40 protein-coding genes and 1 pseudogene are annotated in these 52118 nt (G+C 63.6%); 19 read left to right on the plus strand and 22 right to left on the minus strand.

Going from position 1 to position 52118, the window contains the following annotated elements:
• Nucleotides 1-280 precede the first annotated feature (280 nt).
• On the plus strand, nucleotides 281-1447 hold the full coding sequence (locus BLIN9172_RS14370) for a nucleotide sugar dehydrogenase (RefSeq protein WP_101555644.1): 1167 nt from the start codon (nucleotides 281-283) through the stop codon (nucleotides 1445-1447).
• 69 nt (nucleotides 1448-1516) lie between these two features.
• On the opposite strand, the gene wecB is transcribed toward BLIN9172_RS14370, so the two are convergent.
• Nucleotides 1517-2671 (minus strand): non-hydrolyzing UDP-N-acetylglucosamine 2-epimerase, encoded by a 1155-nt coding sequence (gene wecB, locus BLIN9172_RS14375; RefSeq protein ID WP_101555645.1) that lies wholly within the window; start codon nucleotides 2669-2671, stop codon nucleotides 1517-1519.
• 177 nt (nucleotides 2672-2848) lie between these two features.
• Between wecB and wecC the strand changes: the two genes are divergently transcribed.
• Entirely contained in the window at nucleotides 2849-4108 is a 1260-nt protein-coding gene (wecC, locus tag BLIN9172_RS14380; RefSeq protein WP_101555646.1) for a UDP-N-acetyl-D-mannosamine dehydrogenase, read from the plus strand.
• 158 nt (nucleotides 4109-4266) lie between these two features.
• Here wecC and BLIN9172_RS18200 read toward each other — a convergent pair whose 3' ends face one another.
• Nucleotides 4267-8817, minus strand: a complete 4551-nt coding sequence (locus BLIN9172_RS18200; RefSeq protein WP_170286928.1) for a DUF5979 domain-containing protein — start codon at nucleotides 8815-8817, stop codon at nucleotides 4267-4269.
• A 277-nt stretch (nucleotides 8818-9094) separates the two neighbouring features.
• On the opposite strand from BLIN9172_RS18200, the gene BLIN9172_RS18620 reads away from it, so the two are divergent.
• The 5 genes from BLIN9172_RS18620 to BLIN9172_RS18880 all read left to right on the plus strand — a co-directional run bounded on the left by BLIN9172_RS18620 (nucleotide 9095) and on the right by BLIN9172_RS18880 (nucleotide 16687).
• The gene (locus BLIN9172_RS18620; RefSeq protein WP_170286929.1) at nucleotides 9095-11506 is read left to right on the plus strand and encodes a response regulator transcription factor; all 2412 of its coding nucleotides are present in this window, start codon (nucleotides 9095-9097) and stop codon (nucleotides 11504-11506) included.
• Between the two features lie 158 nt (nucleotides 11507-11664).
• Entirely contained in the window at nucleotides 11665-13653 is a 1989-nt protein-coding gene (locus tag BLIN9172_RS14395; RefSeq protein WP_101555648.1) for an acetoacetate--CoA ligase, read from the plus strand.
• A gap of 27 nt (nucleotides 13654-13680) precedes the next feature.
• Nucleotides 13681-14631, plus strand: a complete 951-nt coding sequence (locus BLIN9172_RS14400) for a universal stress protein (RefSeq protein WP_101555649.1) — start codon at nucleotides 13681-13683, stop codon at nucleotides 14629-14631.
• Nucleotides 14632-14756: 125 nt separating this feature from the next.
• Complete coding sequence (locus BLIN9172_RS14405; RefSeq protein ID WP_101555650.1) at nucleotides 14757-15707, plus strand: universal stress protein; 951 nt, start codon at nucleotides 14757-14759, stop codon at nucleotides 15705-15707.
• 188 nt (nucleotides 15708-15895) lie between these two features.
• A complete protein-coding gene (locus BLIN9172_RS18880) occupies nucleotides 15896-16687 on the plus strand; it encodes a universal stress protein (RefSeq protein WP_373270466.1) in 792 nt (263 codons plus the stop codon).
• A gap of 186 nt (nucleotides 16688-16873) precedes the next feature.
• On the opposite strand, the pseudogene BLIN9172_RS18885 reads toward BLIN9172_RS18880, so the two are convergent.
• Nucleotides 16874-17797 (minus strand): annotated as a pseudogene (locus BLIN9172_RS18885) (APC family permease); the annotation flags it as partial.
• A 225-nt stretch (nucleotides 17798-18022) separates the two neighbouring features.
• On the opposite strand from BLIN9172_RS18885, the gene BLIN9172_RS14425 reads away from it, so the two are divergent.
• On the plus strand, nucleotides 18023-18550 hold the full coding sequence (locus BLIN9172_RS14425; protein ID WP_101555652.1) for a hypothetical protein: 528 nt from the start codon (nucleotides 18023-18025) through the stop codon (nucleotides 18548-18550).
• A 99-nt stretch (nucleotides 18551-18649) separates the two neighbouring features.
• On the opposite strand, the gene BLIN9172_RS14430 is transcribed toward BLIN9172_RS14425, so the two are convergent.
• The 10 genes from BLIN9172_RS14430 to BLIN9172_RS14475 all read right to left on the minus strand — a co-directional run bounded on the left by BLIN9172_RS14430 (nucleotide 18650) and on the right by BLIN9172_RS14475 (nucleotide 28454).
• Nucleotides 18650-19228 carry a PIN domain-containing protein gene (locus BLIN9172_RS14430; RefSeq protein WP_101555653.1) on the minus strand — a complete coding sequence of 193 codons (579 nt, stop codon included), beginning with the start codon at nucleotides 19226-19228 and terminating at the stop codon, nucleotides 18650-18652.
• Nucleotides 19229-19282: 54 nt separating this feature from the next.
• Nucleotides 19283-19720, minus strand: a complete 438-nt coding sequence (locus tag BLIN9172_RS14435) for a helix-turn-helix domain-containing protein (protein WP_101555654.1) — start codon at nucleotides 19718-19720, stop codon at nucleotides 19283-19285.
• Between the two features lie 306 nt (nucleotides 19721-20026).
• Complete coding sequence (locus BLIN9172_RS14440; protein ID WP_180956979.1) at nucleotides 20027-21433, minus strand: FAD-dependent oxidoreductase; 1407 nt, start codon at nucleotides 21431-21433, stop codon at nucleotides 20027-20029.
• Nucleotides 21434-21506: 73 nt separating this feature from the next.
• On the minus strand, nucleotides 21507-21833 hold the full coding sequence (gene fdxA, locus BLIN9172_RS14445; RefSeq protein WP_062239356.1) for a ferredoxin: 327 nt from the start codon (nucleotides 21831-21833) through the stop codon (nucleotides 21507-21509).
• Nucleotides 21830-22639, minus strand: a complete 810-nt coding sequence (gene cobA, locus BLIN9172_RS14450; RefSeq protein ID WP_101555655.1) for a uroporphyrinogen-III C-methyltransferase — start codon at nucleotides 22637-22639, stop codon at nucleotides 21830-21832. Before cobA ends, fdxA begins: the two co-directional genes overlap by 4 nt.
• Nucleotides 22636-24033 carry a sulfate adenylyltransferase subunit 1 gene (locus tag BLIN9172_RS14455; RefSeq protein ID WP_101555656.1) on the minus strand — a complete coding sequence of 466 codons (1398 nt, stop codon included), beginning with the start codon at nucleotides 24031-24033 and terminating at the stop codon, nucleotides 22636-22638. Before BLIN9172_RS14455 ends, cobA begins: the two co-directional genes overlap by 4 nt.
• On the minus strand, nucleotides 24033-24998 hold the full coding sequence (cysD, locus tag BLIN9172_RS14460; protein WP_101555657.1) for a sulfate adenylyltransferase subunit CysD: 966 nt from the start codon (nucleotides 24996-24998) through the stop codon (nucleotides 24033-24035). The genes BLIN9172_RS14455 and cysD overlap by 1 nt, the downstream gene beginning before the upstream one ends.
• Entirely contained in the window at nucleotides 24995-25795 is an 801-nt protein-coding gene (locus BLIN9172_RS14465; protein ID WP_101555658.1) for a phosphoadenylyl-sulfate reductase, read from the minus strand. The genes cysD and BLIN9172_RS14465 overlap by 4 nt, the downstream gene beginning before the upstream one ends.
• Entirely contained in the window at nucleotides 25792-27519 is a 1728-nt protein-coding gene (locus BLIN9172_RS14470) for a nitrite/sulfite reductase (protein ID WP_101555659.1), read from the minus strand. The genes BLIN9172_RS14465 and BLIN9172_RS14470 overlap by 4 nt, the downstream gene beginning before the upstream one ends.
• Before the next feature lie 137 nt (nucleotides 27520-27656).
• Complete coding sequence (locus BLIN9172_RS14475) at nucleotides 27657-28454, minus strand: sirohydrochlorin chelatase (RefSeq protein WP_101555660.1); 798 nt, start codon at nucleotides 28452-28454, stop codon at nucleotides 27657-27659.
• A 395-nt stretch (nucleotides 28455-28849) separates the two neighbouring features.
• Here BLIN9172_RS14475 and BLIN9172_RS14480 point away from each other — a divergent pair, with 395 nt between their 5' ends.
• Nucleotides 28850-29767, plus strand: coding sequence for a sulfite exporter TauE/SafE family protein (locus tag BLIN9172_RS14480; protein ID WP_101555661.1), 918 nt, complete (start codon nucleotides 28850-28852; stop codon nucleotides 29765-29767).
• A gap of 104 nt (nucleotides 29768-29871) precedes the next feature.
• Here the strand turns inward: BLIN9172_RS14480 and BLIN9172_RS14485 are convergent, their stop codons facing one another.
• The gene (locus BLIN9172_RS14485; protein ID WP_101555662.1) at nucleotides 29872-31143 is read right to left on the minus strand and encodes an MFS transporter; all 1272 of its coding nucleotides are present in this window, start codon (nucleotides 31141-31143) and stop codon (nucleotides 29872-29874) included.
• Nucleotides 31144-31398: 255 nt separating this feature from the next.
• Here BLIN9172_RS14485 and BLIN9172_RS18630 point away from each other — a divergent pair, with 255 nt between their 5' ends.
• The 3 genes from BLIN9172_RS18630 (at nucleotide 31399) to BLIN9172_RS14495 (ending at nucleotide 36026) form a co-directional block, all read left to right on the plus strand.
• Nucleotides 31399-31524 (plus strand): hypothetical protein, encoded by a 126-nt coding sequence (locus BLIN9172_RS18630; protein WP_257904174.1) that lies wholly within the window; start codon nucleotides 31399-31401, stop codon nucleotides 31522-31524.
• Between the two features lie 88 nt (nucleotides 31525-31612).
• A complete protein-coding gene (locus BLIN9172_RS14490; RefSeq protein WP_101555663.1) occupies nucleotides 31613-33355 on the plus strand; it encodes an RNA/DNA-binding domain-containing protein in 1743 nt (580 codons plus the stop codon).
• A 142-nt stretch (nucleotides 33356-33497) separates the two neighbouring features.
• A complete protein-coding gene (locus BLIN9172_RS14495; protein ID WP_101555664.1) occupies nucleotides 33498-36026 on the plus strand; it encodes an excinuclease ABC subunit UvrA in 2529 nt (842 codons plus the stop codon).
• 81 nt (nucleotides 36027-36107) lie between these two features.
• Here BLIN9172_RS14495 and BLIN9172_RS14500 read toward each other — a convergent pair whose 3' ends face one another.
• The 6 genes from BLIN9172_RS14500 to BLIN9172_RS18765 form a co-directional block, all read right to left on the minus strand.
• Nucleotides 36108-36452 (minus strand): hypothetical protein, encoded by a 345-nt coding sequence (locus BLIN9172_RS14500; RefSeq protein WP_101555665.1) that lies wholly within the window; start codon nucleotides 36450-36452, stop codon nucleotides 36108-36110.
• Between the two features lie 50 nt (nucleotides 36453-36502).
• The gene (locus tag BLIN9172_RS14505) at nucleotides 36503-37318 is read right to left on the minus strand and encodes an ABC transporter ATP-binding protein (protein WP_101555666.1); all 816 of its coding nucleotides are present in this window, start codon (nucleotides 37316-37318) and stop codon (nucleotides 36503-36505) included.
• Complete coding sequence (locus tag BLIN9172_RS14510; protein WP_101555667.1) at nucleotides 37311-38168, minus strand: ABC transporter permease; 858 nt, start codon at nucleotides 38166-38168, stop codon at nucleotides 37311-37313. The genes BLIN9172_RS14505 and BLIN9172_RS14510 overlap by 8 nt, the downstream gene beginning before the upstream one ends.
• A 71-nt stretch (nucleotides 38169-38239) precedes the next feature.
• Nucleotides 38240-39544, minus strand: coding sequence for an FAD-dependent oxidoreductase (locus BLIN9172_RS14515; protein WP_101555679.1), 1305 nt, complete (start codon nucleotides 39542-39544; stop codon nucleotides 38240-38242).
• A 210-nt stretch (nucleotides 39545-39754) separates the two neighbouring features.
• Complete coding sequence (locus tag BLIN9172_RS14520; RefSeq protein WP_101555668.1) at nucleotides 39755-40540, minus strand: acetoin reductase; 786 nt, start codon at nucleotides 40538-40540, stop codon at nucleotides 39755-39757.
• A 280-nt stretch (nucleotides 40541-40820) separates the two neighbouring features.
• Nucleotides 40821-41861 carry a pyridoxamine 5'-phosphate oxidase family protein gene (locus BLIN9172_RS18765; protein ID WP_308297973.1) on the minus strand — a complete coding sequence of 347 codons (1041 nt, stop codon included), beginning with the start codon at nucleotides 41859-41861 and terminating at the stop codon, nucleotides 40821-40823.
• Between the two features lie 346 nt (nucleotides 41862-42207).
• On the opposite strand from BLIN9172_RS18765, the gene BLIN9172_RS14530 reads away from it, so the two are divergent.
• From BLIN9172_RS14530 to BLIN9172_RS14545, 4 genes are all read left to right on the plus strand, one after another.
• Nucleotides 42208-42537: a rhodanese-like domain-containing protein gene (locus BLIN9172_RS14530; RefSeq protein ID WP_101555669.1), complete on the plus strand. Its 330-nt coding sequence runs from the start codon at nucleotides 42208-42210 to the stop codon at nucleotides 42535-42537.
• A 233-nt stretch (nucleotides 42538-42770) separates the two neighbouring features.
• Nucleotides 42771-43067, plus strand: coding sequence for a hypothetical protein (locus BLIN9172_RS14535; RefSeq protein ID WP_101555670.1), 297 nt, complete (start codon nucleotides 42771-42773; stop codon nucleotides 43065-43067).
• 119 nt (nucleotides 43068-43186) lie between these two features.
• Nucleotides 43187-44827 (plus strand): phosphoglucomutase (alpha-D-glucose-1,6-bisphosphate-dependent), encoded by a 1641-nt coding sequence (gene pgm / locus BLIN9172_RS14540; RefSeq protein ID WP_101555671.1) that lies wholly within the window; start codon nucleotides 43187-43189, stop codon nucleotides 44825-44827.
• 610 nt (nucleotides 44828-45437) lie between these two features.
• Nucleotides 45438-45908: a hypothetical protein gene (locus tag BLIN9172_RS14545; protein WP_101555672.1), complete on the plus strand. Its 471-nt coding sequence runs from the start codon at nucleotides 45438-45440 to the stop codon at nucleotides 45906-45908.
• A gap of 175 nt (nucleotides 45909-46083) precedes the next feature.
• Here BLIN9172_RS14545 and BLIN9172_RS14550 read toward each other — a convergent pair whose 3' ends face one another.
• Nucleotides 46084-47127, minus strand: a complete 1044-nt coding sequence (locus BLIN9172_RS14550) for an LCP family protein (protein ID WP_101555673.1) — start codon at nucleotides 47125-47127, stop codon at nucleotides 46084-46086.
• A gap of 322 nt (nucleotides 47128-47449) precedes the next feature.
• Between BLIN9172_RS14550 and BLIN9172_RS14555 the strand changes: the two genes are divergently transcribed.
• The 3 genes from BLIN9172_RS14555 (at nucleotide 47450) to BLIN9172_RS14565 (ending at nucleotide 50040) form a co-directional block, all read left to right on the plus strand.
• Nucleotides 47450-48691, plus strand: a complete 1242-nt coding sequence (locus tag BLIN9172_RS14555; RefSeq protein ID WP_101555674.1) for an MFS transporter — start codon at nucleotides 47450-47452, stop codon at nucleotides 48689-48691.
• Nucleotides 48692-49255: 564 nt separating this feature from the next.
• Nucleotides 49256-49468, plus strand: coding sequence for a helix-turn-helix transcriptional regulator (locus BLIN9172_RS14560; RefSeq protein ID WP_101555675.1), 213 nt, complete (start codon nucleotides 49256-49258; stop codon nucleotides 49466-49468).
• A complete protein-coding gene (locus tag BLIN9172_RS14565; protein ID WP_101555676.1) occupies nucleotides 49465-50040 on the plus strand; it encodes a hypothetical protein in 576 nt (191 codons plus the stop codon). The genes BLIN9172_RS14560 and BLIN9172_RS14565 overlap by 4 nt, the downstream gene beginning before the upstream one ends.
• A gap of 125 nt (nucleotides 50041-50165) precedes the next feature.
• Here BLIN9172_RS14565 and dld read toward each other — a convergent pair whose 3' ends face one another.
• Nucleotides 50166-51872 carry a D-lactate dehydrogenase gene (gene dld / locus BLIN9172_RS14570; RefSeq protein ID WP_101555677.1) on the minus strand — a complete coding sequence of 569 codons (1707 nt, stop codon included), beginning with the start codon at nucleotides 51870-51872 and terminating at the stop codon, nucleotides 50166-50168.
• Between the last annotated feature and the right edge of the window lie 246 nt (nucleotides 51873-52118).

Consider the following 52118-nt stretch of genomic DNA (forward strand, 5'->3'; position numbering starts at 1 on the left):
GAACGGCAGGCTGGAACACCTACGTGGATCGGCGCTGGGGTTCCGGAACCTCACCCACTACATCGCCCGAAGCTTGCTCGAGACGGGAGGATTCAGACCCCGATTACACCCCTAACTGCGAAGAGCCCTTTTAGGTGAGTTTTTGAGCACTATAGTGGTTACATGCGTTGGAAAGTTGGTTGGTTCTTAGCTCTTCTTTCGGAAAGCTGCAGGACCTTGACTTTCCGAAAGCCGTGCCTCGATTTCGCGCTGGTCTTCTATGCCAAGGAGTTGTCCCATTTTGAATCTAACTATCGTTGGTGCCGGGTACGTCGGCCTGTCCAATGCCGTCGTTCTCGCTCAGCACCACTATGTCACCGCTGTCGATTTGTCCAGCGACAGAGTAGATCTCATCAACCGGGGCATCTCGCCTATCATCGATCCCGAGATTTCGGACTTCTTAGCAACCAAGAAGTTGGATCTCACAGCGACCACGGCCGGCGACAAGGCCTATGCGGCTGCAGATGTTGTCATTATCGCCACGCCTACCAACTACGACGAGAACTCAAACTTCTTTGACACCTCGACAGTGGAATCTGTACTCGATCAAGTCCTCGCGGTGAATTCGAATGCGCTGGTAGTTATCAAATCGACCGTTCCAGTGGGCTTCACGAAACAACTGCGAAGCGAGCATCCGGAGGCTCGGATCGTATTTTCCCCTGAGTTCTTGCGCGAAGGCAGAGCTCTCTACGACAACTTGCACCCCTCACGCATTGTGGTTGGAGATACCGGGCCCGATGGGAAGCTGTTTGCGGACCTGCTTGTCGAGGGTGCCCTCGATGAAGATGTACCTGTCCTTCTCACCGATGCTACTGAGGCCGAAGCGATCAAACTGTTTGCGAACACGTTCCTCGCAGTTCGCGTGGCCTATTTCAATGAACTTGATACCTACGCGGCGACCCACGGACTCAACACAGCTCAACTCATTGAAGGGGTCGGTCTTGACCCTAGGATCGGCAACCACTACAACAACCCGTCCTTTGGATATGGAGGCTACTGCCTGCCGAAGGACACCAAACAGCTGCTTGCCAACTACCAAGAAGTCCCACAGAACCTTATTCAGGCAGTCGTGTCTTCGAACACGACGCGAAAAGACTTCGTGGCTTCGGATGTTTTGGCTCTCGAACCTTCTGTAGTTGGGGTGTATCGGCTTGTTATGAAGAGCGGGTCCGACAACTTCCGCGAATCCGCTATTCAAGGAATCATGAAGCGGATCAAAGCTAAGGGAATTGAAGTCATCGTCTATGAGCCGGAACTCGCAGACGATGAATTCTTCCGTTCCGAGGTGGTGCGCGACCTCGATGAGTTCAAACAGCGGTCAGATGTCATCCTTGCTAACCGTAAGGCTTCCGCACTGTCCGATGTTGCCGAAAAGATCTACACCCGCGACATCTACGAACGAGACTGACACCTCAACAAGACGCTGCCGCAATCTTCTCGTTCTGGCGATACCAGAAACGCCAGGTCGATGGCCAGGTCAGGTATTGGTCGGGTCGAATTCTGCTCGGCGCTCACCAACCCCGAGCAGCTCCTCGATGGCAGCGACTGACCTCGCAGCAGCCAATCCGTCGCCGTACGGGTTGATGGCCTTGGCCATGGTCCGATACGCGTTGAGGTCGTCAAAGAGTCGAGAAGTTTCTGCGACGATTCTTTGGGTGTCAGTACCGACAAGAGCCACCGAACCGGCGTCCACAGCCTCCGGCCGTTCGGTGTTCTCCCTCATGACGAGCACAGGTTTGCCAAGGCTCGGTGCCTCTTCTTGGATACCGCCTGAATCGGTGAGGATTACGTCCGAAGCGGCCATTACAGTAGTGAACTCGCCATAGGACAGCGGCTCAGTGACCAGAACGTTGTCGAAGTCCCGGACACGCGGTAGGACAGCCTCTCGCACTAGTGGGTTGCGATGGGCTGGAAGCAGAACGAGCAGTTCGGGGCGCGTAGATGCCAGCTCGGCTAACGCATTGCCAATATTCTCCATCGAAGAGCCGAGGTTCTCGCGACGGTGAGTAGTAACCAGCAGCTTTGGACAGTCGGATGCCACGTAGTTGGCGGTTGCTCTATCTGCCGGCGAGACCTTCATCTCGACAGCGATTCGGAGGGCATCAATGACGGTGTTTCCAGTAACGACGACGTCGGCAGGATAGATACCTTCGGCAATCAGGTTTTCGCGTGATCGCGCCGTTGGTGCCAAATGAAGCGATGAGATTTGGCTTGTCAGTTTGCGGTTGGCCTCTTCCGGGAAAGGACTCTGGAGGTTACCCGAACGAAGGCCCGCTTCGAGATGAATCACGGGAATGCCGCGGTTGAAGGAAGCGATAGCCGCTCCCATCACAGTGGTCGTATCTCCTTGGACGAGAATTGCGTCTGGACGCTCCAATGCGAGAACGCTGTCGAGCTCACCGATAACACGCGACGCTATTCCGTTGAGGGTCTGACCGTTGGACATGATGTTGAGGTCAATATCTGGAACTACGCCGAACAGCTCATTGACCTGATCGAGCATCTCGCGGTGCTGAGCCGTCACCAGCGTCCGCGAACGCAGCTTCGCACTCGATTCGATTGCGCGAACGACGGGCGCCACCTTGATGGCTTCGGGCCTTGTACCGAACACTGTGAGAACTGTCGGGGTCATTTTCACACTCCTGCTCAGGAATAGTTCGAAGCCAGTTCAGTTGGCAGGTCTCTCGCCCTCTGCTTAGGCACTTCCCTAATGATATGTGCGATCCGCGCTCTGTACCCCTAAGGTTTCCAATGCATGCGCTCAGGTAACATCAGAAGTCGTTCATCTCGAGTTTGGAGCATCACTCACATGCCGCCCACCGCCACCTCTCAACGCCCTTCGGTCGCCGTCATCGGCCTCGGATACATCGGTCTTCCGACCGCGGCCGTTCTAGCCAGTTCGGGCGCAGAGGTCGTCGGGGTCGATATCAACGCCGATGCCGTGGCCACGATCAACGCCGGTCAAGTTCCTTTCGTCGAGCCGGACATGGCGACGACAGTGGCCGGTGTCGTCTCTCAGGGTTATCTGCGGGCCACGACCGAGACCCCGCACGCGGACAACTACATCGTCGCGGTGCCGACGCCGTTCAAGGACGGGCACGAACCTGATCTGTCCTACATCGAGACTGCGGGCAAACAGATCGCTCCCCTGCTTGAGGGCAACGAGCTCATCATCCTCGAATCGACTTCGCCTCCCGGAGCAACGGAGTTCCTGGCAGAGACGATCATCAAGGCTCGCCCTGATCTCACCCTCAAGCCAGGCAATGCGCAGACCGTCTACTTCGCGCACTGCCCTGAACGTGTGCTGCCCGGCCGGATCATGATCGAGCTGCGGACGAATGATCGCATCGTCGGCACCCTCAACGGCAACGCCGGTGAGCGTGCGCGTGACCTGTACGAACTGTTCTGTGAGGGCGAGTTCCTCATGACCGACGCTCGCACTGCGGAGATGGCGAAGCTGACCGAGAACGCTTACCGCGACGTCAACATCGCCTTCGCCAACGAACTGTCGGTGATCTCCGACGGACTCGACATCAACGTCTGGGAGCTCATCAAGCTCGCGAACCACCACCCTCGAGTCAATATCCTGCAGCCCGGCCCCGGAGTCGGCGGCCACTGCATTGCGGTTGACCCGTGGTTCATCGTCTCCACTGCACCCGATCAGTCGTCACTGATCCGCACCGCTCGTGAGGTCAACGATTCGAAGCCTGGTTATGTGCTCGACAAACTCCTCCCCCAGGCCCGTCGCATCCAGGATGTGCAGGTCGCGGCGCTGGGCCTGGCGTTCAAGCCGAACATCGATGACCTGCGGGAGAGCCCTGCCCGGCAGATCGTCGGGCAGCTCGCCGATGCGCTCCCGGAAGCCGACATCATGGCAGTGGAGCCGAACATCGACAGCCTGCCCGCGGAACTCGAAGAGCGCGACAATGTCGCTCTCACTGAGGTGAACGAAGCCATTCGCGCGGCCGATATCGTGCTGCTGCTCGTCGACCACAACGAGTTCACTCGCATCGACCGAACCCTGCTGACGCAGAAGATCGTCCACGATACGCGTGGGGTGTGGGGCTGAGTCTCGAGACGCTTCTCGTGTAACTAACTCCTCCGCACACAAATGTCGTGGGCCGGCCTGCAATCTGCAGGCCGGCCCACGGCATTCGAGTTTCCTTCAGCGGGATCACACCTCCGGTTCTCCGGCCTCCGTTGAGAACGGAGGCCGGAGACCGACTGTCAGGCGCGCCTCCTACGTGTGGTGTAGAAGTACACTCCAGCACCCACTGCGATCAGCGCGAGGCCCGCTGCCAGTGCACCCCACGGGGACATGCCGGTCCGCGGCAGAGGTCCACCGTCACCCGGCTTTCCTGGATCGCCCGGGTCACCGGGCTTGCCCGGATCACCCGGATCGCCAGGTCTACTTGGCTCGTCCGGCACCTCGTCGGCCTCGATCGAGTTCGTCAAGGTCACCTCAACAGTGGTGTTCTCACCGATCGTCACAGTGTCCTCACTGAACTTGTGATCGGTCCACTCACCACCTTCGATCGCGACCGGAGCCGCCTCCTTGAGGGTGAGCTCCGCACCGTATGGCAGAGCACTGCTGGTCGCGACTGTGCCGTCGGCCTTGACCACGAGCTCACCGTTGCCGGCCTCGAAACCGTCACCGGCCGGGTAGGAGTACTCGACCACGAACTCGGTGGTCGGGTTCACCAGGTCTGCTCCCGATCCGTCAAGAGCCTTGACCACGGAGAAGTGACCCGCACCCCGCTCATTCTCATTCGTGAGCAGGACGTCCACCGTCGTCCCGTCACCGATCGTGAGCGTATCCGTGCTGAACTCGAAGTCCACCCACGTACCGCCCTCGATCTTCACGGGTTCGACCTCGGTCAGGGCCACCTCGGCGCCGTAGGGCAGAGGATCGCTCTTGACGGTCTCACCGTCGGCCTTGACCACGAGCTCACCCTTGCCGCCTTCGAAACCGTTGCCGGCGGGGTAGGAGTACTCAACGGTGAACTCCGTGTCTGCGGGCACGAGGCCCGCACCGGTTCCCTCGACGGCCTTCGTCACGGAGAAGTATCCGTCGTTGAGTCCGATCGTGTTCGTCAACGTGACCTCAGTCGTCGTGCCGTCCCCGATGGTGACAGTCTCCGGGCTGAACTCGTGACTGATCCACTCGCCGCCTTCGGGCGCCTCCGGGGCGACCTCGGACAGCGTGACCTTCGCACCGTACGGCAGCGCTTCACTGGTGGCGACCGTTCCATCGGCCTTCACCACAAGCTCACCCTTACCGGCATCGAAACCATTGCCAGCCGGGTACGAATACTCAACGGTGAACTCGGTGCCATCAGACACCAATCCGGCACCTGATCCCTCGAGCGCCTTGACGACGGAGAAGTGGCCCGAGTTGAGGTCGTGCTCGTTCGTCAGGAGGATATCGACCGTCGTACCGTCACCGATCGTGAACGTGTCCGTGCTGAACTCGAAGTCCACCCACGTACCGCCTTCGACCTTCACGGGTTCGACCTCGGCCAGAGTCACCTCGGCGCCATAGGGCAGAGGATCGCTCTTCACGGTCTTGCCGTCGGCCTTCACCTTGAGCTCACCCTTACCGGCGTCGAAACCGTTGCCATCCGGGTAGGAGTACTCGACGGTGAACTCGGTGTCTTCAGGCACGAGACCCTTACCGGATCCCTCCACAGCCTTCGTCACGGAGAAGTAGCCCTCGTTAAGGCCGTAGGTGTTCGTCAGCTTCACCTCGGCGGTGGTGCCGTCACCGATGGTCACGGTCGATGGGCTGAACTCGTAGCCCTCCCACGTCGCGCCTTCGACGTTGATCGGCTCCGCCTCCGTCAGGTGCACCTTGGCACCATACGGCAGCTGTTCGCTGGTGACGGCCGTGCCGTCTGCGGACACCTCGAACTGGCCCTTACCAGCCTCGAAGCCCTTGCCTGCCTCGTACTCGTAGTGGACGAGGAAGCTGGCATCGTCCGGCAGCAGTCCGGAGCCTGCACCGTCGAGCTCCTTGGCCACGGAGAAGTTGCCGGTATTGAGCTCGATGGCGTTGTCCAGGACGACCGAGGTGGTCTCATCCTTGCCGATCATCACGACGTTGCCCTCGGTCCAGGAGACATCCGTCCAGGTGCCGCCCTCAGGGTTCTTCGGGGCGACCTCTTCGAGAGTCACCTGCGCACCGGCAGGCAGATCCTTAACGACCACCGGCTCACCGCCGGGAGTCACCGTGATCTCCCCCTTGCCGGCATCGAAGTTCGGGCCTTCAGGGTAGGAGTACTTCACGGTGAATTCGGCGTCGTCGGCCACCAGATGTTTGCCGGTGCCGCTGACCTTCTTCTCGAGGCTGAAAGCACCGAGGTCGAGTTCGATCGTGTTCGTCAGCGTGACACCGAACGTGGTCTTGTCACCGATCTTGAACGTCGAGTGATCGAAGCTCGAGCCGGTCCAGGTTGCTGCCGCGATCGGTCCGGGCTGGACCTCCGCGAGCGTCACCTGCGTGTCGTACGGCAGCGGATCGCTGGAGACAGCCTTTCCGTCGTTGAGGACGGTGAGGCTGCCGGTTCCCTTGCCGTTCTCAGCGCCGAGTGCCTCGGGCAGCTCGTAGGTGTAGTCGACCGTGAAGGCGACATCGTCACCGACGAGGTGCGAAGCATCGCCCTTGACGACCTTCTGCACGGAGAAGTCGCCGTTGTTCCACGTGATCGGGTTGTCCAGATCGATGGTGACGACCTGATCCTTGGTCACGGTGAACTCGGACTGGCTGAACTCGGGCACGCCCCAGCTTCCGCCCTCAGGATCGACAGGAGTGACCTCTTCGAGGGTGACGGTGGCGCCGGCCGGAATCTCCGGGCTGGCCTCAGAGGTCTCACCGGCTGCAACAGTGAGCTCACCGGAGCCGCCGTCGAAGCCGTTGATTCCCTCATAGCTGTACTTCACGATGAATTCGGTGCCCTCCGGGATGAGCTCCTGTCCATCGCCCGAGGTCGACTTCTTCACCTGGAACTGTCCGACGTCCTGCGTGATCGTGTTCGTCACGTCGACTGTCACGGTCTTGTCCTCACCGATGGTGAGAGTGTCATGCGACAGTTTCGGGTCACCCCATGTCGCACCGGGCACGTTCGGCAGGCCGATCTCCTTGAGCGTCAACACTGCACCGATCGGGAGGTCACCGCTTTCGACAGTGTCACCGTTGGCCGGCAGCTTCAGCTCTCCGGAGCCGGCGGCGATGCCCTTCGCGTCGTCTGCCGGGTAGCTGTAGGCCAGGGTGTATTCTGCATCGTTCGGCAGCGAAACGTCATCGGGGTTGTTGATGGACTTCTTCGCTTGGAAGGTGTCTTTATTGAGAACCGCACGGTTCTTGAGGGTCAGCTTCGTGACCTTCCCAAGGTTCTTGTTCTCAGCGCTGAAGGTCAGTTCTGTGACCTCGTTGCCGTCGGCGTCGACGATCACCGGGTCATCCCAAGTGACGTTTGCCGGGTCGGTCGGCTTGATCTCATTGATCGTGACAGTGGTGCCACGCCAGATCTCCGGGCTGGTGAGTGAACCACCGGCATGGAACTTGCCGGTCCGCTCCTGCGGCTCCTGCCCCTCCTCGTGGTAGGTGTACTTGATCTCGAACTCGGGGTGCAGAGTCGTGTCACCCGTGAGTTCCTTCTCGATCTGGAACTTGCCGAAGTTGCGTCCGACGACGTTGCCGCCACCGGAGTAGCGAGTAGTGCTCGCACGCTCGATCTTCTTGGTTTCACCGTCGATGGTCCACTCGGCGCCGTTGTAGAAGACACGGTTGCCGTTCGCATCGAGCTTGCCGGGAGTGTTGACGTCGACCTTCCACTGGACCTGGTAGAACGATCCGTCGGTGCCGCGGGTGCAGGGAACGCTCTTGCCCTGGTTGGTCGTGCATTCTCCCGCCGAGTATCCCGAGCCCAGTCCCGCCTCGGTAGTGAAGGAGGCAGTGAGGTCGGCGTTGCTCCACTTCACTTTGTCGGTCGGGACGGTCCTGTAATCCAGTCCTTCGCGGCCCCAACTGTTGTAGCTGATCGATTTGGCTTGCAGGACGCGAGGGTAGGTGCCGTCCTTGACCAGGGTGTAGTCATCGGTGTCCATGACATCGGTGACAGAGACCTTCTGGCCGATGCCCATTCCCTGCTCTCCTGCGGGGACGTTGACCGTCCAGATGATCTGGTCGTTGATGTTGTCGTACCAACCCCATTTGCCTTGGCCCTGCGAACCGTGCTCACAGTTGCTGTCGCACCAGTTCGCGTTCTTGAGGATGGTGACTTTGTTTTCGAAACCACCGATGTCATAGGTGTGTTCGATTGTCTCAGTGTTCGTGAACGTCGACTGCACAGTGAGGTAGAACGAACCGGAAACGTCGTAGGGGTTGTTCTCGATGAAGTCTTCGTCCGCCGTGCACGTGATGTGGTTGTTCTGCACGAGGCATTCGCCGGCTGGGTCGCCGTCCGGACCTGTGAGCGCGAACCGGTCGTTCGAAGCATTGAGTCCTTCGGGCAGGTCGAGCGACACCGTCACCGGGTTCTGGGCCTCGCCTTCGATCTTCCACGAGACGTTGAGTCGCTGGTTGGTGCCGCTGGGGAACTCTTCTTTTTCGAAGCTGATATCGGTGAAGACGATCGGGCTGCCCTCAGCGGGAGCCTGGGTGTTCGCGCTCGCCGCCTGCGGCAGGATCATCGCCGAGCTGAGCGCCACGAGGAGCGTCAGCAAATAGATGGTGAAGCGCTTCAACCGGTTAGGCGGCGCCTCGAGATTTTCAAGCATTCTTGTCCTTCTGGTAACAGGATGAATTGGCCGCTCGCCTCCCCCAGAGGCAGGGCGGTAGGCCGTACGCAAGCACGAAACCACGCACGGCAGACGTCGCGTCGACCCTATGAAGAAGTGACAGTAGACTGTGAGGAAAGTGAGAATATTGGAGCGATTTCACCCTTGATTTCACCCCCGCACGACGCTCCAATGTCGGTTTTCGATCGGAGAGAGTGCGAGCAGCTGCCGGCGGGTGTCTTCGGCCCGAATGCTCAGCGGAAGGAGCAAGCCAGCTTTGTTCGTTCGTTACGCCGCTCCCAGACTCCTCACAAGGATCGATCACCCAGCCTGGAAGCGCTTCTCCACCGGCCTCACGGGGACGGAGAACGTCCTCCTCATCTCGGCACCGGCCGGGTTGGGACGAGGGTGGTTCGCACGGTCGTGGCCCGGAGAGCAAGATGTCCTCGTCGTCCACGTTCGCAATGATGCGAACTTCTCACCCCCCGGCGAGGCGAGCACAGCGCCCTCCCTCGCAGAAGCTTTCGAAACGCACATTCCGAAGTTCCTCGCCACGCACGGAGATCAAGGCCGGACAGCGATCGTCCTCGACTCCCCCACCATCGACTGGGCCGTCCTGGCGGCCTACGACTGCTCCATGGTGCACGTACCCGATCTGCTGCTGACTATCGACGAAATCGCCGCACTCAGCGCGGACTTCGATGCTGTTCCGCCTCACTTCGATAACGATCATGACTGCCGCACAGCGGCAGAAGATCTCCACAGACTCACCGGCGGCTGGCTCGAACCGACCCTTCTCCTGCTGCGTGAACCATCTGCCCTTGATCGTGCGCAGGAGTCGATCCTCCCGTTCCTGTCGCACTGGATCGACTCACAGCACAACGGCTGGGAGATGGCGAAATCAGCATTCCTCGACCCGATCACCACTCAGACTCTCTCCGCATTCTTCAGTGAGATCCACGGTGATCCGCCGCTTCTCAAGGACCTCGTGGCAGCGGGATTCCTCGTTCTGGGCGAAGACGGTGCACCGTTCATGCCGAAACTGATCCGAGACGCCCTGAAAACTTTGGTCCGACAGAACGACCCTGCGCTCGCAGACGATTTGGTCGCCGCCGCGATCGACGCGATCGCAGAATCCTCTGACCTCATCTCAGCCGTACAGCAGGCAGCCGCCCACAGACATTGGCGGGCGTTGGGAACAGTCCTCACCGAGCGCGGGATGGAACTCTTCACCACGGATGCGCGCATCATCCGTGGCCTGCTGACTGTCATGCCTGAGAAGTTCGTGGATCAGTGGCTGGGCGACTTCACCGGCGCGGCTATTCGTATTCTCGATGGAGCGAGGACCGATGGCATGTCTTTTGTGCTTCCTGACGGCAGGCTGGAATACGAACGGGACAGCGTCGCATCACGGATGCGGTCGAACACGGCCCGTCTCTATCGGAATCCGGGGCCGCAGGCGCTCGTATTCGGCCTCATCGAAGTCGGCTACCTGCGGATTGCCGGCCACGACGTGCAGGCCGCAGCTGCAGCCCGTCGGCTGCTGACAGCGCTGCACACTGCAGAGTCCCAGCGTCGGCTGCGCCCAATACTGGCCAGTGTGGTCAATCTGCACGCCGGCGTCGCACTCGAAATCGGCGGGGATCAGGTCAGGTCGTCCTCGAGCTACCATGCGGCGTACCACCATATCGAGGGGACCGGCCATACCTTTCTGCTGGCCGACACCACATCTAAGCTCGCGCTCCACCATGCACTGCGCGGCGACACCCACGAAACTCGCAAGTGGATCACAGAACACGAAAGGTGGGTGGGCAAGGTCGGTTGGGGACGCCCGATGGTCACACGCAACGCGCAGCTTGCCCGTGTGTTTGTGGGACTGGCAGATCTCGACCTCGCAGCGGTAGACGAGGCCCTCAGCGTTCTGCCGGTGACTCCGGATCAGAACGAAACCTGGCAGGTCCATACTTATCTGCTTGCGATGCGCAGCATTCTCGCCGGTCTGCCACAGAGAGCCCTCGAAGTCACGAACAGAATGCGCTGCCAACGTCCCCACCCGTCGAACACGCCATTGGCTCGGGCTCTCTTCGCGGTCACCGCTCGCGCTGCCCATATGGCAGGCGCGTTCGGACTCCCCTCAACTGAGCTTGCAGTCACACCACCCCCTGCTCCCGAACTTCTCCTCCTCGACGCCTATCAGGCAGTGATGAACGGTGATCTCGACCGAGCCGCTCTCCTCATAAGTCGCGCCCGGAATGATGTGGCCGGTGATCGGTGGCTGAAGTTCGCAACACAGCTGGACATCATCATGAGCGACAAGGACAGCGAGCTCATCATCCGGCATCTCATCGATGACATCGTTTCTGGCCAGGGGGCCTTGGCTGATCTGGTTCTGCTGAGACGACATGCGATTCTGACTGACTCCCACTTGCAGCGTCTGCCTGAAGAGGCACGCGCGCGGATCACGAGGATCCCTGAGGTCCGCGGGGACAAGCGAACACGTCCGGCCCTCACCCCCCGCGAGTACGAAGTGCTTGAAGGGCTTCGCGAAGGGCTGACCCGTCGACAGATCGCAGAGAAGCAGTTCCGCTCGGAGAACACCGTGAGATCGCAGGTGAGAAGCCTCTATCAGAAGCTCGACGCTGCCACTCTGGAAGAAGCTCTGGAAGCGGCCCGGCGCTGGGGGCTGTGAGCTGGCGCCTTCGGCGCGCGATATCGGACAGCCTGCAATGGCCGCGGGGTCGGCGGCGTAAGGTGGGACTCAACGGCCCCACTGCGGAACGAGTGCGCCTCGTTTCAGCTGGTGGAGACCACTTTCACTGCCGTACACCGATGTGCTGAGGAGAAGAATTGACCGCTGAACCGATCTGGCTTCCCGACCCTGACCAGACCCCGCGACCGCAGATCGCCGACTTCATCGACTTCGCGAATCAGCGCACCGGCCAAAGCTTGGCCACCTATGACAATCTGTGGAACTGGTCGGTCAGCGACCTCGACGGGTTCTGGGGTGCGGTCTGGGACTTCTTCGATGTCATCGCCGACGAGCCCTTTACCGAAGTGCTCACCGACCGGTCCATGCCCGGGGCCACCTGGTTCCCCGGGACCCGGCTCAACTACGCCGAACACGCACTGCGGGCCGGCCTTGATGACACCCTCGCCGACGAACCGGCCATCATCACCATCAAAGAATCCGGCGAGCGCACCGAAACCACCTGGCGCGAGCTGCGACGCCAGGTCGGGTCCGTCGCCGCCTGGCTGCGTGAGCAAGGAGTCGAACAAGGCGACCGTGTCGTCGGATACCTGCCGAACACCCAGCACACCCTCATCGCGTTCCTCGCGACCGCCTCGGTCGGTGCCATCTGGTCCGCCTGCGCCCAGGACTACGCCGCCGAAGGTGCGGCAACGAAACTCGGCCAACTCGAACCGAAGGTGCTCTTCGCCGCCGACGGATACCTGTGGAACGGGCAGGCTTTCGACCGCCGCGACCAGGTCGCGGATCTGGCCAACCGGATGCCGAGCCTGCGGGCCGTGGTCGGGGTGGGCAACCTCGGCGAGGAATTCATCGATGAACACGGGCAGATCACGAACCTCACTGCCTGGGACGATATCGCATCCGGGGATGTCGAACCCGAGTTCGCGCGCGTCGATTTCGATACCCCGCTGTGGGTGCTGTACTCCTCGGGCACGACGGGGATTCCCAAGGGGATCGTGCACAGCCACGGCGGGGTCGTCATCGATCACCTGCGCCTGCTGGGTCTCCACCTCGACATCCGGCCGGGTGACCGGTTCTTCTGGTACACGAACACGAATTGGATGATGTGGAACCTCGTCGCCTCGGGGCTGGTAGGCGGTGCGACCACGGTATGCTTCGACGGCAGTCCCCTCTATCCGGGGCCGGGCCGGCTGTGGGAGAGCGCCGCGGACACGGAGGCGAATGTGCTCGGGGTCAGTCCCGGGATCTTCCTGGCCGGGATGAAGGCCGGGCTTGAACCCGGCACCGAATTCGACCTCTCTGCGCTGCGGACGATCGGTGCCACCGGTGCCCCGGTGCCCGCCCACTGCTTCCCGTGGGTGCGCGATGCCGTGGGCGAGCGCGTGCAGCTGGCCTCGACGAGCGGCGGCACCGACGTCGTCAGCGGCTTCGCCGGGTCCGCTCCGAACTGTCCGATCTGGGCTGGCGAGCTCTCACGACCGGTGCTCGGTGTGGCGTTGGAGTCCTGGGATGACTCGGGGCAGCCTTTAATTGGCGAGGTCGGGGAGATGGTCATCACCGCCCCGATGCCGTCGATGCCGGTGAAGTTCTGGAACGATCCCGACGGTGAGCGCTACCGCGACACGTACTTCTCGATGTTCCCCGGAGTCTGGCGCCACGGCGACTGGATCACCATCACCGACCACGGCAGCGTCATCATCTCCGGCCGCTCGGACGCCACCCTCAACCGGCAGGGCGTGCGCCTGGGCAGCGCCGACATCTACGACGTCGTCGACGGCATCCCCGAGGTGGCCGAATCCCTGGTCATCGGTGCCGAGCAGCCCGATGGCGGGTATTGGATGCCGCTCTTCGTCGTCCTGGCCGACGGCGTCGAGCTCGACGACCGTCTGCGCGAGCGGATCCGCGAGGAGCTGCGGACCAAGGCCTCACCCCGGCACATTCCCGATGACGTTATCGCCGTGCCGGCCGTCCCCCACACCCGCACGGGCAAGAAGCTCGAGGTGCCTGTCAAACGACTGATCCAGGGCCACCCGCTCGAACGGGTGGCCAACCCCGACGCCGTCGACTCCTTCGAGACGCTGACCTACTTCGCCCGATTCGCCGAGGCGGGGGACCCCGTCGGCTGAGTCCCTCTGTTCGCGTACGGTGAGGCTATGACTGCACTCTTCACGCTCCCACCGGCCGATATTCTGGTCGGAGTCGACGGCTCGGACAACAGCCGCCACGCGTTCCTGTCCGCCATGACGATGGCCAAGGAGCACAACTGTTCGCTCCGGGTCATCGGCGCCTACAGCGTTCCGGTGATTCCGCATCGTCACGCCCCGAGGATCTCCGACGATCATCATCGCAGCATCGGGCACTCGACCCAGGACCTGCTCGAGGAATATGCCGCCGAGGCGCGTGAGGCCGGCATCGACGCCTCCGCCCAGGCCATCGAGGGAGACGCAGGAGAAGTCCTCGCCGAGGCCAGCCGCTATTCGCGCCTGGCGGTCGTCGGCAAACGTGGCCGCAATCGGCTGGCGAGCCGACTGCTGGGCACAGTCTCGGGCACACTCGCAGCGCGCTCGCATTGCCCGGTCCTCGTCATCCCGCTCCCGGACCACGGCAAGGGTGCACCTGGAACCGAAGATGCCGAGGGACCGAACGCGGAGGCTCAGCAGGCTCAGCCCGGTTTCGAGAACGAGATCGTTGCCGGAATCGATCGGGATTCCTCCGCACTGCCGGTCGCGGAGGTCGCCGCACGTGCCGCCGAACTCAGCGGCCGTCGACTCGCGTTCGTCTCCGTCGTCCCCACTGATGCGGGCAGCTCACGTGGGGCCTCGGCGGACGAGCATGCCGGGGAGTACCGGGCATACGCCGACCATCTGGACGAGGTGACACAAGCGGTCACCGAAAGCGGCAGCGGTCTGGTCTCACGCCTTCAGCTTGTCGAAGGCTCGGCAGCCGACGTGCTTCTTGACGCTTCGCGCAGCGCAGCACTCATCGTGATGGGCAACCGCGGTCGCGGCGGTCCGGCCGGCCGGTTGCTGGGTTCGGTCAGCCGGAGTATGCTGAACCGGGCGGGGTCGCCCGTGCTGATCGTGCCCAACAAGACCGCGCAGTGACGAATCGACCGCGCAAAATTCTACATAGTGTAGAAACAGGCTATAATGGATCCTGACGATGGCGCTTTCGCTGCGGGGTTGTCGCCATCGCTCGGAATCTGTGAAACCCCGGCAGGAGGTTCAAGATGTACGACGATGTCACCGCCGCCGACATGCGCTCCCGTGACCTTGGGGTCCTGGTCGGCTTCGACGGCTCCGACCATGCCAAAGCGGCTCTGCAGTTCGGCGCGACCGAAGCGCTTCGCCGGAAGACGGTTCTGACCGTCGTCACCGCCTATACGGTTCCTGTCCCGGTCTATCCCAATATGGCTTCGCTGCAGGCGCAGCCGGATGACCGTGCCAAGCGGGAGCTCGCCGAGGCGACACTCGATGTGGCCAAGGAATTCCTCAGCGACTACTCGGGTGAACTCATCCTCGGTGTCGCCGAGGGCAACCCCACCGGCACCCTGGCCGATCTCACCAGGCGCGCCCAGCTGGTCGTCGTCGGTGCTCGCGGACGCGGCGGCTTCGTCGGCCGCGTGCTCGGCTCGGTGTCCTCAGCCCTGCCGGCACACGCCCACTGCCCCACGATCGTGTTCCCCGGCACCGACTCCGCCGAGGCGGACGCCGAGCCCGGGAAGTTCGTCGACCACCAGCAGGACGGTCCTGTCGTCGTCGCGATCGACGGCTCAGCCCAGAGCGCCGAGGTGCTCAAGCAGGCCGCGCACGCAGCGGAGGAGACGGCCGCGGAGCTGAAGATTCTCATGATCATGCCGCTGATGGAGGAGTGGCTGTACTGGTACCCCGACGTTCGGCTGCAGAACGAGTCGAGCCAGCGGCGCAAGAACGAACTCGAGAAGATGATCAGAGACGACCACGCGTGGCTGTTCGACGATCACCCGAACCTGGACATCTCCATCGATGTCGAGATCGGCGAGCCCATGGACGTCATCGCCGACAGGACCGCGACAGCGCGGCTGACCGTCGTCGGCAGCAGGGGCCGCGGCGCGGTGCGCAGCGCACTGCTCGGTTCCGTCTCCCGCGGTGTGCTCAACAACGCTCAGGGCGCGGTGATGATCGTGCCCCGCAAGTCGTGATCATCTAGAGGAGAGGGTCCTGTCATGAATGGCACGGTTCCCTTCGCTTCGGCCGATCGCGATGCCGGTGTCCTGGTGGGCTTCGACGGTTCGGAGCCCGCCCGGTCCGCACTGCGCTGGGCCGCCGTCGCTGCGCAGAGCAGCGGTTCGGCCTCACGGTCGTCACCGTGTATCGGCTCCCGCCGATGATGTACACCGGTGAGCCCGCGGTCCTCGTCTCGCCCGAAGCTCGGGCCGAGCGGGATCGGGCCAACCAGCTCCTCGATATCGCGCGGGAGCTTCTGCGCGACTACCCGGGTGAGGTGACGTTTTCAACGGCCGAAGGCAGCCCGGCCGGAGTGCTCGCCGCTCTCAGCGCCCGGGCGCAGACGCTTGCCGTCGGCGCCCGCGGCCGCGGCGGTTTCCTCGGTCAGCTGCTCGGTTCGGTGGCCGCGGCCCTGCCGGCCCATGCGCAGTGCCCCACCGTCGTCGTCCCCGAGGAGAGCCGACCGGCTGGCGGGCAGGATCCGGAAGCCTCCGCCCCCGTGCGGACCGCCGCACCGGTGGTCGCGGGAGTCGATCTCTCCGAAAGCAGCCGCCCGGTCCTGCTGCTGGCCGCGCAGCACGCGCAGCGTCTCGAGGCACCTCTGCAGGTGCTCACGGCGATGCCGCTCCTGCGGGAATGGAGGTACTGGTACCCGGACCTCGAAGTCTACGACACGACCGCAGAGCTTCGTCGGAGCAATCTCACGGGAACGCTGGAGAAGTCGATCGACTGGCTGCGTCAGCGCCATCCCTCCCTCGACATCACGGTCGAGGTCGAACTCGGCGACCCGGGTGATGTTCTTGAGGCGATGACCCGCACGGCGCAGCTGACGGTGCTCGGCACGCGCGGTCGCGGCGCGGTCAGGTCGGCACTGCTCGGTTCCATCAGCCGCGAAGTCCTCAACCGCGCGCAGGGACCGGTCATGGTGGTGCCGACCGAACAGGCAGAGCGATAGTCCCACCGGGGCGCCGCCCTCGCGCGTCCTGAGTATGCGAAGAGCCGTGTCCCGGTCAGGGAAGGATGAGGATCCGGCCCCGCACTCCCCCGCCTTCGAGGGCCCGGTGGGCTTCGGCCGCCTCGGCGAGGTGGAAGGTCGCGCCGATTCTGCTGCGCAGAGGATGATGGCCAGCCACATCGCACCCAGCATGATCGCGATCTCCGCCCACGGACCGGCCGAGTTCGAGAACGACAGTCCGCCCCAGCCGTCTTGGAGCAGCTCGGTGGGGACGGCTCCGATGAAGGCGACCTGCAGGAGGATGTAGATGATGCCGGTCAGGACGATCGAGCCGATCACGGCGAACGGCATGTTCTTCTGCGGGTCCTTCGTCTCACCGGCGAACTCGACTCCCTGGCGGAATCCCAGGTAGGAGAAGACGATGCCGGCTGCCGGCAGTGCGGCGAAGATCGGGGCGAGCCCGTTGGGTGCGAATCCGCCGAACTCGGCCATGTGGAAGTGACCGGGGTTGAAGGCGAGCAGCGCGAGGCCGACGAACACGAGGACGATGACGAGCAGCTTCCACCACACGAGCACGTTGTTGAACTGAGCGAAGAACTTCACACCGAACATGTTGATGACGCAGAAGACCGCGACCATCGCGATGCTCACGAAGATGCCCGGCACGGTGAGGACGAGGACGCCTTCCTTCGACTCCATCAGCCACGGCAGATAGCTCGAGGCGTATTGGATGGCAGCGAGGACTTCGATGCCGACGGTTCCGGCCGCTGACAGCCAGGTGATCCACCCGCTGGTGTAGCTGGCGAACGATCCGAAGGCGTAGTGCGGGTAGCGGACGACACCGCCGGCGACCGGGAACATGACTCCGAGCTCAGAGTAGTTCAGCGCCACGAAGATGATGAGAATGGCGCCGATGGCCCACGACAGGATCGCGGCCGGACCAGCCATGCTGGCGGCGTCGAAAGCACCGAAGAGCCAACCCGATCCGATGATCGCGCCGACTCCGGTGAACAGCAGACCGGTCTTGCCGATATCGCGCTTAAGACCTCTGTCATGGACGCCTGTCACGCTCGTATGCGAGCCCGATGACAGCGGATTTGTTGAGGGCACCTTCGCCTCCCAGATTTGTGAAGGCAGAATATCCGCGGTCAGTCTTCTCTTGAGAGTCGGTGATGTCAATTACATAGCCGGGTTATCAGTCGAGGTCATGGCTTTACAGGGCGACGCGGAAGGGTTCTCGACCAAACGGTCGAATAATGGAAGGTTTCGGGCCACTATGTGGCCGCCGGCGGCTTCTAACCACCCAAGCACCGCTTACGCAGCTACTGTGGAAATATGCGACAGACGACATCTGACCTGAGCCAGCAGGATCTCGAGGACGCACGCGTCATACTCGAGGTCCTGAAACTGGTGCACCAGCAGAGAGGAAATCGAGGCGCCGCCGGCCGCAAGCTGCTCAGGCATGCGACAGATGCCTTCTGGGACAAGCCGCGCGAAACTCGTCAGGGCCACCGGAGACGAGTCGACGGCGCCCTGTGGTCTCCCGCAGCGTTCGCACGTGCGAACCATCCGGAACCACGCCTTGTGGGAGAGCATGTCTACCCGATGAAACTCCGCATCGCCGGCTGGTATGAACGACTCGACAATCAGGAAGTGCCAACGGCCGCTGAAATCGCAGCCGACCTCCTTGCCACGCCATGGGCAATCATCACCGGAGAAGAGGACGAGAAGCTGACACGGGCCAAACTGCGGGACAGGATGCCAGAGGACTGGGACGGCCATGATCTTTGGGCGCGATATCGGCATCCAGACGTCGCCCTCGACGTCGATGGCTTCCGCCCGTTTCCTCAGCAGAAGTCATGATCTGCATAAGCTCCTGAGCGTCCCGAACCAACCGTTCTCCACCCCACCGGAATAGTGTTGGATCGAGACGCCGCCGTCTCGAGAGTTGCCAAACAGGTGTCAATAGACGGTCTGCGCCAACCGGCTCAGCGCCGCACGCACGCGCAAAGCGAATTGCTGACATCCGGCTCTCTCGAGCGCGTCGTCGAGCTGTCGATGATTCGGCTTCGTTTTCCAATAGTCGAACTGGAGGCGGACAATCGGCAGAAGGCACGTCGGCGATGAATCGACAACGAGCATGAAGAAATCGTCCGGAGAGATGATTTCGTACGGTTGGGCATCTGGCGTGGTGGTGATTCCGCTCGGCTTATCAGCAGTGACGACGAGGTCCGAACGGGCTCCCAGCGCCGCCGCATGGACATGGTAATCCTCCGAGTCTGTACCGGTGAACTCGGCATCACCGGGGAAGTCCTGAATCACCTCATCGATGCACTCTTGCATGAGCTCCAAACGATGTCGTGTCACATGCCCAGGCGCAGTGGGATCCTTCTCTCGCATATTGGCCAGCACTTCGGCGAAGACGTCCTCAGTTGAATGCAACTGAAACATGCCCTCGTTGGCTTGCCTCAAATAGTACAGCCAATCGAGGAGGGTCCTACTATAGAAGATGTTTGCGTCAACAAAAACTCGCTGGGGCATAACAGAAGACTAGCTGGAGTGGGACTTCCCACTCCAGCCAGTCGATACTGCCTATCAGTCGGCGAGGAACCCTTCGTGCTCCTCATCCAGGCTGCGCAGCTCTTCGAAGGCAGAACGGCGAGCAGCCGCATTTCGTTGGCGCAGGTCCAACACTTCATCCCTGTTGAAACGCGTATGCGACCCCTTCTTGTAGGAGCCGATTCGGCCTTCGGCCACCCACTTCATCAGAGTCGGCCTCGAAATGCTGAGCAGATCTGCCGCCACCGTGCTGGTCAGCTCCACTGGCAATTGGCCAATAGAAACAGAACCCTGTTGCGCAATCAACTTCAGAGCATGCAATAGTGTCTGTTGAATGCTGGTCGGAAGCTCCACTTCTTCCCCATCGGCGAGGCGCAGCACAAGCGAGGCCCCTCCAGGAATGACAGTGTCTCGGGCGTCCTTGACGGTCTGATCGCTGATCGTGATCCGCTCGGAAGAAGCTAAGGCTGACATAGTCACCCCTTCCCAGGTCTACGTTCATAGCTATACGAAGAGGATAGCAATGTTTCACTTATAAGTGAAGCGGGTTGTGCCTAGCTTCGCCGCTCACCGGGTCGAACAGAGGAACGCTTCGAGCTGTTATCTGAGCCTCAGCGGCTGACGGTCCAGAAACGCACGAGTCCCGCGAGCCTCGATCAGCGGCGGATCAGGTTATCGATACGAGGCAGCGTCGAAAACCTGATTCGTCGTTGAACGACGGGGAGGCCGAACCACAGCCGGCGACCACGGCCTCAGTTCCCCCCAGCCGCCTCGGCGAAATCAGCCGGCGTTCGCCTCCGCGGTCAGGTGAGCCCGTGCCTCGGCGAGCATGGCTTCCCGGGTCGCGATCTTCACGCGCTCACGTCCCTCGGCCTCACCGAGGGCCTTCTCCGCGGCCTCGAGCCGGTGATAGCCCTCCCAATCGGTGAAGTCGACGCCCTTCGACTCGAGCAACTCGACGATCGAATCCGGGTCCTCATACACGGGTCCGGTCAGCGCGCCCGCGGACTGGTCGTCGAGGATGTGGCCGATCGTCTCCAGCGCATCTCCCTTCGTGTGGCCGATCAGTCCCACCGGTCCGCGCTTCATCCAGCCGGTGGTGTACACGCCGGGTACGACATCGGCCTCGGCGGCTCCAGCCTGGGACTCCGCGTCGACGACGCGTCCTTCGTGGTTGGGGATCACACGCTTGTGCTCGTCGAAGGGCAGCTGCGGCAGCTGCGTGCCCGCATAGCCGACCGCCCGGTAGACGGCATCGATGTCCCAGTCGTGGAAGTCCCCGGTGCCGTTGACCCCACCGGTCCCGTCGAGCTCCTGCCGCTCGGTGCGCAGCCCGGTTACCCGATCCTCGCCGAGGATGGCCACCGGCGCGTGGAGGAAGTGCAGGTGCAGTCGCCGCTTCGCTCCCGTCGGCTCCCGCAGGGTGAAGTCGGTGAGCGTCTTCGTCACCTGCTTGGTCTGGTTGTTCGACCGGATCGCCTCCTCCGAGGCCTCGTCGAACTCGAAGTCCTCGGGGTAGACGATGACGTCGACGTCTTTGACCTGTCCGAGCTCACGCAGCTCCAGCGGAGTGAACTTTGCCTGCGCGGGACCACGCCGGCCGAACACGTGGACGTCGGTGACCTTCGAGGACTTCAGGCCCTCGTACACGTGGTCCGGGATCTCCGTGGTGTGCAGGTCATCGGCCTGCTTCGCGAGCACCCGAGCCACGTCGAGGGCGACATTGCCGTTGCCGAGCACGGCGACCTTCTCCGCATCGAGCGGCCAGGTCTGGGCGACATCGGGATGAGCGTCGTACCAGTTGACGAAGTCGGCGGCACCGTAGGAACCAGGCAGGTCGATCCCGGGCAGCGACAGCGGTGCGTCGACGAAGCAGCCGGTGGAGAAGATCACCGCATCGTAGCGGTCGGTGAGCTCGCCGAGGTTGATGTCGGCTCCGTATTCGACGTTGCCGAACAGGCGGATGTCACCGCGGTCGAGCACCTTGATGAGGGCATTGATGATGCCCTTGATCCGCGGATGGTCGGGGGCGACTCCGTAGCGGACGAGCCCGAAGGGAGAGGGCAGGCGTTCGAACAGGTCGATACTCAGTTCCAGGTCGTGTTCGGCCTTGGTCAGCAGGTCGGCGGCGTAGATGCCGGCGGGACCGGCACCGATGATGGCCACTCTGAAGGGAATAGCAGGCATGAGTTTCCTTGATCAGTCGTCGTGGTGGAGCGAGGAGTTGCTCGTCAGAAGGGAGCGTGGAGTCGCTGAGTGTTCAGTCGTCGGTGTTCTGCGGCGGCAGTGCAGCGATGAAAGGATGGTCCTTCTTGACGACCCCGTGGGCGGCTGCTCCGCCCGGGGATCCGATGTCGTCGAAGAATTCGACGTTCGCCGCGTAGTAGGCCTCCCACTCATCGGGCACATCGTCTTCGTAGAAGATCGCCTCGACGGGGCACACGGGTTCGCAGGCTCCGCAGTCGACGCATTCGTCGGGATGGATGTAGAGGGAGCGGGTGCCTTCGTAGATGCAGTCGACCGGGCATTCCTCGATGCAGGCTCGGTCCTTCAGGTCCACGCACGGCTGGGCGATGATGTAGGTCATGGGTTCCTCACGAGTTCGGATGACGATGCGGCAGGCTCGGTCGCCTGGGTGAACGCACCATCGGCGTAGGGGCTCAGGGTCACGACATCACCGGCGACGATCACGGCCGGTGACCGGACGCCTCGGCGAGCCGCGCGGAAGGCGATGTCGCCGAGGGCTCCGATGGTCACCCGCTGATTCTCACCGAAACCGTCTTCGACGATCGCGACCGGGCAGTCGTCACCGCGCCCCGATCGGGCGAGCACCATCGCCGAATTGATGAGTGTGCCCACTCCCATGAGCACGACAACGGTGTGGTCGCGTCCCCCGCCGATCTCGGACAGCTGGTCATGGCCGGTCACGACCGTGTACGAGGTGGCCACACCTCGGTGGGTAAGCGGGATTCCGGCGACCGCGGGAACGGCGTTCGCGCTGGTCACCCCGGGGACGACGCGGACATCGACTCCGGCGGCCCGGCAGGCGGTGACCTCCTCTCCCCCACGTCCGAGGACGAACGAGTCCCCGCCCTTGAGTCGGACGACCCGGTGGCCCATCTTCGCCTGTGTGATGAGGATGTCGTTGATCCCGCTCTGCGGCACCGGGTGGTGCCCCGGCTGCTTGCCGACGTCGATGATCCGGGCATCCAAGGGTGCACCGCGTTCGGTTTCGAGCTGATCGATGACCGATCGGGCGCCGAGGCGGTCGGCCACGATGACATCGGCGCGTTCCAAGGCGCGAAGACCGGTGACGGTGATCAGTCCGAGATCGCCCGGTCCGGCACCGACGAGCAGCACCGTTCCGGGCTGCTGTGGGAGGAAGAGTGTCATGACTGGTCCTCGGTGGATTCGGCGGTGCGGGTGGCCTCGGCGGAGTGGGCCGCCTCGGGAGTGTGGATTCCCGCGGCGAGGGTGTTGCCCGTCTGCGGGTCGATGACGACGAACGCTCCGGCCGTGCCGTGGTCGCGGAAGTCCGGGACCGGCAGTTCGGCCGACAGCTTCACCCGGGCCAGGCCGATGTCGTTGCCGGCGAGCACCTCGGCGTCCTCCAAGCCTGAGGTCTCGAGGTTGCGTTTGGCCTCGATGGTGACGATCCCTTTCACGGTCGTCGTCCCCGTCTTGATGAGCACCCGATCCCCCGTGCGCAGGCCCTCGGCCGTGAACGGGAACACCTCGGCGCGCAGTTCCCGGCGCGGGGTGGGCAGGGTGCCGGCCGCGGCGATGACGCTGCCACGAGCGGTATCGACGTCATCGGCCAACCGCAGCGCCACCGACAGCGGCGCACTCGCGGTCTCAAGCGGTCCACTGGCAGTATCGATGCCCGTCACCCTCGTTGTCAGCCCGGCAGGATGGATCTCGATCTCATCGCCGAGGCTGACCCGCCCGGCCGTGATCTGTCCGGCCACGGCCCGGTAGTCCCGGAATTCCTCGGGGTCGAGTCCCGGTGCCAGTCCCCCTTGCGGACGCAGCACGGTCTGGACGTCGAGGCGGAAAGCCTCGAGGTCGGCGGTGTCCTCATCCGCGCTCGGCAGGGTCTCGAGGAGTTCGAGCAGTGCCGGGCCGGAGTACCACGGTGTGTTGTCCGAGGTGGTGGCGATATTGTCCCCGGCGAGCGCAGAAATCGGAATGAGGTGCGGGGTCTCCAACCCGATCTCGTCTGCGAGGGTCTTGATGTCGTTTCCGACGGTCTCGATCGCTGCCTGGTCGTAGTCGACGAGATCGATCTTGTTGACGGCGATGATGACGTGGCGGATGCCCAGGCGGGACACGACGGTCAGATGTCGGCGGGTCTGTTCGGTCGCTCCGGTGCGGGCGTCGATGAGGACGACGACGGCATCGGCGGTCGAGGCTCCCGTGACCATGTTCCGCGTGTACTGCACGTGTCCGGGGCAGTCGGCGAGGATGAACGAGCGACGGTCGCTGGCGAAGTACCGGTAGGCCACGTCGATGGTGATGCCCTGTTCGCGTTCGGCCCGCAGACCGTCGGTGAGCAGAGCGAAGTCGAACTCACCTCCAAGGAACCCGCGTTCCCGGCTGGTTGCGGTGACGGCGGCGAGCTGGTCGGCGAGGATCGCCTTCGCCTCGTGGAGGAGCCGGCCGACGAGGGTGGATTTGCCGTCGTCGACGGATCCGGCGGTGGCGAAGCGCAGCAGCGTCTTCGTCGTCGTGTCCAAGGTCGCGGTCGCCTCGGTGGTGGTGGCGGTTGCGTCAGTGGTTGTCGTCATCAGAAGTACCCGTCCTTCTTGCGGTCTTCCATCGCCGAGGCCGAGATCCGGTCGTCGGCGCGAGTGGCTCCGCGCTCGGTCACAGTGGTGGCGGCCACCTCGGCGAGGATGGACTCGAGGTCATCGGCGCTCGATTCGACGGCTCCGGTGCAGCTCATGTCTCCGACGGTGCGGTAGCGGACCTTCTCGGTTGTAACGGTCTCGCCGTCGCGTGGGGTGGAGAATTCGCCGGTGGCCCACCACATGCCGTCGCGGGCGAAGACTTCGCGGTCGTGGGCGAAGTAGAGCTCGGGCAGGTCGATGCCTTCGCGGGCGATGTAGCTCCACACGTCGAGTTCGGTGAAGTTCGAGATCGGGAACACGCGCACGTGTTCGCCGGGCAGGTGGCGGCCGTTGAAGAGGTTCCACAGTTCGGGGCGCTGGCTGCTGGGGTTCCAACCGCCGAACTCGTCGCGCAGGGACAGAATCCGCTCCTTCGCGCGGGCCTTGTCCTCGTCGCGGCGGGCGCCGCCGAAGACGGCGTCGAACCTCCCGCCGGTGATGGCATCGAGCAGCGGCTGGGTCTGCAGGGTGTTCCGGGTGCCGTCGGGGCGTTCGCGCAGGCGACCGTCGTCGATGTAGTCCTGGACCTTCGCCACCGTGAGGTCGAGGCCGTACTTCTCTGCGGTCTCGTCGCGGAAGCGGATGATCTCGTCGAAGTTGTGTCCGGTGTCGACGTGGAGGAGTCCGAACGGGATCTTCGCCGGCCAGAACGCCTTCGCCGCGAGGTGGAGGACGGTCACGGAGTCCTTGCCGCCGGAGAAGAGCAGCACGGGGCGTTCGAATTCGGCGGCGACCTCACGGATGATGTGGATCGCTTCGGATTCGAGGACGTCGAGGGTGGACAGGCTCGCGCCCGGGTTGTGGGTGGGTGCCGCCTCGGTGGTGGTGTGGGTGTCGTGGTTGTACTGGGTGTCGATGCTCATGTGTGGAGTCCGCATTCTGTTTTGGTCGATCCGGCCCAACGGCCGGCGCGGGGGTCTTCCCCTTCGGCGACGGGGCGAGTGCAGGGCTGGCAGCCGATCGACGGGTATCCCTGCGACAGCAGCGGGTTGACCGGGACGTCGAAGGCGCGTGAATAGTCGAGGAGGTCGTCGAACGACCATGCGGCCAGGGGGTTGACCTTGACGAGGCCGTTCTTCTCATCGAAGGTGATTAGCGGCGTGTTCGTCCTGGTGGGAGCCTCGTCGCGGCGGACTCCGGTGAACCAGAGTTCGTAGCCGTTCAGCGATTTCTTCAGTGGTGCGACCTTGCGGCGGGCGCAGCACAGGCCGGGGTCGCGGGCGAAGAGGTCCTTGCCGAATTCGGCGTCCTGCTCCCCCACGGTCTGCTCCGGAAGGACGTCGACGATGTGGACGTCGACACGGCGGGCCACCTCGTTGCGGGTGTCGTAGGTCTCGCGGAAGTGGTAGCCGGTGTCGAGGAAGAGGACGTCGACGCCGGGCTGGTACTGGGCGACGTAGTGCGGCAGGGCGGCGTCGGCCATCGAGCAGGCCACGGCGCAGGCCGCGGTGTCGAAGTTCCGGGAGACCCAGCGGATAACGTCGGCGGGGTTGGCCTCGGGAACACCGCCCGCCGGGTCACCGGCGAGTTCACGGGCACCCGCCTCGGCGAGGGCTTTGAGCTCTTCGACGGGACGCGGTTCGGGGCGGGGCCGCGTCGGTGTCTGAGTTGTTGCTGCCGGGTTGGGGGATGCGGTCGGGGCCGGGTTCGTGGTGCTCATTTCAGCTCCTCTTCGTCGACGCGGTTGGCCCATTCGGAGAATGTTTCGGTCACCCCGCGTCCGGCGAGGAAGCGGCGGACGAGGGTTTCGACGTATTCGGTGAGGTTCTCGGCGGTGACCTTGAGTCCGCGGACGGTACGGCCGAGGCCGGCTTCGTCGCGGTCTTTCGAGGCCAGGCCTCCGCCGACGTGGACCTGGAATCCGGGGACCTGTTCGCCTTCGTCGGTGGTGACGATCTGGCCTTTGAGTCCGATGTCGGCGGTCTGAATGCGGGCGCAGGAGTTCGGGCAGCCGTTGAGGTGGAAGCTGATCGGGTGCGGCAGCTCCTCGATGTCGGCCAGCCGTGCTTCCAGTTTCTCGACGGCGTCGGCGGCGGTCTGCTTGGTCTCGACGATGGCGAGTTTGCAGAATTCGATGCCGGTGCAGGCGATGGTCGAGCGGCGGAAGAGGTCCTTGCGGCTGGACAGGCCGAGGGCGTCGAGTCCGGCGACGACGTCATCGACATCGGCTTCGTCGATGTCGAGCAGCAGGACCTTCTGGTGCGGGGTGGTGCGCAGGCGGGTGGATCCGTACTTCTCGGCGAGGTCGACGAGCTGGCCGAGCAGGGTGCCCGAGGCGCGGCCGGCGATGAGGGTGACGCCGATGTAGTAGCGGCCGTCGGCCTGTTTGTGCACGCCGACGTGGTCGCCTGCGGTGATCGGTTTGGCCGGTGCCGGGCCGTCGGCGAGCTTGTAGCCGAGGTATTCGGTTTCGAGGACCTCGCGGAACTTCTCCGGACCCCAGTCGGCGAGCAGGAACTTCAGTCGGGCTTTGTTGCGCAGGCGGCGGTAGCCGTAGTCGCGGAAGATCTGGGTGACGCCGAGCCAGGTGTCGACGACCTGGTCGGGGGCGACCCAGGTGCCGAGGCGTTCGGCGAAGCGGGGGACGACGGACAGGGCGCCGCCGACCCACAGGTCGTAGCCGACGCCGTGTTCGGGGTGGTCGACGGCGACGAAGGAGCAGTCGTTGATCTCGTGGACGACGTCCTGGCTGGGGTGGCCGGTGATCGCGGTCTTGTATTTGCGCGGCAGGTTCGACAGTGACTGGTCGCCGATGTAGCGGCGGGAGATCTCTTCGATCGCCGGGGTCGGGTCGATGAGTTCGTCGGCGGCGATGCCGGCCACGGGTGAGCCGAGGATGACGCGGGGGACGTCGCCGCAGGCTTCGGTGGTCTGGAGTCCGACGGCTTCGAGGCGGCGCCAGATCTCGGGCATGCTCTCGATCTCGATCCAGTGCAGCTGGATGTTCTGGCGGTCGGTGAGATCGGCGCTGTCGCGGGCGAATTCGGTGGAGATGTCGGCGATCGTGCGCAGCTGCTCGGTGGTGAGCTTGCCGCCGTCGATGCGGATGCGGAGCATGAAGTATTCGTCTTCGAGCTCGTGCGGTTCGAGCTTCGCGGTGCGGCCGCCGTCGATTCCGGGCTTGCGCTGGGTGTACAGGCCCCACCAGCGGAAGCGGCCGTGCAGGTCGTCGGAGGCGATCGAAGAGAATCCCTGCTTAGCATAGATGGTTTCGATCCGGGCGCGAACGTTGAGGCCGTTGTCTTCGGCCTTGTCGATCTCGTTTTTGTTCAACGGTTCATGGCCGTCGATCTTCCACTGCCCATTGGACTTCTTCGGGCGGGCAGGCCGCTTTGCGGCTCGTTTACCTGCTGTTTCCTTGTTCTCTTCCACCTGAGTGGACATTGCTGTCTCCAAACGTTGAGGGGAACCAGTGATGAGTCACGCTACATGAATGCCGAATTGCTCAACAACTTACCGGAGGTGATTGTGTCATGGAGTGACATATGGCGTCACGGTCTGTCGGTCTGCTGTGGGTGCGGTCAGGCATTGAGCATGTCCGGGGCAGAGGCGTGGGGTTGGGTGCCGGCATGACCGCGGGGCTGGGTGCATGCGCGGACTCGGTCACGGACGACATCGACGAGCCGGGGCGGCACCTCGGCGCCGCTGTTTCCGTTGGTGAGCAGCGGCGGAGAAAGGACACCGGACGAGTCACTGCCGCCGTCGACGAGTTTGCGCGCGAGGTCATCGAAGAAGCCCGGCGCCAGCAGATAGTTCGCAAGCGCGGGGCGGGTTCCGCGGCTACGGCTCTTTTCGACGAGCTCCTTCAACGGCACTCCCCCACCGGCGAGGAAGCCGACCTCGACTGGACGCTCGAGCTCTGCGGCCAACAGCCTGCCCATCTCACGACATGACTCGTTCGCCCGCTCGTCGCTCGATCCGGCAGCGGCGAGGATGACCTCGTCGTTGTCGCTCAAAGCCGGAAGTCGATCGGCGAGGATCTCTGCGAGCCTCGGATCGGGGCCGAGCGTGGGGGCCCGTCGAACATCACGGCCCGATTCAGCGGCACGACCGACCGCCTCGGCGAGGTCGACATGGACGTGATACCCCGGCGAGAGCAGAAGCGGCACGAGGATCACCGGACGGTCGGCGGGCAGGCGGTTGATCACCTCGTCGACGTCGGGTTGCTGGACGTCCACATGGCCGAGCATGACCTCGTCGGCAATCCCGCGAATGCGCAGGTCTGTGGCGATCTCTGCGGCGAGCACCTCGATGAGGACTTGGCCGGTCGGCGATGAGGTCCCGTGGGAGATCAGCCCCACCGACGGCAGCCCCGTCATAGCGCTCCTTCCTCAGCGATTCTCTGCGTAAGCCTCTGAGCCCGTTCCCGCACCTGCCCCGGGGCCGTCAAGGTCACTAGGCAGACTGATTGCTCAACGACTGAGCAATCAGGGCGAGCAGTGATCGTTCGGATTGAATACACTCGCATAGCGTAACCCATCCGCATCGGCGCCGCATACGGGCTGTTCATCGGCGAAATTTCGCCATCTGGCGTCATCTTTCGACACACGGCGACCGAGTTCGTAGGATTGCCGTGGATTTCCCAATCTGCTCAACAGTTTCGCTAGTGTGTGATGTCAACGCACTTCTGCGCGTCCGACACGTCCGCTGAGTCGACGTCGTCCTCACCGTCTGCGCCTCCACCTCCTTCGCGTCATCCACGAAAGGCAAGCACATGCGTCAGCTCATCGTCCTCGGGATCGTCGGCCTCATCGCTCAGCTCATCGACGGATCATTGGGGATGGCCTATGGGGTCACCTCAACCACGCTGCTGCTCGCGGCGGGGACGGCACCTGCGGCCGCCTCGGCGGCGGTGCACTTCTCTGAACTGGGCACAAGTCTGGTGTCAGGGATCTCCCATCACCGGTTCGGCAATGTCGACTGGCGGACGGTGGGCATCCTCGCCGGGCCCGGCTTCATCGGCGCGGTCCTCGGGTCGACTTTCCTCGCCAGTCTCAACGGGGAGGCTGCGACCCCGTGGATCTCGGGGATCCTGCTCGCGCTCGGGGTGTACGTGATCTGGCGGTTCCTCGCTTTGGGTGGGAAGCGCCCGGAGTTCAAGTCACGGCCGAGTGCGGGGATGCTCGTGCCGGTCGGTTTCGTCGGTGGAGCGCTCGATGCCATCGGCGGTGGCGGCTGGGGTCCGGTCGGGACGACCACGCTGCTCTCATCAGGCCGTTTGGAGCCGCGGAAGGTCATCGGGTCGATCGATACGAGTGAGTTCGTCGTCGCCGTCGGCGGTTCGCTCGGGTTCCTCATCGCGTTGGGATCGCAGGGCATCGAGTGGCAGATCGTGGCGGCACTGCTCATCGGCGGCGTCATCGCAGCCCCCTTTGCCGCGTGGCTGGTGAAGCTGCTGCCGGCGAAGGTGCTTGCGGTCGCCGCGGGCGGAATCATCATCCTCACAAACATCCGTACCATCCTGCTCACCTTCGGACTCGACGCGTCGACGGTGTGGCTGACGCTCGCCGGCTTGGCTCTCGTCTGGTTTGCCCTCATCGCCCACGTCGTCCGCGTCGAGCGGGCAGCCGCGAAGGCCCGGAAGGCTGAGGAAGCCGCGGAAGCTGAGGCCGAAGCGACCATCGGCAGCTGATCACCGCCGCCTACCCTTCTCAATCAACGCGAAACTTGAAAAGCACGTCGCTAGTGACGTGCTTTTCAAGTTTCGCGTTGATCCGCGTGAGGTGATGGCGAAAGTCAGCGCTGGCTGTAGAGCTTCCGAGCCATGATCACGCCGATGAGAGACAGCAGCGACAGGCCGGCGTAGTAGAAGCCGGGCACGGTCAGCAGACCCGTCGCACCGAGCAGGGCGGTGAGGATGAGCGGGGCGAAGCCGCCGAAGATCGCGACGCCGAAGCTGTAGGCGATGGTCATGCCGGAGCTGCGGACCTTGACGGGGAACAGTTCGGACAGCAGGGCCGGCATCGGGCCGAAGTAGAAGACCATGAACAGGCCGACGATCGCCTCGCACAGGGTGAGGACGCTGATCGACGGGTTCGCGGTCAGGAGGATGAACATCGGCCATGCGACGATGATGCCGACGATGGTCGTCGGGATCATCACGGTCGTCGGACCCACGCGGTCGGCCAGGCGGCCGGCGAACGGGGCACCGGTGAGGGTGATGACACCGGCGACGACGGCGCCGGGGAATGATGCCCAGGCGTCGAGGCCGAGGTTGGTGACGGCGAACTGCGGCAGGAAGGTGATGAGGTAGACCGAGATCGTGGCCATCGCGATGATGAGGAACGCGGAGAACAGGCGACCGAAGTTCTCACTGAGGAGGACGCGCAGCGGGTTGTCGGTCTTCTCGGCGGCCTTGAATTCGGGAGTGTCGTCCATCTTCGAGCGGATGTACCAGCCGACGGGTCCGATGAGCAGACCGAGGGCGAAGGCCACACGCCAGCCCCAGGAGTGCAGGGCCTCTTCGCTCAGAGTCGAGCTGAGAATCCACGAGATACCGGCGGCCAGGAACATTGAGATGCCCTGGGTCGCGGTCTGGAAGGAGGCGTAGTAGGCCTTGCCTCGTTTGGCATTCTCGGTGAGGAAGGCTGTGGCGGATCCGAATTCGCCGCCGGCGGAGATGCCCTGGATGATGCGAGCGATGATCAGGCCGATCGCGCCCCAGATGCCGATGGTCGCTTCGCCGGGCAGGATGACGATGATGAACACGCCGAGGGTCATCAGACCGATCGTCAGCGACAGGGCGGACTTGCGGCCGTGCTTGTCCGAGTAGCGGCCGATGAGGATGGCGCCGAGCGGGCGGACGACGAAGGTGATGGCGAACGTCGCCCAGGTCATCAGCTGCGCGGACAGGCCCTCGCCCGGATAGAAGACCGCCGTGATCGAGGTGGCCATGAATCCGAAGAGGATGATGTCGTACCACTCGAGGGCATTGCCCAGTCCAGCCGCGAATACGGCCTTGCGGGCCCGCGACTTCTCTTCGCGGGACTCGACGGGTGTCTCAGTCATCGTGTGCCTCTTCTTCTAGGTGACCGACTGCCGTGGTCGGCGGAGCCGGTGGTGGTTCGTTGGCTTACGGGATGCAGGCACCGTTGCTCGCCATCCGGGGCCGGTGTTGCTGGCTGTCGTTCTGTTCGGTGTCTCCGATCTGACGAGCGTGGCCCTGTTGTCGTCAGCGTGACGATTGTAGTCCGGTCATACCCGGTCGCAAATACTGTCTCAGCAAGCGTCCGGCACGTCAGTGCTGGTTGTTACGATCACGATATGTTGACCGAAGCCCGCAATCCTGCCCCTGCCACAGCGGTCGAGGTGCGCGGCGCCCGCGTGCACAACCTGCAAAACATCGACGTCGACGTCCCTCTGAATACCCTGGTGGAGACTCATGACTGACAGCGATACCTACAGCCAAAGTGACGACACTGACAACAGTGACACTTCACACTTGCAAAATGACAAATATTGAGTGTAAGTTTCGTTCATGGAGCTGACGAAGAACTACCTCAACGCAGTTCTCGATGATCTGCGTGTCCAGCGTGGAGATACAACCGACATCGAGGTCAAACGCTCTGCGAAAGAACTTCCTCGCGACATTGGGGCCACGATTTCGGCTTTTGCCAATATGCCCTCCGGCGGATTGCTCATACTCGGCGTCGATGAAGCAAGCGACTTCTCCATAAGCGGCGTTTCAGATCCAGCAACAATTGAAGCAGGAATTGTCAGTGTGACACGCTCAACTGTCAGTCCTCCTCCACAACTGACGACCGAAACCATCCACTATGACGGCATCGCGGTTGTCATGGTTCGAGTCGCCAGCCTTCCCGCACAAGACAAACCTGCAAGATACAAAGGAGAAGCTTATCTCCGTCAGGCCGACGGCGATTACGTGATGAGCCCAACCGACATCCACATGTTGGAGGTCACCCGGCTGAATGATGTCGAACGAATTCAATACGATGCTGAGTCGGTTCCAGGAACTTCACCAGACGATCTTGACGATGATTTGACCACTGCGTTTCTCAACCGAGCACGGAACACCAAGCGGTTGCGCGACCAGGATGATCTTTCGGTCCTCAAACAACTGGCAATCGTGACACATTCAAATGAATTGACTGTTGCAGGTCTCTATGCCCTAGGCATCTACCCACAGGGTCGGTTGCCCGCTCTGCAAGTAACCGCTGCGGTCCAACTTCCTCGCGACGGCGGAAACGCTCGGACACAGAACCTCCGGCATTTCGATGGCCCGTTGCCGATTCTGCTGGAAGAACTGATGGAGTGGACCGTTGCCAACCTAACTTCAAGGCAGGAGTACATGGCGAACGGTCACCTTCGCAATGTGCTGGAAATGCCGTCAAGAGCTATTCGGGAGGCCATTGCAAACGCGCTTGTGCACCGCGATCTGGGCCCGGATACCGTCGGATACGGAAAATCCGTTCAAATCCGCATCAGTGAAAAAGCCCTAACCATCATCAGCCCGGGAGGCCTACGCGGTCTCACTCTGTCACAGATCACCAGCAGCTCCCCTGCTCAGGTTGCTGTGAATCAGCGTCTCTACCGAATTGCGAAGGACCTTCGAACATCGGACGGCGAGAACATCATTGAGGGAGAAGGCGGAGGAGTGAAGGAGATCCTACGGTCCACAATGGAGTCTGACCTTCGCCGCCCGCGCCTTTCCGACAACGGCGTTCAGTTCGTCGCCAAGCTTTGGCGCGGTTCCGCGTTCTCCAATGAGGATACTGCGTGGCTGAAGGACGCTGCCGACGGCCGAGAGCTTACGCATCTGCAGAAGCAAGTAATGCTGAAAGCCCGAGATGAACAACCGCGGGATATTGAGGCGCTTCGAAGCGAGTTCTCCCCGTTGACTTCTGAAGAGGCCAGAGAGCAGCTGAGTCAGCTGGTTCGCTGGCATCTGTTGGAAACTGAATTCGACAGTGACGCCCGTCAATTGGGGCCGCGCGAAGAACAACGTGTCCGCCAACCTGACTCGAATTCGCAGACCAGCCCTGTCGCGTCGGAATCTGACTCGGATTCAAGACTGACAAAGAATGCTCCCGCTGTGTTCGACGCAATCTCGTCTGGTTCGTCCACTGTTGCCGCGATTGCCGAAAGTACTGGTCTGACGACGCGGCAGACTCGGTACGCGATCAAGGATCTGCTTGCGCATTCGCTGATTCTGATGGAAGGCGGTCAAGGCCACCGCACAACGAACTATCGTGCAAGCTGACGAATCAGCCTTCTTCGCTGTCCGACTTCATACGCCTTCTCCCGCCGGACGGGTCTTCACCATGTACCGACGGTAATTACAGCCGCGCCGGAACCCTGGCTCTGACATTCTCCGTGTCATCCCCGGTTGTTACGATCACGATATGTCGACCGAAGCCCGGAACTCAGCCCCAGCCACGGCGGTCGAGGTCCGCGGTGCCCGCGTGCACAACCTGCAGGGCATCGACATCGACGTGCCTCTGAACACCCTCGTCGCCATCGCCGGGGTCTCCGGGTCGGGCAAGTCTTCGCTGGCCATGGGCGTCCTCTACGCCGAAGGCTCTCGGCGCTATATCGAAGCGCTGTCGACCTACACTCGTCGCCGCATGGCTCAAGCCGCCCGCGCCGATGTCGACACCGTCCGCCATATCCCCGCCGCTCTCGCTCTGCGGCAACGCCCCGGAGTCCCCGGCGTGCGCTCGACGTTCGGCACGTCGACCGAGCTGCTCAACGTCGTCCGCCTGATGTTCTCCCGCTTGGCTTCCCACCTCTGCCCGAACGGACACCGGCAGGAGCCGACGCTCAACGTCGCTGCCGAAGAACCCTTCGACTGCCCCGAATGCGGTGAGACCGTCCAAGCCCCCGGCGCCGAGGAGCTGGCCTTCAATTCCGGTGGCGCCTGCCCCCGCTGCGAGGGCATCGGCACGATCCGAGAGGTCGACGATGCCTCCCTCATCCGCGACCCGGACATGTCGATCGACGACGGCACCGTCATCCCCTGGCAGATGTTCGGCTTCAACGTCCAACCGCAGATCGCCCGCGAATTCGGCGTCCGCACCGACATGCCCTGGCGTGACCTGGAGGACTGGGAACATGACATCGTCTTCACCGGTCCCGAAGAGAAGAAGCACATCACGGTCACTTCGAAGAAGGGACTGCACGATCTCGACTTCACTTTCCGCAACGCCCGCCTGACGGTGACCGAAGAGCTCAAACGCGCCGACAACGAGAAACGCTTCGCCCGCGTCAGCCGGTTCCTCTCCGAACGGGTCTGCCCCGACTGCCACGGCACTCGCCTCTCCCAGACCGCCCGGGCACCTCGCATCGGTGAACTCGGCCTCGCCGAGGCGACCGCGATGACACTCGACGAACTCGTCGACTGGGCGGCAGATGTGCCCGACGGACTCCCGACTCCGATGCAGCCGATGGCCCGTGCCCTGGTGGACACACTGCTCGGCATGGCCCGCCGTCTGCTCGATCTCGGCCTCGGGTATCTCGGACTCGACCGGGCCGGGTCCTCCCTGTCGACCGGTGAACGCCAGAGAGTCCAGCTCTCCCGCGCGGTTCGCAATGAGACCACCGGGGTCCTCTACGTCCTCGACGAACCCTCGATCGGGCTCCACCCCTCGAATATCAAGGGACTGCAGGGCGTGATCACCGACCTCCTCGACGAGGGCAACTCCGTGGTTATGGTCGACCACGACCCGCTCGTCCTCCGCGAAGCCGACCATCTCATCGAGATCGGCCCCGGGTCCGGCCGCGACGGCGGCACGGTCGTGGCCACCGGCACCGTCGCCGGCCTCGACAGCCACCGCGAATCTCGCATCGGCCCCTACCTCACCGGACGCGCCGAAACCCTCGTGCGCACTCCCACGGCCGCCTCGGCGACCTTCGAACACGGTCGGATCCGGCTGCGTACCGCACCGATCCACACGGTCCATACCCTCGACGCGGAGATCCCCAGGCAGCGGCTGACCGTCGTCACTGGTGTGTCCGGATCAGGCAAGACCACCCTTGTCCTCGACAGCCTCGTTCCCGCGCTCAAGGCCGCGGACGACCGTTCGCGACCCGATCATGTGCGTGAGATCGACGCCGAGGGGATCGATCGGGTCAACGTCGTCGACGCCACCCCGATCGGCATCAATGTCCGATCGACCGTGGCGACCTATTCTGGCGTCCTCGACGACCTCCGGCGTACGTACGCGCGACTCGATTCGGCGAAGAATGCGGGACTCAAAGCCGGAGACTTCTCCTACAACACGGGTACGCTGCGCTGCCCGAAATGCGAGGGAACCGGCGAGATCACGCTCGACGTCCAGTTCCTCCCCGATGTCGACATCCCCTGCCCCGACTGCGAAGGGCGACGGTTCAGTCCCGATGCGGATGAGCACTGTCGTGCCTCGGATGCCGACGGCCGGCCGCTGTCACTGCCGGATCTGTTGGCGATGACCGTCGCCGAGGCGCTGCCCCACCTCGGCGACATACGCAAGGTCCATGCCCGGCTGCGGGCCCTGCAGGATGTGGGGCTCGGGTACCTCACCCTCCACGAGGCGACCCCGGCACTGTCCGGCGGTGAGGCCCAACGGCTCAAGCTCGCCACCGAACTCGGGAAGTCGCAGCAGCACACGCTCTTCGTCTTCGACGAACCGACCGTCGGGCTGCACCCCGAGGATGTCCGTGTGCTCGTCGGCGTCTTCCAGCAGCTGCTCGATCAGGGTGGAACGGTCCTCGTCATCGAACACGACCTCGACATGATCGCCAACGCCGACTGGATCATCGACCTCGGCCCCGGCGGCGGTCACGACGGCGGTCGGATCGTGGCGACGGGAACTCCGGGGCAGGTCGCGGACGCCGCACACAGCGTGACCGGTGAGTACCTCAGAGCCCACCTGCAACCTGACTCCGCCGAATAGAGCATCGCCACCAGGCCACCGCTGAGGGAACCCTCCGACGTCGGGTTCGGCCCCGCGTCCACGTCGCGGGGAGAATCCCGGTCAGGCTCCGCCGGCGGCAGCGCCCACGCACAGGACGAGCCCGACGAGCGAGGCAACCGCCATGCCGATCATCGCTGCGGCCATGACCCACAGACGCGCTCTGCCCGGCCGAACGGTGAACCGGGCGATGAGCAGGACGAGGTAGAACACCACGGCGATGACGAGCGTGGTGATCGCTGTGGGTACCGCCGGACCGCCGGAGAAAATGATCACTGCGAGCACGCCGACGATGACGACGAGGAAGATCCCACCGGCCACGATCCAGATGGTGCCCGACGAACTGCGCAGCGAAGGCTGATCACTGATGCGCCGCGACTCGATCGGTTCGCGTGAACTGTTGTCCATGTCCCCGAATGTACCGAGCGAGACGGGGCGCGGCTAGGGGGTGCGGTGCCTCAGCTCGGCTCCTGCTCCGCTTCCTTCGCCACCTTGTTGAAGGCCTGATATTCCCTGATGACCTCGAGGGCCGGGCCGTCGGCACGCAGTTCGCCCTTCTCGATCCACAGGGCACGATTGCAGGTGTCCTTGATCGAGCGCATCGAATGCGAAACGAGGAAGACGGTGCCGGCGTTCTCGCGGATGGAGCGGATGCGGCCTTCGGAACGGTCCCGGAACTTCTTGTCGCCGACGTTGAGGGCCTCGTCGACGATGAGGATCTCGTGCTGGACCGAGGTCGCAATGGCGAACTTCAGCCGCTGGGACATGCCCGAGGAGTACGTGCGCATCGGCAGGTCGATGAAATCCTCGAGACCGGTGAACGCGACGATGTCATCGAACTTCTCGTCGATCTCGGGACGGGTGAGCCCCAGGGCCAGGGACCCGAGAATGATGTTGCGGGCACCGGAGAGGTCCGGGATCAGAGCGGCACCGACGCCGAGGAGGTTCGGCCGTGACTTCGCAAAGATCGCTCCCTCGGAGGTCGGGGTCAGCCCGGTGATCGAGCGCATGAGCGTCGACTTACCGGAACCGTTGCTGCCGATGATGCCGATGGACTCGTTGCGGTGGGCCACGAAGCTCACGCCCTTCAGCGCGTGGACCTCCCGGAGGCCGCGCTGACGTTTGAGCATGCCTCCGCCGCCGCCGAGCTTGAGCTTCTTGCCGGTGGCCAAGGTCTTGTAGCGGACGTGAACGTTGTCGCAGATGACGACGGGGTCGTTGGACTGAGTGGCCTCGGCGACGTTTCCGGAATCGTGCTCGGTGTTCTCACTCATCGCGACCGTACCTTTCCTCGGCCTGCCAGAAGAAGATGAAGCCGAAGATGAAAATGCCGAAGGCCCAGATGGCCAGGTGCCAGAAGTAGTCGTAGGGGACGACGCCGTCCTTCATGAGGATGCCGCGGGCGATCGAGAGCACGTTGTTGATCGGCTGCCAATCGGCGAAGGGCTGCAGGGCCGGGTTGATCTTCTCGACCATGACCTTGAGGTCGAAGAAGACACCTGAGGTGTAGAAGATCATGCGGGAGATGAACGGGGTGACCTGCGACAGGTCCCGGAAGTGGACCGTTGCGCGGGCGAAGATGAACGCCACACCCTGGTTGAAGACCCAGAACAGGAACACCAGCGGGATGAAGAGGAACCAGTCCCAATCAGGCCTGGCACCGAAGATGATGACGATGAGCGCCATGAAGATGAGCGTGGGAATGAAGTCGAGCAGGTTCTGGAACACCTTGGCAATCGGCAGAACTATGCGCGGGAACGGCAGAGATTGCACGAGCGACGCGTTCGAGATGATCGACTTCGCACCGCCATTCATCGAGCTGTTGAAGAACTCGAGGACGAAGACGCCGATGATGACGAAGGGGGCGAAATCGTCGGGCCGGGCGGTGGCGCCCCGCATGATGAAGCCGAAGACCGTGCCGTAGATCAGCGCCGAGAACGACGGACGCAGCAACACCCAGGCCATGCCGAGGCGGTTGCGCTCGTTCTCGGACTGCATCCGATACTTCGCAAGCGTGTACGTGAAGTCGCTTCGGCTGAGAAGCTGTTTGACGTACTGGGGCAGAGACGGCCGTCCACCCACTCTCTCGAGTCCGTGCTCGGCAGCAAGCCTGGCCATATCCATGAACAGAAAATTCTCTCGTCGGCGACTGGGGATAGAACAGGAAGAGTCTACGGGATGAGACTAGCGCAGACTCACAGTCGGCTGTGAGCCTTGAAGTCGAAGTCGGGGTCGGCGATCTGGGCCCTCGTCGGAATGTGATTACCGCCGAGTACCCGTCGGGCGGCCGCCTGCATCGGCGGCCAGTTGAACGTCTCGACACCGATGAGCGACGACTCCGGGTCGGGTCCGTCGAAGTGGAAGACCTGGAACTTCGCTCCACTGGGGTCATATCGGATGATCGTGTCGTCGGCGTCGGGGCTCGTCAGGCCCGCCGTGAACACCTTCTCCGGGCCTTGGAAGCTCCAGTGCCAGGGCACCTCCGACCAGATCTTCGCCGCCGTGTCTGCCGGGTTGTCGGCGGGAGCGTCCTCGCTGGTGCCTGAGGGCTCGTCGGCGATGGTGGTGAGGTATTCGGCGAGGAACTTCCCATGGCTTTCGGCCACCGGTTCGCAGGCCCACGGATGGTCGAGAGCGTAGGGTCCGGCGGTGACGATCGCGCAGTCTCCGGCGGCGAAGATGCCGGGATGGGATGTTGCCAAGCTCTCATTCACCTCCCATGCCTCGGCGGGGCGATCGCCGTCGATGGGAATGAGGCGGGGCCGGGCTCCGACACTGGTGATGAACAGATCGTGAATATTTGCGTCGATGTCGTCCGGGCTCGACGTGTGGGTGACGAATTCGACGCCTGCGGCCTTGTGCGCTTCGAACAGCGCCTGCCTGACCGGCGCGGACAGCTGTTTGCGCAGCGGTTCGCCTCCGCGCAGATAGACCGTGGCCCGGTGCCCGGCCGCGACCGCCGAGGTGGCGACCTCCATTCCGAGATAGCCGGAGCCGAGGACTCCGACGTTGAGCGGCTGTGTGGCCTCTTCGACCCGAGCGAGGATCCATTCGGCGTCGCCGAAGTCGTAGACCGGCAGCGCATCCGGGTAGGCGGGAACCTCCGGGCGGTTCGCTTCCATCCCGGTGGCGAGGATGCAGTGGGTGAAGTCGATGGACTCCCCCGAGGCCAAGTGGACGGTCCCCACGGTGGCGTGATGGTCGGCCAACGGGTGGGGGTGCCGCTGGGTCTCAGCGGTGTAGCGGGAGTCCGCGGCCGCCTCGGCGAGGGTGATCTCCTCTGCCCGGTCACGGACGAAGGTGATGTGCTCGGTCGATTCGAGGTGGTAGGGCAGGTGGTGGCGGGAACCGTCGAAGAGGTGCTTCGACAGCGGCGGCCGCTCACACGTCCCGCCGGCCCGGGGGTCGATGACGGTGACGGCCTGACCGCGCGTGTTCAGCTCCCGCGCCGCAGTCGTGCCGGCCAAACCTGCACCGATGATGACGATCCGCTTGCTCATGTCTCCCATGCTAGTGCTCGGGTCGGGCATTCGCTGACCGAGGGATGGTTGGGCGATCGGCGGATGGTGACGGGGCGCGCGGTCGCGGACGGTTGGGTGGTGCCCGGGGAGAATTGTGATCTCCCCGGGCACCTCACCGCGTCGCTCCCATTGCCGATGGTCGGCACGGTCACCGTGTGGCGAGCGCAACCAGTTGGCCCGCGCGAGCGGTCAGTTGTAGAGCATGCCGCCGTCGACCAGCAGGGTCTGACCGGTGACGTAGTCGGCGTTGTCGGAGGCGAAGAAGGACACGACTCCGGCAACGTCTTCCGGGGTCTCGATACGCCCCAGGGCTATGCCTTCGACATTGTCCTTGAGGTTCTCGCCCTTGGCTTTGCCGTTGAGCTTGCCCATCTCCTCGTCGATGGTGTCCCACATGCCGGTGCCGACGATGCCGGGTGCCCAGGAGTTGACGGTGATGTTGCGTGGAGCCAGTTCCTGGGCGGCCACCTGGGTGATGCCGCGCACGGCGAACTTTGTCGCCGAGTAGGCGCCGAGAATCGGGAAGCCCTTGATGCCGGCGATCGAACCAGCGGAGATGATCTTGCCCTTGTCCTTGCCCAGCTCCTCGAACTTCGCCGAGGCGGCCTGGATGCCGTAGATCACGGAGTAGACGTTGATGCTGAAGATCTTCTCGAGGTTCTCTGTCGTGATCTTGTCGACCGGCTCAACCTGCACGATGCCGGCGTTGTTGGCGATGACGTCGAAGCTGCCGAGCTGTTCGGCCGTGGCGTCGACTGCGGCGAACACTTCATCGCGCTTGGAGACATCGGCCGCGACCCAGATTGCTCTGCGACCGAGATCCTCGATCTCCTTGACCACCGCGCGAGCCTTCTCCTCTTGGAACCCGAGGTCGGCAACTGCGACGTCGAATCCATCTGCTGCCAGTTTGAGCGCAATGGCACGACCGATTCCCTGGCCGGCTCCTGTGACGAGGGCTGCTTTGTTGTCAGCCATGGTCTGTCACTTCCTCCCTAATCGTTGACAGCTCAATAGTAACGCCGCTTCACGCGGTTGAACCCGTGTCGGCAAGTGAGATGCGAGACAGCACAGGAGCGGGTCTGCACAGCAGAGGTGCATCGCTGCAAACAGGCGGACGACGAGGCCGAGCCCGGGCGTGGCCGAGCCGTGGTTTCAGGCGAAGATGCAGGCGGATGGGACGCCCGGGCCGACGACATGGCGCCCGGGGAGAAACGGGATCTCCCCGGGCGCCTCGTCGTCCTGGGCGGCCTCAGGCTCAGAGTTCCGTGGTCTTAGTGCCGCCGGCGGGACGGTCGCCGGCGATCTTCGACTTGACCATGCGGAACAGGCCCGATGCCTTTCCGCCGGGCAGACCCCAGTGCTGGGCGGAGTGCGTGATGACCTTGACGAGCCCGAGATTCGGGTCCCGGCGGTCATCGAACCACGCCTTGGCAGAATCCGACCACAGATCATCGACCTTGGCCTCGTCGTCGACGAACTCGACGCGTCCGGCCACCGACAGCCAGTTGCCCGCCTCGGCGAGGTTGATATTGACTTCGGGGTTCGCTCTCAGCGCCTTCGCCTGGTCGCCGTCGAGGGCGAGGAAGAACCAGACGTCGGCGTCGTCGGTGACCTCCTGAGGTGCCATCGGGTGGGCGAGGATCTTGCCGTCGGCGAGCGTGGTCGAGAGCATGACGGAATCACCCCCGCGCAGGATCTTGACGACATCGGCCTGATCGAGCTCATCCGTCGCCGCCTCGCCTGCGGGCTTCTGCCCGTCGCCGGCGTCCGAGACTTGGCCGGCTTCCGTGTCGTCAGTGGCGGTGGCTGACGCGTTGCCGGCGGTGGTGCTGCCGGCGGAGGTGGCGGCAGCTGCCGTGCTCGCGGCGCCGCCTTCCGCAGTGCTGCCGACCGCATTGCCCATCCCCGGCACGCTGTCGATGTCATCAGGTTCGGACGTGGTGCCGACCGCCGCACCCATACCCGGAGCGACGGAGGCACCGGAGGATCCGGACCTCTCGGTTCCTGAATTCTCGGTTCCGGGGCTGTCACTTCCGGGGCTCGGGGTCGCCTCGGCGGCTTTCGATTCGTCGATCGCCGTGTGCGAGCCATCGGGATTGCGATGCAGTGTCACGCCTTCTTCCTCGGCGGCATTCTGGGCACGTGCCTCAACGTTCTGCTCGGTGTAGCCGACTGCGGCGTGGGATTCCATGTCCGAGGTCCCGGCCATCGGCTCTGCCGTCTCGTCCAGTTTCGCCGCGACGTCACGGGCCTTCTTCTCGGCCGGTGACTCGTCACTCTTGTCTCTGTTGTTCATGACCATTTCCCTTCGCAGACGGTTCCTGGCACTGCAGTCGCTGACGCGGGCGCCGGTCCCCTCGCTCGGGCCGTGGCCCGTACTGCGGGCCGTGGTCGACAGGCGCATCAGTGACTGGACGATCATTCTCACACGGCTCTCCGCTCGGCAACAGCCCCCTTGGAATCGAACCCGAGACGCCCGACGTCCGGAACTGCTCGGACAGGGCACACGCGGGTGGCCACAGGCGCGAGCGTGGTCGCGAGGCGGCGCGGCTTCGGAAGCCTCGGGCAGGTGCGGCGCCGCGTGCGGGTGCGGACCTCTCGGGCAGGTGCGAGCACTGGGTCTGCGTGCCTACACTGAAGTCATGGATGAAGAAACGACCGTCACCGTCAACGACATCCCCGAAGGGGCCGCCATCATCGACGTCCGTGAGAACGACGAGTGGGAGGCTGGGCACATCGAAGGCGCGATCCACGTGCCGCTGGGTGAACTGCCGGGCCGCCTCGACGACCTTCCTCTCGACGACGACATGTACGTCGTCTGCCGCACCGGCGGACGCTCGAACCGAGCGGTCGCCTGGCTCAACCAGAATGGCTTCGATGCCTTCAATGTCGACGGCGGCATGGGGTCATGGAACCTCGACAACGGCAAGCCGATCGTCTCCGAGACCGGCGAAGAGCCCTGGGTGAAGTGAGCAGAAAGCCACCTACAGTCGGCCAGCCAGCAGTCAGCGGATTGATCCCACCATCCGCGAGAGTCGCTCCCATCGTCGCGAGGTCGACCGGAGGAGCCGCAAGACCGAGTCCCCTTGCCCCGTTTCCACGATGGGTCTACCGTCGAGACCACGGATCACTTCCATACCTCTTGTGATCCCCATCCCTCCGTCGAACGCGGTGAGCGTGTTCAACTCCGAAAGGAGCCGAAGTCATGAGTGACGAGAAGATGAACCTCCCGGAGAACGCAGCAGAACAGCAGACCGAAGACGAGCAGGAGATCGAGAGCTCAACCGTCGGAGTCGGCCCCGATACGGATGCCGAAGGCAGTTCCCAGACTCCTGAAGACAGGCTCGAGCGCATCGCCGCCGAGCACGATGTTCCGATCGATCGGGACCCTGAGGAAGCCCAGGCCAAAGCCGAAGGGGCCTCCTCCCCCGACAAGGACCGGGATATCAGCGGTGGAGACACGAAGGAAGAGGACGACGACTCCGTGGAGCCGCCGGACTGAGTCTGCGGCAGCGCGGGCTCGGTCATGGAATTCCGATCCGTCATGCCTGCAGAGTCCACGATGCAAGAACTCCGTGGACACAACTGTGACAGGTGGCCCGGATTTGGCAAGGTAGAAGAATGACAACACGCGCCGGCCAGTTGGCCCAGGACAAGGATCTCGTCGACGTCCCTGCCCTTCTCGATTCGTATCACGACTTGGTTCCCGACCCCTCGGTGCCTTCGCAAGCAGTGAGCTTCGGGACCTCGGGCCACCGCGGTTCGAGCTTCAAGCGGTCCTTCAACGAGGCGCACATCGCGGCCATCACCGCCGCCATCGTCGACTTCCGCCGAGACAAAGGAATTCGCGGACCGATCTTCCTCGGCCGTGACACTCACGCACTGAGTGAGCCCGCATTCCTCACCGTCCTCGAGGTGCTCGCCGCCGCCGAGGTTCCTGCGCTCATCGACGAACGTGACGGCTTCACCCCGACCCCTGCCGTCTCCCACGCGATCCTCGGCTTCAACGCCGGGAAGTCACGCGAGGACGCGCAGGCCGACGGCATCATCGTCACTCCCAGCCACAACCCCCCTGCCGACGGCGGCATCAAATACAATCCGCCGCACGGCGGACCGGCCGGCACCGAGACGACGAAATGGATCGCCGAACGCGCGAACCAGTACCTGACCGACGGTTGGGAGAAGATTCCGCGCACCGTCTTCCAGCGGGCGTTCCACCTGGAGAACACCGAGAACTTCGACTACGTCTCGAATTACGTCGACGACCTCGAGTCGGTCATCGACCTCGATGTCATCCGCTCCTCCGGGCTGAAGATCGGCGCCGACCCGCTCGGCGGAGCCAGCGTCGACTATTGGGCGGCGATCGCCGAGGACTACGACCTCAACCTCGACGTCGTCCACCCGGACATCGACCCCACCTGGTCATTCATGACTCTGGACTGGGACGAGAACATCCGCATGGACTGCTCCTCGCCTTATGCGATGGCCGGTCTCATCGCCTCCCGCGCCGACTACGACATCGCCACGGGCAATGATGCCGACGCCGACCGTCACGGCATCGTCACCCCCGACGCCGGCCTGATGAACCCCAACCACTATCTGGCCGCGGCCATCGACTACCTGCTCGACTCCCGCACCGACTGGCCGACCGGCGCCGCGATCGGCAAGACGCTGGTCACCTCGTCGATCGTCGACCGCATCGTCGCGGCCCACAACCGCACCCTGTTCGAAGTCCCCGTCGGCTTCAAATGGTTCGTCCCCGGCCTGCTCGACTCGACTCTGGCTTTCGGAGGCGAAGAATCGGCCGGCGCATCGTTCCTGCGTCGCGACGGCAGGGTGTGGTCGACGGACAAGGACGGCATCATCCTCGCCCTCCTCGCGGCCGAGATGACTGCGAAGACCGGACAGACTCCCTCGCAGCGTTATGCGGGACTGGCCGCGAATCACGGCACCAGCTCCTACGCCCGCCAGGATGCCCCGGCGACACGCACACAGAAGGAACGACTGGGGTCACTCGATGCCTCTCAGGTGGGCGCGAAGACCGTCGGCGGTGAACCCGTGAAGGCGGTGCTCACCTCGGCGCCGGGCAACAACGCCCCGATCGGCGGACTCAAGGTCACCATGGACAACGCATGGTTCGCCGTGCGGCCGTCGGGCACCGAAGACGTCTACAAGATCTACGCCGAGTCCCTGCGCGACGAGGACCACCTGCGCCAGGTCCAGCACGACGCCCGAACTCTCGTCGACGGGGTGCTGGAGTAAGGACCGCGCGTTGCTGCGGAAGTCCGCTCAGGCGGCGAGTCCCGCAGCGTCGCCTCTGAACGCCTGCTTCCGCGGGCTCGAAGTGTGGGCGTAGGGATCTGATTCGCTGCACCCACACTTCGAACACGCAGATGCGGGAGAGCAGATTCGTGCGCGCGGGATTCCGTGTGTGGGCAAGTGCGCGGGAGCGAGCACGGATGCGGGAGCGCGGACGCAGGTGCGCGGCTTCGTGTGGGCAGGTGCGGGTCACGATCGCGTATCGCTGCTCAAGCAGAAGTGTTGCACAAACGCGAGCCACCAGCCGGATGGCCGCGCCGGCCACCACCGATCCGGGCCTGCGAGCTGCGCCGGCCGCAGCGTCCGCACAGAGCGCTGACCACAAGGTTCATCTGCACGACTTCTTGTCTTCACCGGTCGAGCACTCACCATGTAACAACGACCGCCGCACAGCTGCAACGTTCCTGTGTTCCGGCCGTAATCGGCTCCAAGTCGGCTTTCAGTCTCTGTTGCCGCGGCCTCATATTCGATCGCAATACTGTTCTGCGTCAGATGACATGCCGCCCCGAAATGACCTCGCAGAGGCGCCAGAACAGCAGAAGGGATCGACACAATGACGTCCACCATTCGCAACCGCACAGCAGCCATCGGAATCGCCACCGTCGCCGGACTCGCCGGCCTCGGGCTCACAGCAGGACCGGCCATGGCCGCCGACGCGTCTCTGGCCGACTCATCCAGCCAGTCCACTGACTCCGATGTCGGCACGCAGTCCGTGTACTATCCGACCGATCCGGTCACCTACGCCGACGAGCTCGTCCGAGCCTGGGGACAAGGCGATACTGACCGAGTGGAGGCCTTCGCTTCATCCCAGGTCGCCGCGAAGCTCAAGGCCCACGGCGACGACGAAGCCACCCACTGGAACCGCGTCGGCGCAGAGGGCGCTGCCGGCACTACCTACGTCGACTACGAGAACACCGTCACCGGCGAGAAGATGTGGCTTGGGATGCCCACCGAAGCCGTCGTCGATCCTGACGACGAGTGGGGCACTCCCAACGCGGTGCACAAGGTCAACTTCGAAGGCTGAAGCTCCGGCCCTCGAGCCGCAGATACATGGAACCGCAGATGCATCGAGCTCCGCACCAGGAATTTCCTGGTGCGGGGCTCGGTGCGTGACCCAGCGACGCTGGGCGTCGGCGTCTGCGGCTGCGGTGGGCCGCCTCGGCGAGGGACGCCCGGGGACGAGCTGCCTCGGCGAGGTTCTAGAGGTGAGCCTCCGGGGCGTTCTGCACGTAGTCGGCCACGGTGTCGTTCTTGAACGCGTCCTGGACCTTCTTCAGCTCCTGCTCGTCGACGTTGACGATCGACTGACCGTCCGGGGAGGTGCCGACGCCGGCCACGGGGGCGGTGAAGAACTCGATGTCACCGGGGCGGACGTCGCGCATATTGAACGCGGTCGAGGAGATGTACTTCGCGTCCAGGCCCGAGTCGACGTACATGTACGGCGCGAAGTTCTTGACCATGTCCTGGATCTTCTTCGGGTTCGACAGGGTGTCGGCCGAGATCATCTCGTTCGTCAGCCCGCGGATGAACGCCTGCTGATTGCGCGCACGCTGGAAGTCGCCGTCCTGGAACTGCTTGCGCTCGCGCACGAAGGTCAGCGCCTCATCGCCGTTGAGGACGTTCTCGCCCTTGGTGAACGTGTAGCCGTTCTTCTCGAACGCCTGCTCGGAATTCACGGTCACCCCGCCGAGGCTGTCGGTCAGAGCCTTGAATCCCTCGAAATCGATGATCGCCACGTGATCGAGGTCGCTGCCGATGAAGTCCGAGACCGTCGACACGGCCAGCGGCAGACCGCCGTAGGACAGGGCCGCGTTGATCTTCGCCTTGCCGTGGCCCTCGATGTCGACGTAGGTGTCCCGCGGGATCGACATGATCTGGACGTTGCCGCCGGACTCGGGCAGATGCATGACCATGATCGTGTCCGAGCGCAGCCCGCGAGAATCGTTGACGTCGACATTGCCCATCGGCTCATCCGAGCCCAACAGCAGGATGTTCGTGCCGTCGCCTTCCTTGCCGCCGGCGCTGTCCTTGCCGAAGACCTGCTCATCGCTGAGCTGGTTCGCGTTCTCGTCGAACGACCGGCCGACGCTCCAGACGTAGAGTCCGATGCCGAGCACGCCGAGGATGACGATGATCAGCAGGGCGACGAGGACCTTGCGCCACACGCGCTTCTTCTTGCGTGGGCGCTGCTGTTCCTCATTCTGGTGGTCGAAGAGATCGTCGAAAGTGGTGTTATCCGTCATCGGCACTCCGGGGTTTGAGCTGTCGGCGCCGGGCGCCGGGGTCACTGGGCAATCCCGCCCATTGTATAGCGACCGAGGTGACCCAATTCTCAGCCGCGCGGCGCACCCCGCGCGTAAGCGCGCGGGCGAACGGCAGGGCAGGGCCGCCTCGGCGAGGTGTTCTGCCTTGTCAGACGTTGTGATATTCGGTTCCGACCGGGATGACCGGGACCGATATCCGTTCGTGACCCACGGATGATCCCGGCGCCGAGGTGAGGCGACTCACCAGCAATTGCGCGGGCTCGGCATGGTCGGCCGGGTCAGGGCTGGATAGACTTTCCTGGTGTTCAATAACTATCGGGAGATTCTGTCGCTTCCCGGTGCTCTCAAGTTCTCCTTGGCCGGTCTCGTCGCCCGGATGCCCATCGCGGTGCTGGGGCTGGGCATCGTCCTCTTCATCCAGGGCGTGACCGGGTCATACGGCATGGCGGGCATCGTCTCCGCCGTGTACATGATCGTCCAGGCACTTGCCGGCCCCGGGATCGCTCGCCTCGTCGACCGCCTCGGCCAGGCGAAGGTCATGGTGCCCATCGTCATCACCCACCTCATCGCGTTGGCCCTGCTCATCGTCTCCGCGTACGAGGACTGGTGGACGGGATTCGTCTTCGTCTTCGCCGGCATCGGCGGCGCCACCGTCGGCTCCGTCGGTTCGCTGGTGCGTTCGCGCTGGTCGCATATCGTCGACACCCCGAAGAAGCTGCAGACCGCGTTTTCGTGGGAATCGGTCGCCGATGAGCTGATGTTCGTCTCCGGGCCGGTGCTGGCCACGGTGCTCGCGACCGCCGTATGGCCGCCGGCCGGAATCATCCTCTCGATGATCACCGTCGGCGTCGGATCACTGCTGCTCTACATCCAGAAGTCGACCGAACCCCCGCCGGTGGAGCGGACCACCGACGCGAAGGGCCACGTGTTCTCGAACCCGGGCATCTTCGCGATCATCGTCGTCAACATCTTCCTCGGCGTGAACTTCGGCGCCATCGATGTCATCGCCGTCGCCTTCGCCGACGAGCTCGGTGTGAAGTCCTCGGCCGGTGTCCTGTTGTCATGCCTGGCACTGGGATCCCTGATCTCCGGGGCGCTGTACGGGGCCAGGAACTGGAATTCGCCGGTGCACCACCGCTTCGGCGTCGCCGTGTCCTGCCTGGCGGTAGGGGCAAGCATGATGCTGCTGGCCGATTCGATGGTCACCTACGGCCTGATCCTCATCGTCGTTGGATCCGCGATCGCTCCGAGTCTCATCGGAGCGAACTCGGTCATCGAGCAGCTCGCTCCCCCGCGCAGGCTCACCGAGGCGTTCGCCTGGCTGGGCACCTCGCTGGGCTTCGGCGTCGCCTTCGGATCCGCGGTCGCCGGCAACATCATCGACGCCTTCGATGCGAAGACCGCGATGCTCCTGCCCGCCGGCTGCGCCGTGCTGGGGGCGATCATCGCGCTGTCGCTGCTGAAGCTTTTGAACCCGTCGCGGTCGAGCCACGAGGCGCGGCTGGAGAAGGACCGCCGGCGCGAGAAGGTTGTGGAGGCGTAAGACGGCGGCGGTTGTCGCGGTGGGGCGACGCGGTTGTTGCGGCGAGGGCGGCGTGGTTGTTGCGGCGGGCCGACGCGGCGGTTGCAGTGAGGGCGACGGGTGGTGTGGGTTTGGTCGCCGGCACGCACCCTACCGCGCAGAATTCCCCGGTAGATAAACGTAGATTTCCGACGAGGATTTCTACAGAAACCTCCCTCAGAATTCGGGCCGCACCGAGACCAGCTTTGGGCAGCGTCGAGATCACCCGCTGCCTCAGCGTCCCTCACCGTTAGCGCTACGCCCTCCCGCTATTCCTATACCGCACGGTTACTTGCACATCCCTCACCTTTGGCGCGAAAACATCCCGTTGCAACAGTGTGTTTTGATGTTTGCGTCGAGGGGCGAGAAAGCTCGGCACCCATCCCGCCTCGAAGCTCGCTCACTGCACTGCTCCGCCACCCCGCGATCGGTCCCGCCTGCGAACGAAACTGCGAGCCACCTCGGCGATGTCAAAGATCATTGACATAAACATGTCAAGCATGTTTTACTTTTAGATGTAAAGAGAAGTTGACATCAAGGAACGGCATGGAAGTTCAGACCTCGGACCTCAAACAGGTTCGCAAGGCTGCGGGGCTGACGCAGGCACAGTTGGCTCAGCTCACCGGGGTGTCGCGGCAGACGATCATCGCGACCGAGCGCGGCGACTACGCCCCCAGCGTGTATCTGGCGCTGCGCATCAGCCGAGCCTTGGACTCGACAGTAGAAGAGATCTTCTCGCTCCAGGAGGAATCGCCATGAACAGTGTCAGTGACAGGAAGAACCGTCCCAACGCTTTTGCCGATCGAATCGCCGGTTTCGACGACCCCTCGATGGGCGATGAACGCGAACGGGACATCATCCTGCGGGCCTATACGTTCGGTGCCGTGGTCTCCACCTACGTGTTCTTCGCGCTTGCGCTCGTCTTCGCCGTACTCGGCGCGGGAATGTGGAGTGTGTTGATCGTCCTCGGATCCATCGTGACCAGCGGTGTCATCTCGGGGTATTGCAAGCGCGAGAATGTGGACTTCTCCATGGCTATGGCCCGTGTTTCGCCGAGGCGGCTGATCGTCGGCAACATCGTCGGAGCGGTGTTCGCGATCGTGTGGGTCGGTGCGATCGTCTTCCACATGAGTGAGGGCTATCCGCTCATCGATGTCGAAATGGGCAATCAAACGATGCCAGGTGCTCCCCCCAGCACCTATTCCATCGCGATCGGCGCAGCGTTCGGCTTCATCATCGCGCTGACCCTCATGACGATCTCCCGAGTGCGCAAAATCAAGCAGGCCCGCGCCGAGGCGGCCGCCGCGGCCTACATTGAGGACGAGGACTGAGTCATTGCACTAAACTGGAGAGCGAAAGCCCCGGAATGATCCCTGGTCTGAAAAATCGACCACATCACGGGGGCTATTGCAGTCCCAGTGCTGAGTGTCCACCAAGATGATGGGATCCGAGATATCTAAGCCCAGTCCTTCTTCGCGGATGTCTCGCCGACTCCGGCGTTGAAGACGTTGTGCGGGTCGAGTTCTTTGAAGTGCGCTTCCATCTTCGGCGGCACGGGGTAGAGCCTGCCGTAATTGTGTTCGGCGGGAACGGCCGCACCCCGGGCCTCGAGCAGCTCGGTCATCTGCTTCTTCAGCGCCACCGGGTCAACGCCCTTCTTCGCCACGTGGTCCTGGTGGAGGACGTGGCAGAAGAAGTGCCCGTAGTAGGAGCTGATGTGCAGCTGGTCGGCGATCTCGTCGGGCAGCACCTCGAGCCAGTCCTCATCGTCGCGGCGCAGCGCCACGTCGAAGGTGATCATGTCCGAGGAGTCCTCACGGTTGAGGTTGAAGTACCGGGTCGCAGCACTCGCGGCACCGAAGCGGTGCAACATCGCGGACTGAGCTTCATCGGCGCTGCACACGAAATAGTCACCGTGGTGGGCCGCCTCGGCGAAGAAGTCGTCGAGGAACGCACCCATCCGGTTCTTCTCCTCGGCACTGACGACGAGGAGAAGATGATGCTCGAAGCGGTCGCGGTACTCGAGCATCCGCGTGGGCAGCTGCTGCGGGAGCAGGCCGAACGCGTTCTGCGCGATCGTGTCGGCGACGGTCTCGCCGAAGAACGGCAGCTTCGCGAACACGCCGTTGGCCCAGTTCTTCAGCGCGAACAGCTTGATCTGCTCGCGGCTGCCGGCGTGCTTGATCGAGACGAATGTGTCCTTGCCGTACTTCTCGGCGAGGTCGAATGAGGGGCGGCCCATGTATTCGCCCGAGATCGGCAACGGCATCTCCGAGGTCAGTATCGCCCGTCGCAGGTCTTCGAGCTCGGCGGGGGAATTCGTACCGACGTAGAACGTCGTCGCTCCCTCTTCCTTCGGGAAGGTGCGGGTGCGCACGGCGAAGACCATGAGCTTGCCGGCCGAACCGGAGGCCTCGTACAAGTAGTCGGAGTTCGCGTTGAACCGGGCCGGCGAGTCGACGATCTTGCGGACTCGCTCCCCGTATTCGGTCTCCGTCGTGTCCTCCGGGGCGGGCGTGACCCCCGCAGGGTCCCAGTCTCCGCGCTGGAGTTTGTCGAGGATGTGGGCGGGGTCGTCGCCGAGCTCCACGCCGAGGTGGTTGACGAGCTCGAGTCGCCCCTCCTCGTTGACGCGGGCGAAGATCGCGTGCTTCGTGAACGCCGGGCCCTTGCGGATCTGGGAGCCGCCGGAGTTGTTGGCGATGCCGCCGATGACGGAGGCGCCGATCGACGATGAGCCGATGACCGAGTGGGGTTCGCGGTGGAACGGGGCGAGCGCCTCGTCGAGTTCGTACAAGGTCGACCCGGCCAGGCAGATCGCTTCGCGGGCGTCGTTGATGAGATAGATCTCGTTGATCCGCAGGGTGGAGATGATGACGATCGGACGATCGTAGTCCTGCGCACCGGGGCCGGAGCCGCCGGTCAGGCCGGTGTTGGCCGACTGCGGAATGACGATGAGGTCATTGTCGACGCAGACCTGCAGTGCCCGCCACATGTCGACAAGGCTGCCCGGTCGCAGCACGGCCAGCACATTGCCGCCGCCGAAGCGGTTGCCCTTGGCGTACGGTGCGGTCGCTCGCGCGGAGGTGAGGACGTGGCGCGGGCCCATGATGTCGATGAACGCGTTGACGGCTGGGGACTGGTGATTTGTCTTGCCGGGCATATGGTCGATCCCTATCGGTAGGCGACGGTTGTTCTCATGGTAGCTGTCTGGGTTCGCACTCCGCATCCCCTCTCAGAACTACCTGACGGCGGCCCAGCAACCTGGCGCCAGGTTGCTGGGCTGTGCTGTCTCACTACCTTGCTTACAACCTGTCTCAACACATTGCTGACACCATGTCTCATGACGTTGCTGACACCATGAAGCACACTTCGGGTCATGCCCGAACCTCTTTCACTGGCCACCCGC

It is taken from the genome of Brevibacterium linens ATCC 9172, assembly GCF_900169165.1.
GTDB classification, from domain to species: domain Bacteria; phylum Actinomycetota; class Actinomycetes; order Actinomycetales; family Brevibacteriaceae; genus Brevibacterium; species Brevibacterium linens.

Excerpts from the sequence above, each read along its gene's own strand:
- wecB (WP_101555645.1), bottom strand. The coding sequence starts at position 2,671 with ATGACCCCGACAGTTCTCACAGTGTTCGGTACAAGGCCCGAAGCCATC.
- wecC (WP_101555646.1), top strand. The coding sequence starts at position 2,849 with ATGCCGCCCACCGCCACCTCTCAACGCCCTTCGGTCGCCGTCATCGGC.
- BLIN9172_RS18200 (WP_170286928.1), bottom strand. The coding sequence starts at position 8,817 with ATGCTTGAAAATCTCGAGGCGCCGCCTAACCGGTTGAAGCGCTTCACC.
- BLIN9172_RS14400 (WP_101555649.1), top strand. The coding sequence starts at position 13,681 with ATGACTGCACTCTTCACGCTCCCACCGGCCGATATTCTGGTCGGAGTC.
- BLIN9172_RS14405 (WP_101555650.1), top strand. The coding sequence starts at position 14,757 with ATGTACGACGATGTCACCGCCGCCGACATGCGCTCCCGTGACCTTGGG.
- BLIN9172_RS18880 (WP_373270466.1), top strand. The coding sequence starts at position 15,896 with ATGTACACCGGTGAGCCCGCGGTCCTCGTCTCGCCCGAAGCTCGGGCC.
- BLIN9172_RS14425 (WP_101555652.1), top strand. The coding sequence starts at position 18,023 with ATGCGACAGACGACATCTGACCTGAGCCAGCAGGATCTCGAGGACGCA.
- BLIN9172_RS14430 (WP_101555653.1), bottom strand. The coding sequence starts at position 19,228 with ATGCCCCAGCGAGTTTTTGTTGACGCAAACATCTTCTATAGTAGGACC.
- BLIN9172_RS14435 (WP_101555654.1), bottom strand. The coding sequence starts at position 19,720 with ATGTCAGCCTTAGCTTCTTCCGAGCGGATCACGATCAGCGATCAGACC.
- BLIN9172_RS14440 (WP_180956979.1), bottom strand. The coding sequence starts at position 21,433 with ATGCCTGCTATTCCCTTCAGAGTGGCCATCATCGGTGCCGGTCCCGCC.
- fdxA (WP_062239356.1), bottom strand. The coding sequence starts at position 21,833 with ATGACCTACATCATCGCCCAGCCGTGCGTGGACCTGAAGGACCGAGCC.
- cobA (WP_101555655.1), bottom strand. The coding sequence starts at position 22,639 with ATGACACTCTTCCTCCCACAGCAGCCCGGAACGGTGCTGCTCGTCGGT.
- BLIN9172_RS14455 (WP_101555656.1), bottom strand. The coding sequence starts at position 24,033 with ATGACGACAACCACTGACGCAACCGCCACCACCACCGAGGCGACCGCG.
- cysD (WP_101555657.1), bottom strand. The coding sequence starts at position 24,998 with ATGAGCATCGACACCCAGTACAACCACGACACCCACACCACCACCGAG.
- BLIN9172_RS14465 (WP_101555658.1), bottom strand. The coding sequence starts at position 25,795 with ATGAGCACCACGAACCCGGCCCCGACCGCATCCCCCAACCCGGCAGCA.
- BLIN9172_RS14470 (WP_101555659.1), bottom strand. The coding sequence starts at position 27,519 with ATGTCCACTCAGGTGGAAGAGAACAAGGAAACAGCAGGTAAACGAGCC.
- BLIN9172_RS14475 (WP_101555660.1), bottom strand. The coding sequence starts at position 28,454 with ATGACGGGGCTGCCGTCGGTGGGGCTGATCTCCCACGGGACCTCATCG.
- BLIN9172_RS14480 (WP_101555661.1), top strand. The coding sequence starts at position 28,850 with ATGCGTCAGCTCATCGTCCTCGGGATCGTCGGCCTCATCGCTCAGCTC.
- BLIN9172_RS14485 (WP_101555662.1), bottom strand. The coding sequence starts at position 31,143 with ATGACTGAGACACCCGTCGAGTCCCGCGAAGAGAAGTCGCGGGCCCGC.
- BLIN9172_RS18630 (WP_257904174.1), top strand. The coding sequence starts at position 31,399 with ATGTTGACCGAAGCCCGCAATCCTGCCCCTGCCACAGCGGTCGAGGTG.
- BLIN9172_RS14490 (WP_101555663.1), top strand. The coding sequence starts at position 31,613 with ATGGAGCTGACGAAGAACTACCTCAACGCAGTTCTCGATGATCTGCGT.
- BLIN9172_RS14495 (WP_101555664.1), top strand. The coding sequence starts at position 33,498 with ATGTCGACCGAAGCCCGGAACTCAGCCCCAGCCACGGCGGTCGAGGTC.
- BLIN9172_RS14500 (WP_101555665.1), bottom strand. The coding sequence starts at position 36,452 with ATGGACAACAGTTCACGCGAACCGATCGAGTCGCGGCGCATCAGTGAT.
- BLIN9172_RS14505 (WP_101555666.1), bottom strand. The coding sequence starts at position 37,318 with ATGAGTGAGAACACCGAGCACGATTCCGGAAACGTCGCCGAGGCCACT.
- BLIN9172_RS14510 (WP_101555667.1), bottom strand. The coding sequence starts at position 38,168 with ATGGATATGGCCAGGCTTGCTGCCGAGCACGGACTCGAGAGAGTGGGT.
- BLIN9172_RS14515 (WP_101555679.1), bottom strand. The coding sequence starts at position 39,544 with ATGAGCAAGCGGATCGTCATCATCGGTGCAGGTTTGGCCGGCACGACT.
- BLIN9172_RS14520 (WP_101555668.1), bottom strand. The coding sequence starts at position 40,540 with ATGGCTGACAACAAAGCAGCCCTCGTCACAGGAGCCGGCCAGGGAATC.
- BLIN9172_RS18765 (WP_308297973.1), bottom strand. The coding sequence starts at position 41,861 with ATGAACAACAGAGACAAGAGTGACGAGTCACCGGCCGAGAAGAAGGCC.
- BLIN9172_RS14530 (WP_101555669.1), top strand. The coding sequence starts at position 42,208 with ATGGATGAAGAAACGACCGTCACCGTCAACGACATCCCCGAAGGGGCC.
- BLIN9172_RS14535 (WP_101555670.1), top strand. The coding sequence starts at position 42,771 with ATGAGTGACGAGAAGATGAACCTCCCGGAGAACGCAGCAGAACAGCAG.
- pgm (WP_101555671.1), top strand. The coding sequence starts at position 43,187 with ATGACAACACGCGCCGGCCAGTTGGCCCAGGACAAGGATCTCGTCGAC.
- BLIN9172_RS14545 (WP_101555672.1), top strand. The coding sequence starts at position 45,438 with ATGACGTCCACCATTCGCAACCGCACAGCAGCCATCGGAATCGCCACC.
- BLIN9172_RS14550 (WP_101555673.1), bottom strand. The coding sequence starts at position 47,127 with ATGACGGATAACACCACTTTCGACGATCTCTTCGACCACCAGAATGAG.
- BLIN9172_RS14560 (WP_101555675.1), top strand. The coding sequence starts at position 49,256 with ATGGAAGTTCAGACCTCGGACCTCAAACAGGTTCGCAAGGCTGCGGGG.
- BLIN9172_RS14565 (WP_101555676.1), top strand. The coding sequence starts at position 49,465 with ATGAACAGTGTCAGTGACAGGAAGAACCGTCCCAACGCTTTTGCCGAT.
- dld (WP_101555677.1), bottom strand. The coding sequence starts at position 51,872 with ATGCCCGGCAAGACAAATCACCAGTCCCCAGCCGTCAACGCGTTCATC.